Source organism: Rahnella ecdela, from assembly GCF_019049625.1.
In the GTDB taxonomy this organism is placed as follows: domain Bacteria; phylum Pseudomonadota; class Gammaproteobacteria; order Enterobacterales; family Enterobacteriaceae; genus Rahnella; species Rahnella ecdela.
In genome coordinates, this window is the sequence record NZ_JAFMOY010000115.1 from 57,672 (window position 1) to 101,209 (window position 43,538).

At 47.0% G+C, this 43,538-nt stretch carries 32 protein-coding genes, 1 tRNA gene and 3 pseudogenes (1 of these 36 only partly in view); 24 read left to right on the plus strand and 12 right to left on the minus strand.

Translation table 11 applies throughout. The features are described from left to right. From J1784_RS06425 to J1784_RS06455, 7 genes and pseudogenes are all read right to left on the minus strand, one after another. A pseudogene (locus tag J1784_RS06425) lies at positions 1-217 on the minus strand (DUF905 domain-containing protein); it reaches 17 nt to the left of the window's first position. 105 nt (positions 218-322) lie between these two features. After that, positions 323-1,231: an Ivy family c-type lysozyme inhibitor gene (locus J1784_RS06430; RefSeq protein ID WP_081009684.1), complete on the minus strand. Its 909-nt coding sequence runs from the start codon at positions 1,229-1,231 to the stop codon at positions 323-325. 228 nt (positions 1,232-1,459) lie between these two features. After that, positions 1,460-1,996: a DUF4339 domain-containing protein gene (locus tag J1784_RS06435; RefSeq protein WP_054878575.1), complete on the minus strand. Its 537-nt coding sequence runs from the start codon at positions 1,994-1,996 to the stop codon at positions 1,460-1,462. Positions 1,997-2,021: 25 nt separating this feature from the next. Beyond that, positions 2,022-2,732: a transcriptional regulator gene (locus tag J1784_RS06440; protein WP_217148492.1), complete on the minus strand. Its 711-nt coding sequence runs from the start codon at positions 2,730-2,732 to the stop codon at positions 2,022-2,024. 207 nt (positions 2,733-2,939) lie between these two features. Beyond that, positions 2,940-3,764, minus strand: coding sequence for a DUF932 domain-containing protein (locus tag J1784_RS06445; protein WP_217148493.1), 825 nt, complete (start codon positions 3,762-3,764; stop codon positions 2,940-2,942). Between the two features lie 93 nt (positions 3,765-3,857). After that, a complete protein-coding gene (locus tag J1784_RS06450) occupies positions 3,858-4,721 on the minus strand; it encodes a GTPase family protein (protein ID WP_217148494.1) in 864 nt (287 codons plus the stop codon). 98 nt (positions 4,722-4,819) lie between these two features. Continuing rightward, positions 4,820-5,731 (minus strand): hypothetical protein, encoded by a 912-nt coding sequence (locus tag J1784_RS06455; protein WP_338019898.1) that lies wholly within the window; start codon positions 5,729-5,731, stop codon positions 4,820-4,822. 465 nt (positions 5,732-6,196) lie between these two features. Between J1784_RS06455 and J1784_RS26470 the strand changes: the two genes are divergently transcribed. The 16 genes and pseudogenes from J1784_RS26470 (at position 6,197) to J1784_RS06535 (ending at position 26,511) form a co-directional block, all read left to right on the plus strand. Continuing rightward, a complete protein-coding gene (locus J1784_RS26470) occupies positions 6,197-6,502 on the plus strand; it encodes a hypothetical protein (RefSeq protein ID WP_238485416.1) in 306 nt (101 codons plus the stop codon). A gap of 380 nt (positions 6,503-6,882) precedes the next feature. Further along, positions 6,883-7,095: a helix-turn-helix transcriptional regulator gene (locus J1784_RS06465; protein ID WP_217148496.1), complete on the plus strand. Its 213-nt coding sequence runs from the start codon at positions 6,883-6,885 to the stop codon at positions 7,093-7,095. A 103-nt stretch (positions 7,096-7,198) separates the two neighbouring features. Continuing rightward, positions 7,199-7,732: a secretoglobin family protein gene (locus J1784_RS06470; protein WP_217148497.1), complete on the plus strand. Its 534-nt coding sequence runs from the start codon at positions 7,199-7,201 to the stop codon at positions 7,730-7,732. A gap of 79 nt (positions 7,733-7,811) precedes the next feature. Beyond that, positions 7,812-7,946, plus strand: a pseudogene (locus tag J1784_RS26620) (DUF7828 domain-containing protein); the annotation flags it as partial. A gap of 101 nt (positions 7,947-8,047) precedes the next feature. Beyond that, positions 8,048-8,128, plus strand: coding sequence for a putative zinc ribbon protein (locus J1784_RS26625; RefSeq protein WP_274387311.1), 81 nt, complete (start codon positions 8,048-8,050; stop codon positions 8,126-8,128). Positions 8,129-8,456: 328 nt separating this feature from the next. Next, a complete protein-coding gene (locus tag J1784_RS06480; protein WP_130994062.1) occupies positions 8,457-9,068 on the plus strand; it encodes an inovirus Gp2 family protein in 612 nt (203 codons plus the stop codon). Positions 9,069-9,274: 206 nt separating this feature from the next. Continuing rightward, entirely contained in the window at positions 9,275-11,737 is a 2,463-nt protein-coding gene (locus J1784_RS06485) for a type I restriction-modification system subunit M (protein ID WP_217148498.1), read from the plus strand. Then, positions 11,734-13,062, plus strand: coding sequence for a restriction endonuclease subunit S (locus tag J1784_RS06490; RefSeq protein ID WP_217148499.1), 1,329 nt, complete (start codon positions 11,734-11,736; stop codon positions 13,060-13,062). Before J1784_RS06485 ends, J1784_RS06490 begins: the two co-directional genes overlap by 4 nt. Further along, a complete protein-coding gene (locus J1784_RS06495; protein ID WP_217148500.1) occupies positions 13,059-14,492 on the plus strand; it encodes a DUF262 domain-containing protein in 1,434 nt (477 codons plus the stop codon). Before J1784_RS06490 ends, J1784_RS06495 begins: the two co-directional genes overlap by 4 nt. Beyond that, on the plus strand, positions 14,485-16,515 hold the full coding sequence (locus J1784_RS06500; protein WP_217148501.1) for a DUF262 domain-containing protein: 2,031 nt from the start codon (positions 14,485-14,487) through the stop codon (positions 16,513-16,515). The genes J1784_RS06495 and J1784_RS06500 overlap by 8 nt, the downstream gene beginning before the upstream one ends. Next, a complete protein-coding gene (locus J1784_RS06505) occupies positions 16,512-19,607 on the plus strand; it encodes a type I restriction endonuclease subunit R (RefSeq protein ID WP_217148502.1) in 3,096 nt (1,031 codons plus the stop codon). The genes J1784_RS06500 and J1784_RS06505 overlap by 4 nt, the downstream gene beginning before the upstream one ends. Beyond that, positions 19,607-20,320: a M48 family metallopeptidase gene (locus J1784_RS06510; protein ID WP_217148503.1), complete on the plus strand. Its 714-nt coding sequence runs from the start codon at positions 19,607-19,609 to the stop codon at positions 20,318-20,320. Before J1784_RS06505 ends, J1784_RS06510 begins: the two co-directional genes overlap by 1 nt. A gap of 192 nt (positions 20,321-20,512) precedes the next feature. Beyond that, positions 20,513-21,565 carry a ComEC/Rec2 family competence protein gene (locus J1784_RS06515; RefSeq protein WP_054878687.1) on the plus strand — a complete coding sequence of 351 codons (1,053 nt, stop codon included), beginning with the start codon at positions 20,513-20,515 and terminating at the stop codon, positions 21,563-21,565. A 73-nt stretch (positions 21,566-21,638) separates the two neighbouring features. Continuing rightward, positions 21,639-22,861 (plus strand): annotated as a pseudogene (locus tag J1784_RS26720) (ABC-three component system protein). Then, the gene (locus J1784_RS06530) at positions 22,845-23,396 is read left to right on the plus strand and encodes an ABC-three component system middle component 1 (RefSeq protein WP_054878689.1); all 552 of its coding nucleotides are present in this window, start codon (positions 22,845-22,847) and stop codon (positions 23,394-23,396) included. The pseudogene J1784_RS26720 and the gene J1784_RS06530 overlap by 17 nt, the downstream one beginning before the upstream one ends. After that, the gene (locus J1784_RS06535; RefSeq protein WP_217148506.1) at positions 23,377-26,511 is read left to right on the plus strand and encodes an AAA family ATPase; all 3,135 of its coding nucleotides are present in this window, start codon (positions 23,377-23,379) and stop codon (positions 26,509-26,511) included. Before J1784_RS06530 ends, J1784_RS06535 begins: the two co-directional genes overlap by 20 nt. 288 nt (positions 26,512-26,799) lie before the next feature. On the opposite strand, the gene J1784_RS06540 is transcribed toward J1784_RS06535, so the two are convergent. Beyond that, entirely contained in the window at positions 26,800-28,047 is a 1,248-nt protein-coding gene (locus J1784_RS06540) for a tyrosine-type recombinase/integrase (protein WP_054878690.1), read from the minus strand. 198 nt (positions 28,048-28,245) lie between these two features. After that, a tRNA-Leu gene (locus tag J1784_RS06545) sits at positions 28,246-28,330 on the minus strand. A 219-nt stretch (positions 28,331-28,549) separates the two neighbouring features. Here J1784_RS06545 and ampH point away from each other — a divergent pair. Next, a complete protein-coding gene (gene ampH, locus J1784_RS06550) occupies positions 28,550-29,689 on the plus strand; it encodes a D-alanyl-D-alanine-carboxypeptidase/endopeptidase AmpH (protein ID WP_217148507.1) in 1,140 nt (379 codons plus the stop codon). A 72-nt stretch (positions 29,690-29,761) separates the two neighbouring features. On the opposite strand, the gene lptG is transcribed toward ampH, so the two are convergent. Together lptG and lptF are read right to left on the minus strand one after the other, a co-directional pair. Beyond that, positions 29,762-30,832, minus strand: a complete 1,071-nt coding sequence (lptG, locus tag J1784_RS06555; protein WP_120509990.1) for an LPS export ABC transporter permease LptG — start codon at positions 30,830-30,832, stop codon at positions 29,762-29,764. Further along, entirely contained in the window at positions 30,832-31,926 is a 1,095-nt protein-coding gene (lptF, locus tag J1784_RS06560; RefSeq protein ID WP_217148508.1) for an LPS export ABC transporter permease LptF, read from the minus strand. Before lptF ends, lptG begins: the two co-directional genes overlap by 1 nt. A gap of 277 nt (positions 31,927-32,203) precedes the next feature. On the opposite strand from lptF, the gene pepA reads away from it, so the two are divergent. From pepA to J1784_RS06575, 3 genes are all read left to right on the plus strand, one after another. Beyond that, positions 32,204-33,715 carry a leucyl aminopeptidase gene (gene pepA / locus J1784_RS06565; protein WP_217148509.1) on the plus strand — a complete coding sequence of 504 codons (1,512 nt, stop codon included), beginning with the start codon at positions 32,204-32,206 and terminating at the stop codon, positions 33,713-33,715. 116 nt (positions 33,716-33,831) lie between these two features. After that, complete coding sequence (locus J1784_RS06570; RefSeq protein ID WP_112289445.1) at positions 33,832-34,317, plus strand: DNA polymerase III subunit chi; 486 nt, start codon at positions 33,832-33,834, stop codon at positions 34,315-34,317. Then, entirely contained in the window at positions 34,310-37,165 is a 2,856-nt protein-coding gene (locus J1784_RS06575) for a valine--tRNA ligase (RefSeq protein WP_217148510.1), read from the plus strand. The genes J1784_RS06570 and J1784_RS06575 overlap by 8 nt, the downstream gene beginning before the upstream one ends. Before the next feature lie 74 nt (positions 37,166-37,239). Here J1784_RS06575 and J1784_RS06580 read toward each other — a convergent pair whose 3' ends face one another. Continuing rightward, positions 37,240-38,382, minus strand: coding sequence for a YjgN family protein (locus J1784_RS06580; RefSeq protein ID WP_217148511.1), 1,143 nt, complete (start codon positions 38,380-38,382; stop codon positions 37,240-37,242). 408 nt (positions 38,383-38,790) lie between these two features. On the opposite strand from J1784_RS06580, the gene J1784_RS06585 reads away from it, so the two are divergent. The 4 genes from J1784_RS06585 to J1784_RS06600 all read left to right on the plus strand — a co-directional run bounded on the left by J1784_RS06585 (position 38,791) and on the right by J1784_RS06600 (position 43,256). Further along, entirely contained in the window at positions 38,791-39,294 is a 504-nt protein-coding gene (locus J1784_RS06585; protein ID WP_120162208.1) for a GNAT family N-acetyltransferase, read from the plus strand. A 43-nt stretch (positions 39,295-39,337) separates the two neighbouring features. Next, positions 39,338-40,078 carry a MurR/RpiR family transcriptional regulator gene (locus tag J1784_RS06590; protein ID WP_217148512.1) on the plus strand — a complete coding sequence of 247 codons (741 nt, stop codon included), beginning with the start codon at positions 39,338-39,340 and terminating at the stop codon, positions 40,076-40,078. 147 nt (positions 40,079-40,225) lie between these two features. Then, positions 40,226-41,758 carry a PTS transporter subunit EIIC gene (locus J1784_RS06595; protein ID WP_217148513.1) on the plus strand — a complete coding sequence of 511 codons (1,533 nt, stop codon included), beginning with the start codon at positions 40,226-40,228 and terminating at the stop codon, positions 41,756-41,758. 64 nt (positions 41,759-41,822) lie between these two features. After that, complete coding sequence (locus J1784_RS06600) at positions 41,823-43,256, plus strand: 6-phospho-beta-glucosidase (RefSeq protein WP_217148514.1); 1,434 nt, start codon at positions 41,823-41,825, stop codon at positions 43,254-43,256. The last annotated feature ends 282 nt before the right edge of the window (positions 43,257-43,538 follow it).

Genomic DNA, 43,538 nt, shown 5'->3' on the forward strand with positions numbered 1-43,538 from the left:
GAATGCCATACTGACGGATATATCGATTAAGTCCTTCGCCAGCATCAGGTTCAAAACTCCACGCCCGCCAGACCATTCGACCCGCAGGGGCACGAACCACCAGACGGAAGTGACTGCCCTGGTCGTCTTCAATGGCGATGTTGTGATATCGGCGGGTAACAGCTTCGGCCTGCTATCGGGCGAAAGGTCCCGGCAGCAGTAATTGAAGTTCAGGCATTTTTATAATATTTAAAGACAAAGCCCCTGACGCAGAGGCGACAGGGGACAGGAGACAGAAAGAGAGGAAGGGAAATAGACTATATTTTGTGTTGTAACGATCATACTACTGTTTAGCTGCCTGTTTTGCTTTTTCCCAGGATGGTCGGTTTGGGCCAGTGAACTCTTTCACATCTGACCAGTACCCGATCGGATATTGTATGACCGTTTCGTTGCCGATGCCGATGTCAACAGACAAGTATTGACCGCCTTTAATGGATCCTTTGCGCACCCAGGCATTTGGGCTACAGGTTCCAGTATCTCGCTGTTGCCAGGAACGGTCATCCCTGTCAATGATGTAAAAATCACCTAATGCACACCCACTGGCAGATTTGTGATTTAACACGGCGACCACGTGTTTGGTATTACCAACAATCACACAACTGTTCTGTTTACCGCCGCACATGCTCCACAGAGTGTCACCGTTACCCCCGGTAAATTCCCAGATGGTATTCGCAGGTGGTGCATCATTGGACGTGGTAATGGTGGTTGGCGTGTGTGTTGGTTCCGCAGTCCCATTGGCTAATGCACGTAATACTTTCAGCTCACCATCACTTGGGGTGTTAACCCACTGCCCATCTTTACCGTTACTGTAGAAGCCCACCAAGTTATGGAGGTCAGGCTGGTACAAGAATGTCAGATTGTGGTTACCACAGTTACCGTCTTCACACATAAAACCTTTCAGGTAGACTTTACCGTCAATTTTTACTGGCTCCATCGGACCCGCTGGACCATTCATCTCGTCGAGCATCGTCGGTAAACCATTCTGATTCATGGTCTCATCAAACGACTTTTTATACTCTGGGTCAGTTTTGTACAGATCAAAAGGATATGGGCAGGTATTGTTTTCTGGCTGACAGCTCTTGGCCTTTACCGCCGTTTTGACAGTTGCCTGGACTGCTGCCGGGGCCATCAATGCTACAGAGAGTGCCAACCAACTCCATTTCATACTTGCAGAGGAGAATTTTCTTTTCATTATTAGATTCCTGATAAAGCCCCTGACACAGGGGCAGTGGGGTTATGCTGGTACGTAAGCGCACCAAGAAATATTGCCGTTGTTATCATTGTCCGCAACAGGTAACTTCCGGTTGTAAGGCTGAGCCTTAACTCCAGCATTGAACAGCAGAATGCCTGTAACGCTCAGTAACATAACACTTTTTCTTTACTCTATTCTTTCACTGAGTGAGTTTCATGTAGCGGGGACTCAGGCCATCGCCGTCAGGACCAGCATCACCAGCCATACCCAGAAGTGAGCCGGTTTCTGACCGAGAGTTTTTGCCCGTCGCCATAAATAGAACGGCACCAGCCAGGCCAGTTTGCCAAACGTGGTGGTATCCACTCCGGCCTTACGCAGGCGTCGTTCATCGAGATACCCCAGAGCGATATTGAGCAGCAGCGTGATAAACCAGTACTGCCCGCCCGAGACGGCCTCATATGCCTCGTCAAAAGACATTCCGCTCAGCCCTGCCGTCCACAGCTCGAGCGCATAACCAATGAAGGGAGCAAATGCCAGCGTCCATACCACTCCGCCCGGAATGCGACTCCCCGGCAGCGCTGGTGGTGTGGTGCTGTGGAGCAGCGCCGAAGCCAGCGGGGTGGCAGAGACCGGTTGCCAATCCGTCATGCCCTGTCGCCACACCAGCGTGGCAGCGGTGAGTTCACCGCGCATAATCAGGCCAGTGATGTCGTCTTCGGTCACATTGTCGTGACGTATGCCATTTTTTTCGTAATGCCAGGTCATTGTTTTTCCTTCTTAACAGAGGTAATTAAATCAGTGTGTTGCCCTGCTCCTCCTCAGAGGGCCCAGGCGACAGGACTTCGCGAATACAGCTGAAGTGCGGAAGAGCCCGGATAAAGCCCGCCTGTGTGGTTAGCTGGCTGAGACGTTTTCGCGGGGTAAAAGTGGTGTTCAGGACTGTCACCGCATGGATGGTCGCCAGAGGGTGCACGGTGATATGCCCGTTAAGTTCACCGGTGAGGTACCAGCAGCCATCGAGTGATATCAGGCGGTACGGAGCCAGCCCGTCACAGCGCTCTCCCTCGGCCAGCAGTAGTACCCGCTGGCAGGCGGTAATGGCACTGACGAGACGGTAGAACACCAGTGAGATGACCGGGGACACAGACTGTGGCGGCTGCCATACCAGACACGGCATCCCTCCTGCAGTGAGCAGCATGCCCGCCAGACGCCGGTCCAGCCCCGGAAAAATATCGGCCAGTCCTGCCCTGTGAGCAAAGGTCAGCGCATCCAGCTCGCCCTGTACGCCTCCACCGGTACTGCGCAGGCGGCATTGCCCCCGTCGATACTCAAGGTCGAGGTACATCAGCCGTTCGCGAAAATCCCGTCGCAGGGTACGGATTGACACACCAAACTCTGCAGCCAGCCGCGCTAAGTTCAGCGTTTCACCTGCAACCAGGCGGCTGATTATCAGTGACAGCCTGACAGCCAGCCGGTCATGACGGCGCTCTGCCTGTGTCATCTTAAATCTCCGTAATAGTTAACTGACTGAATATGAGATGATTCTAAAGAGGGGGGCGGACAGGGTATGGACATGGAATGAACTATTTTTTATCTGCCTCCGGAAGCAGGCCCGACGCGGCACACCGTGAAACACGGTGAAAAAACACTCAATTTAATGCAGGTAAACGGACAGGGTGTGTCCTTTATTAACATGCTGATAACAAGCTCAGGACTGAAACCCACTCAGCATCGCTTCAGCCATCACCCAGAGAGCCCGGTTAAGCTTCACATCTCCGTCAATACCACGCACGGCGCGGGTATGCGTTCGCCCGCCTTTTGCACTCCGGCCACTGAGCCCGCCCTTAATCAGGTTCTCCTGAATACGCTGGTATGTGGTCCACAGATCATTGCTCTCATCCTGCCAGCGGCGTGGGGAAAGTATCTGAGGTGCTGTCACCGGCTGGTGGTCCTCACCGAAACGGTACGTCAATGCAGCCTGTGCCAGAGCCTGTTGTGCAGGTGGCGGCAGCATCAGCGACTGCATGGCATCCCGCTTCTCTTCCACACGGTCAAAAATACCCAGTACTTCATACGCCCCCTCAATCACCTGACTCACGACATCTCCTTTGTGCGGCACTCGCACCTCGCCAAACGACTCACCGCAGACAAGCCCGTTCTGGCATACCGCACGGAATAGTCCCGGTAGCATCTGATACGAACTGGAGCCATCGTGAGAATTGAGCAGAATAATTTCCGGCACCTGCTTACCGGTAATCTGCCCCTCCCGACGCAGGCGCAGCATGTGCTTCGTATGTTCACGACGACCCGGATCACGCACGCGGGTCTGACAGGCAAAGAACGGCTGAAAGCCCTCCCGCTGCAGACTGTCCAGCAGAGAGATGGTGGGTATATATGTGTATCGTTCACTGCGGGATTCGTGTTTGTCCTCGCTGAAAACGCTGGGTACCACAAGAAACAGTTCTTCGTGGGTTAACGGACGGTCACGACGGATAAGATTTACTGCGCCAAAGCGCGAAGCCAGACGGGTCATAAGCAGACTCCTCATAATGGAAAATAAATACAAAAAGCCCCGCCGCAAAGTCGCAGCAGGGCTCAGCAAACTACGGGTTTGAAGGGTTAATTTTCAGAAGAAGAAATTCCAGACTGCACGAGCGACTGATACTACGATGTCGCGTACAGACTGGATGACTGTCCGAACCGGGGCCGGTATCAGGGGCATGGAACTTACTGTGTCCAGTACCGAGCCGACCGTTTCACCAAAATCGTCACGGGCTTTTTTATTAACGGCATCGGTACGAAGTGGAGCACTAAGCTGTACCGCTACCGGACTACTGGCCTCCCGCGGCAGGCAACGAATCATCCGTTCAACCATCATCCGCAGCCCCCACTGCAAACGTACCGACACTGCGCAGACAGGGTTTACCGGCTGGAACAACTCATGTAGCAGGCAGATTTTGCGGCTGATATTTTGTTTCTGCTCTGTAGACAGCTTTTCACCACCGCAGGTGGGTTCAACCTTGTCGGACTGACTGATAACAAACAACACCTTATGCCGGTATGCCTCACCAATCACCTCCCGGTAAAAATGTTCATCCACCGCCAGCGCCCGGTCATCGGCCTTGATCAACCACAGCACCAGGTCGAGCCGAGGAAGTTGTTCACGGTAGAGTGCGGCATATTCAGCATCCCGTAGTTCGGACTCTCCAACGCTGGGTAGGTCCCTAATTGTCATAAAGCGTTTGCCGAACTGCAGGCGAAACTGCAGTGGTTTTCGAGTACATGCCGCTACATCACTGACCGGTGATATATCCCCAGCAAACAGGGTATTGCACAGGCTGCTCTTTCCCGTCCCGGTTTTCCCCATAATGCCTATTACAGGCTCGTATTGGGTTAACTGATTTATCTGCTGCAGAATGCGTTCAGAGACCCACTGGGGCAGGCCGGAAAGCGGTTGCTGCAGTGACTGCAGACCGTCAAATTGTTTCATTACTGCTCCTCCGAAAAAGTATACAAAAACGGCAGAACCTCGTGGTTCTGCCGTTAATGGGATATGTTCAGAGTGATGATATATATCTGTAATATTTTTTAATTTTCCCAACTTTTCAGTTTAGCTTTTGCGTACGCATCATTGATCAGCATCTCAATTAATTCATTGATTTTCATTTCATTTTTACTGACCAGATAATCAAGTTGTCTCTTACTGCCTTTGCTAATATAGGTATTGAGAACCTTTTTGTTTGCAACACTATCTCTGAATTTTTTCTGCCCCCATGCTTTTTTTGTTTTTATAATAAACAATTCACCTTCAGCATCGGATTTATTGTCAACCCATTGATCAAAGATTGAATGAACTTTCAGATTCATATTTTTTTCAAACCAAAAATCCACATTACCATTAATCATTTTGTTCTTATCGAAGTAAGACATCACCCACTGATAATCTGCCTGGTATTTAGCATCATGTCTGGTTGATGAGAACCAGAACGGATTGCCAAATTTTTTCTTGATACGGAGCCAAGAATTTTTCAAACGCTCTAAGTTTGAATGGATATGGTTAAAGCTTGATACACGACATTGATAGTCGATCAAAAGAATTAACCCGTCATAATTTACGCCACCCTTATCAGAATCAAGGCTCCATTCAGGTAAAGTGATCTCAAGAAGAGAGGGGGCATTATTATTTGTATATAGCTTATATTCGGCATGGATATAATTAGCAACAAATGACAACGAACGCTCACAATCAATCCACTCAAGTTCACTAAAAGGTATTAACTTACCCTCAACCTCTCGCTTACTCTTTTCAAAGAAATCCTCCGCACTCCTATATTTAACCATTTCTTTTTTATTCATATATTTAATACAAGACTCTTTGAAAAGAGTGGCATCATCTATTCTTTCCACTAATTCACGAGACTCATCAACATGCATCAATGCTGAGCGAAAGATATCCCAGTAAAGCCATAAATTTATTCTTTTCATCCAGAGATTGGTCACTCGTTTTCCTGCACTCATCATAACCTCAAACGTAACAACAATCGTAGAAAAAGACGTAGCACTCTACGTAGTATACTACGTTCTTTTTTTGATTATCTTAAGCCTTTCCACCTTCATTTCATGCCTTGATTTCAATCATATTGGAGAAACTTTGACGTAAGTCATGTAGAGCGTTTTTCGGAAACACTGAAAATTGACTCTGCGATAACCCCTACAACTGTCACTGACAGCAGGCTATATGAGTATAAATACTGTAGGGAAACGGAGGCGTCTATCAGGTTAAAAAATAATTAAGGTTAATTGGTTTTATAGATAGTAGATCTCAATTGATAGCCATCTAACTTCCCCTCCACGGGATGCTGTACATCTGTAAAAAGTGATTAAAACCTGCTTTGCAAGAGTCCTTTCAAAGACAGAAAAAACAGATACACCAATTCCTTTGGATTAATTCAAAGGAACAGAGCAATGCAAAGACATTACCTACATTTAAAGAAAATCACCCCTAATGAATTCCTGCTGAATTTGATTAATCACCATCTTAATCAGATCCTGGCATGTCACTCCAAAATAGTGGCCTTTCGAATGGATTTTGATTACCAGCGAGGTACTAATCGATTGATTCGTAATTCCTCTGCAGAAATACAGGATGACCTCAGAGAACTCACTCAGGCGATGACCAACCCTCCTGGCGTTATTGGTATTTTCTGGGTACTTGAATGGACATCAGAAAGTGCGGTTCATGCCCATGCGATTTTCTATCTTAATGCTTAGGAGCATCAGAAGTCATTCCCATTCATTTTACAGGCAGAAGAAATGTGGCTAGAGATTACCCATGGTGAAGGCAAGCCTCAACGATGCAAGCCAAATGAATATCATCGTGACAACATTAACAACGTTGTTGAATATCACAATAATGAAGCCTTAAACAGCGTGAGACATATAGCCAGTTATCTGACAAAAGAAGACCAGAAATATGATTACCCGATCTGGAGATGCAATGAGGTTCCACCTCCTGCACGACAGGGCAGACCAAGAAAAGCCAAATAAGATAACGATGTTTTTTTACAGCACCACCGGTACCTATGCCGGAGCGGGCAGTAACAACAATCTTCCCGACTCCGGTATCCATTTAGCTACCGGAGAATCAAATTATGACCAGTAAACCTTCCCTGCTCGAAGACCAGTTTGTCGATATGGTTTTTATCACCCGACTCACCGGGTTAACAGATAAGTGGTTTTACAAACTCATCAAAGATGGTGAGTTTCCAAAACCCACCAAATTTGGGCGCAGCTCCCGTTGGCGGAAAAGTGAAGTAGAAGCTTGGCTTCAGGCACGTATTGATGCATCCCGCAAACAGCAGTAAACCTTTCGTCACTAAACAACATTAATCCAGATAGAACGTACACCATCCGCTTATTGCGGAGGCTTACGGCTGCCTGAAATTTAAGAATCAAGGAAAATCACCTATGAAAAACATCCCATTGCTTAATCATTACCAGGCCTGGCTCAATGATTTTACCCGCATCAATTTGTTCCATGGTTTGTGTCAGCAGGAAATAGAGCACTGGCACAAGCTGGCGATTACATCGTGCCGGTCGTCGGGTGGCATGGCATCGGTAATTGTCGTCCCACAGTATCTGTTACAGGTCACTCAAACATCCCAAGAGGAAGAGTGTGCTGTTATCCCCCGACTGAACAAACGTACTGACTATTCTCTGCTACCTGGAGTGTTGCTCAGTGAATGTTACCGCCTTGGGAAAAGCAGACTGGCGGAACAATTACAAATGCTATTCCGACTGCATACGCAACCGGGCTTTCGACAGACGCTGACGCTGCTGTGCTGGTGTGAACTGGTTGCAGGTCGCGATCTGGATGAATGGTATTCGCTGCACTTACCGCTTTCTGACACGTTGAAGCAATGGATGTCAGAAAAGCAAGAATCATATCGGGGACTGAAAACGTTGACTGAGAATTATATTCGTGCCACCAGGCCAATGTGAGGTCTGGAAAATGCGAGTACAAAAATGTTATATCGCACAGCGTAGAACCGGCGAAATTGTGCCTGCCCGCCAGGTGAATATGGCAGAAAGTGAAGAGTGGCGCTGCCACCATTGTCAGTGCCCATTGATATTCCACCTCCCTACCAGAACTTCACCGTCATGGTTTGAACACGATATTCCACGGGGACAACCGGAAGTCCTTTTGCAGTGCCCCAGGCTGGCACCAGCAAGTGGGAAATCTTCCACCATAGAGAAACTTCAGCAACTCGTGGCGCAACTGCCCCAGTCATTACAGCAACCTAATGGCAATGCACGATGTGCGGCCTGTCATATGGCGGCGAGAAACGCTGCCCTCAATGCAGAAAAGGGATATACAGTCGGGAGATACAAATTTAGTGATACGTACCAGGCAATCATGGGATTGATTGGTACACAATAACGTTATTATATGGGGAATATAACTTCGGAGTAAAAATCAATCACTTTCCATCATCCGGCCCCTGGTGCTGATGGATTGGCCATTCGTAGTCCATGACGGGTTGGTAATATTAATTAAGCACCTGATATATAAACAATATTATCTCAATATCACCCCCTATACGGTTACTCGTACACGACAGCCTTAATGGCTGGTATTACCACCCTTTAAATCCTTAACCCCTTTAACTGCCTATTACGGGTAAGGCTTTGCCCTGCCCGTAATTCATTACCCAAGGAAAATTATATGTTTGACAATATCTGTCTCGATAGACGGCATGCACCATTCAACACCACTTACCTACAGCGTATTCTACGCGTTATAGATAACGCGACTGCAGAGCATGCACGGACGATGGCAGTTCGGGTAGACCTGCGTCTTCCTGACAATATGCTCATTAACCGACAGGGCCTGATATCTCGTTTCATTGAATCCCTTGATGCAAAGATTGCAGCGCGCTACAGAAGTAAGTTGAAGCAGGGTAAACGAACATATCCATGCCACCTTCGCGATGCCTGGGTTCGGGAAGTGGGTGAGATTAATCAGAAATCGCATTACCACATGGTGCTGTTCGTGAATAACGACACTTTCAATGGGTTGGGGAGTTACAAAGAAGACGGGACAGGCCTGGCGTCTCTGACACGAGAGGCCTGGTTGAGTGCTTTACAGCTTAGTCACTGCCCAGAGCTCTGGCCGCTAGCCCGTTTTCCCGATAATCCACTTTATTACCTGGATATTAACTCACCCAGTTACAGAGAGGTTTATGATGAACTGACGTTTCGGTTAAGTTATTTTGCGAAAGAACGCACTAAAGATTACAACAGGGAGGAACGGTCTTTTGGATGCAGCCAAAGTTAATAGGCTCGATATTACAACACGATAAACATTGGTTTTGACCAAGTTAAAATACACTGGTTACATCGTACTTTACCCTCAGCGGCATAGTCTCAACGCTTCCAACTTGGTAAACTCTCGCCTAATTTCTCACGCGACAGGCAGCGTTTCAGCACTGGTGCTTGTTACCCCCCCGTCGCGTTCTCAGTATTGTTTTCACCGGACACCATATGGCTATCAAGAAGAACGAACTTTACTCCTCCCTTTGGGCGAGCTGCGACGAGTTGCGTGGCGGAATGGATGCTTCACAGTACAAAGACTACGTGTTGACCCTACTGTTTATGAAGTACGTCTCTGACAAAGCTAAGGGCAATCCTTACGCGATGATTGAAGTGCCGGAAGGGGCGAGTTTTGACGATATGGTGGCCCTCAAGGGCAATAAAGAAATTGGCGAGAAGATTAACAAAACTATCGGATTACTGGCTGAAGCTAATGACCTGAAGGGCGTTATTGACATCGCTGACTTCAATGACGAAGACAAGCTGGGTAAAGGTAAGGAGATGATCGACCGCCTTTCCAAGCTGGTGGCTATCTTTGAAGGATTGGATCTCTCTGCCAACCGCGTTGAGGGAGACGATTTGCTGGGTGATGCGTACGAATATTTGATGCGCCACTTTGCTACAGAGTCAGGTAAATCCAAGGGGCAATTTTACACCCCTGCAGAGGTGTCACGCATTCTGGCGAAAGTGATTGGCATCAGCAAACAGACACCGCAGGATGCTACCGTTTATGACCCTACCTGTGGTTCAGGATCTCTATTGTTGAAAGCCAGTGACGAAGCAGGTCCCAAGGGACTGACCATTTATGGCCAAGAGATGGATTATGCGACCAGCGCACTGGCACGCATGAACATGATCCTGCATGACAACGCCACCGCTAAAATCTGGAAAGGTAACACCCTAGCCGATCCACATTGGAAGGATGGCAACGATAACCTGAGAACCTTCGACTTTGCTGTAGCCAACCCCCCTTTCTCCAACAAAAACTGGACCAGCGGGCTGGATGCTTCGAACGATCCATTTGACCGCTTTGTCTGGGGGACACCGCCAGAGAAGAACGGCGACTATGCTTTCTTGCTGCACATTATCAAAAGCCTTAAGAGCACCGGCAAAGGGGCGGTGATCTTACCTCACGGCGTTCTGTTCCGGGGCAATGCCGAAGCGCGTATTCGTGAAAATCTGCTCAAACAGGGTTACATCAAAGGCATTATTGGCCTGCCTGCTAACCTGTTCTATGGCACAGGTATCCCCGCTTGCATCATCATCATCGATAAAGAAGATGCTCGACTCAGAGCGTTCAATGCTAATGGTGAGAGTCAACAAGGTATCTTTATGATCGATGCCAGTAATGGCTTTATTAAGGATGGCAATAAAAATCGCCTACGCGCCCAGGACATCCATAAAATTGTCGATGCATTTAATCGTGAGCAGGAAATCCCTCGTTTCAGCCGCATGGTTCCGCTGTCAGAAATTGCGGCCAACGACTACAACCTCAATATCCCTCGCTACATCGACAGTAGCGAGCCAGAAGATCTGCACGACCTTTCTGGTCATTTGGCTGGAGGCATCCCCGATCGAGATATTGATGCTCTCAGTGCTTACTGGCAAATTTTCCCGACTTTACGCCAGGATCTTTTCGAGCCTGCCCGGCCTGGTTACAGCAATGCTCGAGTCGAAGCAAGTGAAGTTAAAACCACCATACTGGCACACCCGGAATTTGCCGCTTTCAGAGCTGGAGCACTGATACCCTTTGAAAAGTGGTTTGCAGGTTGTCAGCTTGATGAAATTGCTCGTGGTGACTCACCGAAACAGCTGATTGAAGAAATTGGTGAGCGCCTCCTCGTTACTTATGCTTCAGAAGCCACGACAGATACTCCGCTGCTCGAGAACTATGCCATCTATCAGTTACTAATGGATTACTGGATGGAGGTGATGCAAGACGACGTTTATGTTCTGAGCCAGGATGGTTGGCAAGCAGGCAAACTACTACGTGAACTGATTGTGGAAAAAGGCGAAAAACTCAAAGAAACGCCGGATTTGGTAATTGGTAAGAAAAAATATAAGGCTGAACTGTTGCCGCGAGCCCTTTTAGTAGCTCGCTATTTTGCTTCCGAGCAGAAGGTGCTTGATCAACTTCAAGTCGTATATGATGAAGCCGCCCAAGCACTTGAAAGCTTCCTTGAAGAAAACAGCGGTGAAGATGGACTACTTGCCGATGCGATGAATGATAAAGAGAAAGTGACTGCTGCCAGCATTAAGACACGACTTAAAGTTGCCACGGATAAAGAAGAAAAGGCAGTACTTAAAGCTTCTCAGACGTTATTCGATACTGAAACCAAAGCCAAAAAAGCCCATAAAGAAGCACAGGAAAAACTGGATCTTGCGGTGTTTGCTCATTATCCAAAGCTCACTGATAACGACATAAAAATTTTACTGGTTGAAGACAAATGGAAAGCTAGTCTGGTTGGGGCTGTGGAAGCGGAAATTGAGCGTGTCACACAACGACTAGCAAATCGTGTAAAAGAACTGAAAGAGCGCTATAGCATCCCCCTTCCAGATTTAACATTGAATGTCTCTGAACTAGAGTTAAAGGTTCTGACTCATCTTAAGTCTATGGGATTGGAGTGGGTATGATGTTAGAGCAGAATAAAAAACAGGATAATCAAGTGGTTCCGTCTGGTTATAAGTTGACGGAGGCGGGTATTATTCCCGATACTTGGGAAGTTAAGACTATAAATGATGTAGCTACATTTAGTGGAGGAGCGCAGCCATCTAAAGAGTTTTTTTCATCAAAACCTAAAAAAGGTTATATTCGTTTAATTCAAATTAGAGATTATAAAACCTCTGAGTATGAAACATATATTCCGGAGATATTGGCCAAAAAGAAATGCACTGAAAATGACATAATGATAGGTCGATATGGCCCTCCTATTTTTCAAATTTTAAGAGGTATTCAGGGAGCATATAACGTTGCGTTAATTAAAGCAGTGCCTACAACCATGATCGAGAAGGAATACTTATATTACTTCTTAAAAACAAATAAACTTTTCGTATTAATGGATGGTTTATCACAACGTTCTTCTGGTCAGACCGGTATTGAGCTACCTGCTCTCAAATCATATCCCGTTCCTTTGCCCACTAAATTAGAACAAACTGCCATCGCCAATGTGCTCTCCGATACAGATACGCTGATTATCAAGCTTGAAAAGTTAATCGTCAAAAAACAGGCCATCAAAACCGCCACCATGCAGCAACTGCTGACTGGTCACACGCGCTTACCGCTGTTTGCTAAACGCCCCGATGGGACACTCAAGAGCTATAAATTCAGTGAACTTGGAAGGATTCCGGAAGATTGGGAGGTACACCCACTTGGTTATTTACTCAATGATTCACCGCGTTACGGAATTAATGCCCCAGCAGTAAAATTGGGGAGGAATATTCCCGTTTATATTCGTATAACTGATATTAGTGATAATGGATATTTTAGACCCACTGAGAAAGTCGGTGTAAATAGCCCACTTTCTGATTCCTATATACTACAGGAAGGGGACATTGTCTTAGCAAGAACAGGGGCTAGCGTTGGTAAATCTTATCTTTACAAACCAGAGGATGGCACCCTCGTGTATGCAGGATTTCTTATCAAAATTACGCCAGATCAAAGATCCCTAAATTCAAAATTCCTTTTCCAGTTTCTACAGACACAGCAGTATTGGAATTGGATAGCTACAAACTCAATGCGAAGCGGGCAACCAGGAGTTAATGGGAATGAATTCGCAAGTTTACCCATACCAGTACCACCCAAAAAAGAACAAACTGCCATCGCCAGCATCCTCTCTGATATGGACGCTGAACTCGAGGCTCTGGAGCAAAAACTCTCCAAGATCCGAGATATAAAACAAGGAATGATGCAACAACTGCTGACCGGACGCATCCGTTTACCATTGGATCACCAACCATGAAAAATACCCTTGATAAGACAGTTCTGTCGGTCAAGGGTCTGCTTAACCTGACCGAAATAGCAATTCCGGCCTATCAACGCCCTTATAAATGGACGGTGAAAAATATCAGTGAACTGTTTGCGGACATAAACAGTCATCTCGATAAATCGGCCTACCGCTTGGGCTCAGTAGTGTTTCATCAAGCTGAGAGCGATGCAGAAAACCGACTGGATATCGTCGATGGTCAGCAACGAACACTGACATTAATACTGGCCGTATGGGCACTTATCGAAACCCGGCTTGCTGGGCTGGAACGTCAGGATTTGCAGGAAACGCTTGTCCAGTTAAGACCCTCCGTTGAAAGTTTTATGAAGCGGCAACGTTTTGCTAGCCAGGTGTCGGAATACAATCTGTACCAGAATTATCAGGAGCTGAAACGCAGGGTTAGCCATCGAGAATTCAGCGAGCAACATATCGATTTTCTTCTCAACCACTGCCAGGTAGTGGTTTTTGTGCTGACTGACCTGTCTGAAGCCTTTCAGTTCTTCGACTCACAAAATGCTCGTGGGCGGGATCTGGATCCACACGACCTGCTTAAAGCCTTCCATCTACGTGAATTCGCCAGTCATGAGGTAGAACTAAAAGCTGCATCCGTTGCCCATTGGGAAGGATTGCCCAGTGATGACCTGGCTAATCTTTTCGCATCCTATCTCTACAGAGTACGTCAGTGGTCCCAGGGGAATTCCGCTCGTTTCTTTGGCAAGGATGAAGTCGGCCTATTTAAAGGGATCAATATTGACCAGATTGGTCAGTTCCCTTATGTGGAATCTTTGCGTATGGCTCATCATTTTGTGGATGACTATAACAATCAATACCAGCGCAAGATTGATGGCCAGAAAATGCGTTTCCCTTTCCATCTCGATCAGATGATTATCAATGGAAGACGCTTTTTCGAAATGGCAGAACACTACCAGCAACAGGTATCGGCAATTATCTCCTGTGAGCATGCTACCAGCCACACCCAACAACCTTTAGTAATTCAGGGCGTAGTCCTGAGTGAAATGGCAACACAGATACTAAGAACGTTAAATAGCTATCGAAATCGCTATCGAACAGGGGATCAATATATACGCACCATGTTTGACTGTGCTCTGATCTTTTATATCGACAAATTTGGCGGGCAGTCCTTATCTGTAGCGATTGAAAAAAGCTTTATCTGGGCCTACAGATGCCGAATTCGGCAGCAAGTGGTACAACTTGCAACCATGGACAAGTATGTGCTGGATAACAATCTGTTCCGGGTGATCAAAGAAGCCAGAGTACCTGGCGATGTGCTATCTATGCCATTACTCACAATTCGGGCTTCAGAAAATAATAATAACCGCCGTACCGGTAACCATGAGCAAGATGAGCTGGTGAGGTTGTTCAAGGAGATGAACTACTATGAGTGATGCAAAGGTAACATCCTTTACGGTCCGATCATTACTGGGCGATGCATCTCGTTATCTTATCCCCATGTACCAGCGTAACTATGCCTGGGGAGAGGGTGAAATAACTCAACTTGTGCAGGACATACTCGACTACCAGCAAAAAAGCCTGCTTAGCCCATTCCCTCAAACTTACTACATCGGTACGTTAGTCGTGTTCACTCGTCCTGATGGGCAGTCAGAGATAATCGACGGACAGCAGCGTTTCACTACTCTATCCCTTCTTGCTAACTGGTTAAAAAAACATGCGGAATCCACGCTGGATATGAGCTGGTACCAAGGGATTAACTTAGGGTTTGAGAGCAGACCCAAGTCTGGCGAAACCTTTGCTCGGCTCTGGCAAGGTGTGGAACCGCATAAACTGCGGAGCAAGGAATTTAATGAAGGGCTGATCAATGGCTATGAACTTATTGGCAAGGTACTACGCGACTTGAAATTAGTTGATGAGTCATTAATTCATTTTTGTACCTATCTGTTCGACCATGTACAAATTGCCCGAATAGAAGTGCCTGCCGATACCGACCTCAATCATTTTTTTGAGGTGATGAACAACCGAGGCGAGCAACTTGAAAAACATGAGGTGGTGAAAGCGCGACTGATGGCTGTGCTCAACGAGATAACGGACCAGCAAGATCGGCAGAACAGCCTGAACACCCTCTCACGAGTTTGGGATGCTTGCTCCAACATGGAACGTTATGTCCAGTACGGTTTTACACCAGCCGAACGTCATCAATTATTTGGGCAGGAAAATTGGGGGCAATTTGTGCCTGCTGATTTTAATTCTCTAGCTGACATGCTTATCCCATCGGCTTCGGAGCTTGGCACAAGAGAGAACCAAACAAACCGCACACTGACTGACATTATCAAGTCATCTTCAACCATAAGTGGTGAAAGAGGTGAAGAAGATGAAGGTAGCTCAGAGCGTTTTAATAGTGTTATCAACTTCTCCAACTTCCTGCTCCATGTGTTGCGTGTCTTTAGCCAAACTGGAAAGGTCAAAGTAGATGTTCCGCTTGATGACAAACAATTAATCGAACAGTTCGAACTTCGGTTATTAAAGCAGAATGACCCGGTTAAAGCGGTACAGGATTTCGTCTTTGCACTTCTCAAATGCAAATACCTTTTTGATCAGTTCGTGATAAAACGAGAGTTCGCCAAAGGTAGCGATGGCTGGAGTTTGAAGCGCCTGCGTTGGTATTCAGAGAAGAGTACCAGTTATACCAATACGTTTAATGAAGATGAGATTAACAATACCGGCATCAACCGGCAGATTTTGATGTTGCTTTCCGCCTTCCACGTTTCAACCCCTACTCTGGTTTACAAACACTGGTTGAATGGGGCTTTGTTCTATCTGTTTAATGCCCATTCCGCTGTAAGCCAGATCGAAGCAAGGGAATATATCGAATATCTGGAGCGTCTTGCCTCCGCATTTGTCTTTCAGAACTTCCTGGCAGAAGAAACGCCAAAATCATATTTTGAGATTATCTACGGCAATGAGTCACATATCCAACCTGTTGTACTGTCAGATCAGATTCAGAAGAAGATGCGCTTTGGTACGATAGCAAACAACTTGGTATTCAATTACCTGGACTACTTACTCTGGTGTCGTGACAGAAATAAAGCTGAGATAGTCAAACGTTTTGAGTTTACCTTCCGAAGTTCGGTAGAGCATTTCTATCCTCAGCACCCCATGGATGGCTACAGGACATTACCAGATACATCGTTGCATAGCTTCGGCAACCTCAGTCTGATTAGCCACAGCAAAAATTCACGACTTAGCAACTTCCAGCCAAAACAAAAGCAAGAGCATTTCGAAGCGAGCCTTGAACGTAATGAAATTGATAGTCTGAAATTGCTCGCAATGATCGAGCTGATGAAGAAGAACAATCAGTGGGGCGAGGAGGAAATCGTCACTCACGAAGCGGAAATGCTGGCAGTGTTAACCGGTGCCGGTGGTATGGATAGCGTATTTAAGGAGGTGTTATGAATAATGTCGGCCAGCGTGAACGCATAACACAACAACGTGTTATTCAACTATTCATCGAGCACTTAGGTTATCGCTATCTGGGAAACTGGCATAAACGCGAAGACAACCGCAACATCGAACCTTCCTTAGTTTCTGCCTGGCTAACAAAATGTGGCGTTTCAGAAGTGCTTATCGACCGCGTGTTGCGACAACTTGACAGAGCCGCAAGTCTCGGCGAAGGCCGTATCCTCTATGATGCCAACAAAGAGGTCTATCGCCTGTTGCGCTACGGTGTGAAGGACAAGGAAGGTGCAGGTGAGCAGAACCAGACCATCTGGCTGGTGGACTGGAAAAATCCAGAAGCGAATGATTTTGCTATTGCTGAAGAAGTGACACACAAAGGCGAAAATAAGAAACGCCCGGATTTGGTTCTGTATGTTAACGGCATTGCACTTGGTGTGATTGAGCTTAAACGTTCTACAGTGTCAGTTTCAGAAGGTATACGCCAAAACCTCGATAACCAGCAAAAAGCATTTATCCGTAACTTCTTCACCACCATCCAACTGGTGATGGCCGGTAATGATTTAGAAGGGCTTCGCTATGGCGTAATCGAAACGCCGGAGAAGTATTATCTGCAATGGAAAGAAGCCGCTGAGTCGCCCCATTCCAACATGCTCGATCGTCATCTGGCCCAGATATGTAATAAACAGCGCCTGCTGGAATTGATCCACGACTTTATCGTCTTTGATGCTGGGGTGAAAAAAACCTGCCGCCATAACCAATATTTTGGCGTCGCTGCAACGAAACCTTTTATTCAGCGCAATGAAGGCGGGATCATCTGGCATACCCAGGGCAGCGGTAAAAGTCTGACTATGGTTTGGCTAGCAAAATGGATCAGAGAAAATATCACCGATAGTAGAGTGCTGATCATAACCGACCGCACAGAGCTAGATGAACAAATCGAAAAAGTCTTCAACGGCGTGGAAGAGGAAATCCTTCGCACCCGAAGCGGAGCAGATTTGGTAACTCGCCTTAATCAAACCAAACCTTGGCTTATATGTTCGCTAGTACATAAATTTGGCCGTCACGAAGAGGATGACATAGAGGCCGACACTGACGATTTCATCGAACAAATGAAACGAAGTATTCCTGCCGATTTTAGCCCGAAGGGAAAATTGTTCGTATTTGTGGATGAGTGCCACCGAACCCAGTCCGGCAAATTGCATTCGGCAATGACAAGCATACTTCCAGATGCGCAGTTTATAGGCTTCACTGGCACCCCACTGATGAAGAAAGACAAGAAGAAGTCAGTTGAAATCTTCGGGCCCTATATTCACACTTATAAATTTGATGAAGCAGTAAATGATGGGGTTGTGCTGGATTTGCGCTACGAGGCTCGTGACATCGATCAACGAGTGAAATCTCAGAAAAAAGTCGACCAGTGGTTTGATGCCAAAACCTCTAAACTCTCTCGCCTTGGTCAGCAGCAACTCAAACAGAAATGGGCTTCAATGCAGAAGCTCTTGTCTAGTCGCTCGCGGCTGGAACAGATTGTGGCTGACATCCTTCTCGATTTCGAACAAAAACCGCGACTCGCCGACGGCCGAGGTAACGCCATGTTGGTTTGTTCCAGCGTCTATCAGGCCTGCAAATGCTATGAGATGTTTAGCGAAGCTGGTTTTGCCGGTAAATGTGCGATTGTGACGAGCTACCAGCCAAATGCCAGTGAGATTAAAGGCGAGGAAAGTGGTGAAGGGCTGACTGAGAAACTAGCCAAGTACAACATCTATCGAAAAATGCTTGCGGAGTATTTTGAGCAACCGGAGGCTGAGGCAGCTAAACGCGTGAGTGATTTTGAAAAAGAGGTCAAACAACGCTTTATCAAAGAACCTGGCCAGATGCGCCTATTGATAGTTGTTGATAAGTTATTGACTGGGTTTGACGCCCCCTCTGCTACTTACCTTTATATCGACAAAAAAATGGCTGACCATAACCTCTTCCAGGCGATCTGCCGGGTTAACCGGTTGGATGGTGAAGATAAAGAATACGGCTATATTGTCGACTATAAAGATCTTTTCCGCTCACTGGAAAAAACAGTTCAGGACTACACCGCAGAAGCCTTTGATGGCTACGACAAAGAAGATGTAGCCGGTTTACTGAAGGATCGGTTGCAACAGGCCAAAATTGATTTAGATGGCGCGCTTGATGCAGTTCGTACTCTTTGCGAACCAGTTCGCATGCCACGACATCAGCTAGATTATCAGCACTATTTCTGCGGTGAACCCGGTGCAGTAGCCGAACAAATATCCGAGAAAGAAGCGTTACGACTAACACTTTATCAATCTGTGGCGAGGCTTATCCGCACTTTTACTGGTCTGGCAGGTGAAATGACAGATGCTGGCTATAGTGAGCAGCAGGCAGAGAAAATCCGCCTCGAAGTTGAGTTTTACTCGAAAGTACGCGATGAAATCAAAATAGCCAGTGGCGATCTCGTGGATATGAAGCAGTTCGAGCCAGGTATGCGGCAGATGCTAGATCTTTGGGTGGATGCCGATCCTAGTGAAACGCTGATGGACTTTGAGCAGCTAGGGCTACTTGAACTGATTATTGAACGCGGAGAAGATGCACTGGATGGACTTCCAGCCGACATGCGTGGCAACCAAGAGGCCATGGCTGAAGCAATTGAAAATAACGTTCGCAGAACCATTGTTGATGAAAATCCGGTAAACCCGAAATACTACGAAAAAATGTCGGTGTTGCTTGATGAACTGATCGCACTTCGTCGTCAACAGGCTATCTCCTATCAAGAGTATCTGGAGCACGTACGTGAACTAGCGAAGCAGGTGAAACATCCTCAGTCAGGTAGTAAAAGTACTTATCCAGCAAGCATTGATACTCTCGCCAAGAAAGCGTTTTATGACAACCTCGGGCAGGATGAAGTGTTAGTCATAAAGATAGATACTGCAGTCCGTCACACCAAAAAAGCCGACTGGTATGGAGATCGTTTTAAAGAGCGCGAGATCAGCTTCGCTATCGCGGAAGCAATTAAAGGTTATACAGTGACGGTCGCGGATGTGATGAAACTGGTGAAGGCGCAGAAGGAGTATCGTTAATGCCTTTGGTTACCATTGGTGAGCTAACTCTAGATTTACAGCGTAAAAAAATTAAAAACCTGCATATCAGCGTTCTACCTCCGGATGGCCGAGTAAGGGTATCGGCTCCCGTATCACTGTCAGACACAGCTATTAGGATGGCTGTAGTAAGAAGGCTGGTATGGATCCGACAGCAGCAAGCACAATTTCAGGCTCAGCCGCGCCAGAGTGAACGAGAAATGTGTAGTGGAGAAACACACTATCTTTGGGGAAGAGGATATCGACTGGATGTAGTTTTAGTGGATAAGCCCGCTGAAGTGAAACTTCAGGGCGGTTGGATACGCATGAAAGTACCTCCACATTACGGCACAGCCCAACGGGAAGCAGTTCTCAACCAATGGTATCGCAGTATTTTAAAACATAGACTGCCCAAGTTGATGGCCAAATGGCAGCCCGAGATGAAGGTTGAAGCGAGCTTTGTTGGTATCAAGCGAATGAAGACTAAGTGGGGTAGCTGCAACCCTCAGTCTGCGCGTGTCTGGATCAATCTCGAACTGGTTAAAAAGCCTCCTGAATGCCTTGAATTCATTGTAGTTCACGAGCTAGTTCATCTTCATGAACGTAAGCACAATGAGCGTTTTATCGGCCTGATGAACATGTACCTACCGAACTGGCGAGAACACAGAGCAAAGTTGAATAAGATGCCCTTGGCTTATAATCATTGGGGGTATTGATCAACGGGGAGCAGATCAGTGACAGAGCTCTCTAAATGTAAGATCCAGATGAATTATTTACTATTGGCTCCGTAAATTTCTCTGTAGTCTAACAATCAAGAGTTTGGAATATAAACAGCACAACTGGTATGTTAAAGTCATTGTGAAAATGTGGTCATTCGGGGATATCTGGATATTACACAAGGAGTTCAAATGGGTATCAGTGTGCAAGTTCTACAAGCCAATCATGGTGACTGCATCCTAGTAACACATGAAAGTCTGAATGGCGTATGGAACTTACTAATTGATGGAGGCAACGCTGCTACCTTTCAGTTCGGCCAAAGAGGTCGTTATAGCGGTGCTCTTCGCTGTGTGCTTGATGAACTGAAGGAGAAAGGGCAAAAAATTGATTTAGCGATTTTAACTCACATCGATGATGACCACATTGGCGGCCTGTTAAGAGCATTTGAGACACCGGGCTATCTGAGTGAAATGGTGTCGTCAATCTGGTTCAATTCATCGCGGTTCATTACTGACTACTTCAATGTTGCCGAAATTTCAGACAACGATATTCATCTCCGGGACGATTCGCCCCTGACGAGCGTCAGGCAAGGTAAAAACCTGGAAACACTGTTGAATGAAATCAGTTGCGCGCGGCAACCTGTCGTAATGGCTTCTCAAAAAATCATAAAAGGTCCTTTCACATTTACTATATTATCTCCCGATGAAGACAAACTCAGGAAACTTCTTCATAAGTGGCCTGATGACCCTGAGCCAACTACCACCTCAGGGCATTCTACTGATTACGACTTGAGCCTTGATGACATTTTGGCTGATGATATATTTGAAAATGATCCTTCTGATTACAATGGCAGTTCTATTGCTTTCATTCTTGAAGCTGAGGGGAAAAGAATGCTTTTTCTCGGCGATGCTCATGACAAAATTATTGTGCGTAGTCTCCGGGCACTTGGACATAGTGAGACGAGAAAACTGCCGCTTGATTTTGTAAAGATTTCTCATCATGGCAGTCAATACAATACCAGTTCAGAATTTCTTTCATTGATAAATACACACCGGTTCATTATATCTACCAATGGAGCTATGCACGGGCTACCTAATAAAAGAACTATCGCCCGAATTTTGGCCTCTGGTAGTGGGAATATATGCTTTAATTACTCTGAAATTATTTCGCCATTACTGCATGAACATGAGACCGAAACCTATTCCTCACGACTCGTAGCACTTGACGGAAAAATCAGGCTATAAAATGACCGCATCAGAATTAATGGCTTCCTATTGCGTCGTTGTAAATAAGGGCAGCGGCGTTCTGGTCAATGCTATGTCTCAGGATTATTCTTACGTTCTTACGGCAAGGCACGTGTTAACAGAGGCCAACGCTAAACTTGTCGTCACAGACGTTCAAGGTAGAGAGCTCAAGGTTTTATCAGTTCTGAATCACACCGATCAAAGTCATTCAGACACATATGACTGTGCCGTGATACAGGTTGAGTATATTCCAACAGTTGCACAACAATCATTCCCAGCCTCATCATTGCCTGATATGGCACCTCTAAAGCTTGTCGGTTTTCCGGGAACAGAGAGAGGAAGTACAGACCCAATGAAAGTCCAAGACGGACATATGACAAGCGTAAGGGACCATTTGATTGTCTTCACAGTCAGTGGCACACCAGGGAAAGATGCAATTGAAGGTATGTCTGGTGGTGGTATTTATCATGTAGCCAATGAACGTCCCTATTTGGTGGGGGTTGAATTTGGTATGGATAGTATCAACAAGCATCAACAATATGGCCGTGTTCAATGCCAAGGGCTAGTGAGATTTGAAGAAATCATCGAGGCAAATAACAAAGCTCCCATTATACCAGCCTATTTGGAATGCTTTTCGCGTCTGAGAGAACAGATATTCAGTTTTATGTTATTAATAAAAATACTATTATTGGTTTAAAGACTGAGTTACTTAACTTTGCTGATAGCCTTGTCGCTCAAGGGATACCGCCTCCGTTCGAGCTCATGACAAAATATAAAGACGACTTAATAATCGCACCTTTTCAGCCTGCTGATATAAAAGATAAAAGGTTATGGGTTGCTTATTTCGAATTTTTGATAATTTGCGCAATCCTGGATAATGTAAGCGCCACTGACTATCGCTATATTAAAGAATTAGAGCGACGCCGAAGAATTCTATATACAAATGATGGTTCTAACTGGGTTGGTAAGCTAGACATAATTCTAAAAGCCGCTAGAAAATTTCTTGATAAAGACGGAACTGTGATTGTTGCTTCTCCAGAACAGGGAGCTGATTTATTGCCAGATGGATTTGAAGTGGACAGAGTTATACAAAATATCGCACTGGTTCCGGGAGCCGGACCTCTTGCCCCTATCGATCAGGTTGAACGGGCGATGTACAAAAGTTTTGTATTGACGCACCTCGAGGGACTTCGTAAACAATGCGTCGTACGTAATGAAAGACTTTTTGCAAATACCGAACCTGGTGTTGCTCAGTTGCGTGCGTTTAAGGAGTACTTCAATGCATTTATTAAATAAAGAACACGACTTAAATTTCCTGCATACAAAATTCAAAGAGATGAGCTTTAAGCTTTTTGTTTCAAATGATGAAGGTTCATATATCTCTTGTGTTGCATGTTGGTGTGAAAGTGCTTCCCAAGTTGTTGACAACTGGAGTGCCATCCAAAACTATTTATCTGTTTTTTATCAGCCCCCGGGGGATATAGCGCTATGGAATATTTACCTGGCATTTTTTTGTACAGAAACGCTTCCAATATGGGAGAAATATAAAATTGAAAATGATAAGTATGCTGTCAGAAAGTTGGTACTCGATGGAACTGGAACCATTCTTCCTAATGCTGAATCCCTGACTCTTCTAAACAACCACTTGTTAGGTGCTGATCTGGAGCTTACCGAACGAAACAAGGGTACAGAGGATGAGTTTTCCTTATCTTTGGGTGATTATGTTCGAGGTACTCCTTTAGATTCAACTTTTGAATCAAGAGAGACTCGAGCCCGAAGAATCGATAACATAATTGAATTTCTGAGCCAAAATGAAAATAAAAAAAGTTGAGATCGAAGGTTTCCGTGCCTACAAATATAAGGAGGATGGAATTTTCGATTTTACGAACGATGATGAAATGCCTTCTAACTTTGTTGCAATTTATGCTCCTAATGGTTTTGGAAAAAGCTCCTTTTATGATGCAGTTGAATGGGCGATTACGAATCATTTGGAAAGGCTTGGTGGTGACTATAATCGTTCAAATCATGAACTCGCAGCTAAAAGTACTAAAGAAAAAGGCATAGCTCAAAAAATCCTACGCAATAAGGATGTTGATAGCAGTATACCAACACGCGTTACAGTTACCACCACTCTCCCCAAACCATTCAACCGAAACCTTAGAGCGCCACGTTCAAATTCAAGTGATATCAGAATCGGTGTAAATAAGAATAAAGAAAATGAATACTTTAGAAAGATTATCCTAAGCCAAGATGAAATTGATCGATTTTTAAGGGAGGCTAAACCGCAGGATCGATATAATCGTTTCATGGAAAGCTTTGGGTGTGATGCCGAGATTGCCCGTCAGGAGTTGACAGTTTTAATTAATGATAACAAGGTTGTACTAGCTGATCTGGAAAAAGAGAGAAACAAACTTCTAGATCAACTACAGGAACCAGTTGATGTATATATGTTCGAAAAATTTAATAAAATTGTGTCTGAATTGAATAAAGACGATGAAAATTTGATCTTGGTGGATGATCAATTCTCATTAAATACTCAACATGACATGGTTTCAGCCATCATAACCCGTACTCAAGAACTAAAAAAACAAGCTTCTGCTAATATCAATTTGCGAGAATCACTAACTAAATATTTTTCTAAATTGCCAGAATTAAAACTGAATCTTAGCCTAATCAAGGAGCAACAACACAAGCTGCTTAAATTTAGTAAAGGATTGCAGGAGGCCGAACGATATCAGTCATTATTAACTTCCTACTCGACTATTCAGAACGAATACCAGTATGCAAGCCAGCAATTGCTAACTCTAAATGAAGTAGCTGAATACTTAAAAATTTTTCTGGATACTCAATCAGAAATAACAAATGTCACTGAAAAATGCTCCTCGCTTTCTAGGCAACACACTTATGAAGCAACCATACTTGTTGATCTTCAACAGTCACTCAGCAAACTTGATTCAGACTTAACCGAGGCTGATAATCGCTCATTGCTTCTACGTACAGCGTTAGATAATTGTTCCTCTATTTACTCTGAAATAAATGTACAACAAGAACGACTAAAAAAACTTAGTGCTCAAGTTGTAAATACAAATTTGTCATTAATTCTAAATAAGAATCTGCGAGATAATATTCAGCTTGAGTTAACAACGATATCTTCCCTCACGGTTAATGCGGAATCATTGCTTAATTCTGATTTAAGCGCAATTAATTTTGATAAGCTTAAACTGGATGAATTAGGACATATTTCTGAAGAACTGAAAGCGTTACTGCTGCACGATCAATCTATTAAGAAAACTCAAATTTCTTTAGCCGAGCAAATGGGACTTCATGAACGTCTGGTTACCTCTGGTCTAGAGTATCTGAGTATATGGCCTACTAATATTTGCCCTTTATGTAACAAGCCGCATGATTCTGAGTCGGCTCTCCAAAAAGAAGTAAAGAATACAGAACTATTGTCAATTCTAAGTAAGGAGAATGCAGAAAAACTCAATGCTTCCACTAAACGACAAAGCTTACTCAAAGCCAAGATGGATGCAATCGTCCAAGAGGCCGTTAGGATTCAGATGGATCGCCTTTCTGATCTAAGAACTAAACTTAACGACCAAGGTTTGCAAGTATCTAAACTAGAAGAGCAAAAATCATTACTTCAGGCAGAGGTCAACTCTCTGCAGTTGCAAATCAAATCCCTTCAACTTTCTGTCTGGGAACTTACTAAAGAAGAACTCATATCTCGGACAGAAGCCGAACTCAAAGATCTCACTTTAAAGAAAGAAGAATTGCTTAATAGTAAAACAGTGTTAAGCCAAAATATTGATGAAAAAAAATTGCTCATAACGCAGATTGAGTCATCGATTAAAATGCTCAATTTACAAATTAAAACCACTGCCTCTAAATCAGCTTATCAAAAGGTAAATGTTTACCTTATTGAAAATAGCTTGCAGCCACATGAATTTAAAACATATTACGTCGAAAAGCGAGCGGCAATTGAAAAATGCAGAAAAGAACATTTATCTGATGCAAAAAAAATTGCTGAACAGTCAAAATCCCTGAAAGAGACTATGATTGCTAACGAAACTATGACTGATATTGAAGTATTATCCGCAGAGAAAAAGCAGGCGGAGAATCATATCGCTGAGTATGAATCATTTATACAGTCTTTCGTTGCGTCTTTGAATCAAATGATTGGCCCGCAGGATGGCAAGACTGCCGATGAGATAGGAATAACTATAACCGAAACCATTAATTTCCAGATACTGCAATATCGAGGAATTGATAGTAAACTGAAAAAATTTGAACTGTTATCAGAACTATTGAAAGCAACAGAGTTGTATTTAACAAATCAAGTGCTCCGTGAAAACCTTACCACCGTGGAGAAACGCTTAACTCAGAGAAATCAAGTTGATAAAGTGCTGCTGGCTGAGAGAGAAAAGGTTATTGATGAACTTAGAAAGCTCATAAGAGAGTTCTTTTATGAAGATCTTATTGATTCTATTTACAGAAAAATCGATCCACATCCATCCCTCAAAAAGGTTGAGTTCCGTCCAGATTTTGAGACATCAGATCGTCCTGGATTAAATATTGTCCTCAGCGATGAGGAAGGGAAAACCGTGTCGCCAATTCTTTTTTTCAGCGCTGCTCAGTTGAATATTCTCAGTTTAAGCGTATTTTTGGCTAGTGCACTTCATGCCAAGGATGATAATGGTGATCCAATAGATGTCATTATGATTGATGACCCGATACAATCAATGGACTCAATTAATGTCTTAGCCACAATTGATCTCCTACGAAGCATTTCTGTTCGTTTTAATAAGCAGATTATAATCTCAACACATGATGATAACTTCTTTAGTTTGCTTCAGCGCAAGATCCCTTCACAAGTAATGGGTTCAAAATTCCTTAAGCTGGAAAAATTTGGTGTTGTAGTTCCTGTAGAATCATTGAGTAATTAATAGCTAATAAAAATATGACCATATACTGGGCCAGCCCCGGACCAGTATATGGGACAAAATGGTCTGAATTAATCCTACGTAGCCCCTTTAGACCATCCCCCTTCTTGGGGATAAAGATTGTGAAATTATTATGTTCACAATAAAATTGATTATTTTATTAAAACTAATGATTTACTGCTCACTGATAGTGAGTAGCCGCGTCTATCGGTCATGGTTTTTATTTGGGAATAACGGAAAGCATATTCTTAACATGTCTTCTATTTTCATTAATCGACCAGCACTGCTGCCCTACTTCGCAAAATCAAACGGACTAATCCCCTTATCCCGATTCGTATCCAGATAATCCGCCCACCACTGCAGCATTAGCCTGCGCTCCCCCAGATGCTCGGCCTTATGAATATAAGCAGCCCGCACAGAGTTACGTTCCTGGTGACTCATCTGTCGCTCTACCGCATCCTTCGACCATAGCCCCGACTCAATCAACGAACTACACGCCATCGTCCTAAAACCATGCCCGCAGACTTCAACTTTCGTATCGTAGCCCATAACCCGCAAAGCCTTATTGACAGTGTTTTCACTCATCGGCTTACGTGGATCGTGATCACCAACGAAGATCAGCTCACGGTTTCCGCTCATACTTTTGATCTTTTCCAGAATGGCAAGAGCTTGACGCGATAAAGGAACAAGATGTGGAGTCTTCATCTTGGATCCACGCTGAGAGTGATTAACGCCTTCCAGCGGTTCACGCTCTCCGGGAATCGTCCACATAGCAGTTTCAAAATCTACTTCTGTCCAGCGAGCAAAACGTAACTCGCTCGAACGGATGAAAACCAGTAATGTCAAATCCACAGCTAACCGCGTTAATGGTCTGCCGGTGTAGTTATCAATACGATGGAGTAACTCAGGAATGCGGTTGAGATCTAGCGCAGGGCGATGCTTTCGTTTAGCTGTTGCGATCGCACCAGCGATCTCTTGTGCAGGATTATAATCAATTAAGCCGTTCTGTACCGCAAAGCGCATTATTGCCGTTGTTCGCTGTTGAAGACGCGCAGCCACTTCAAGGCGTCCTGACTTTTCCACTGCTTTAATTGGAACCAGTAAGTCACGAGTACTAATATCTTTGATATTTCGCTTCCCAACTGAAGCAAATAAATTGTCTTCCAGGCTTTTCAATACACGAACACTATGCGATGTCGACCACTTCTGATTGCTGGCGTGCCAGTCCCTGGCTACCACTTCAAAAGTTATCGCTTCTTGTTCCTGCTCTACCTGAACGGCTTTCTTGTTCTCACTAGGGTCGACACCGTTAGCCAACTGCTTACGGGCTTCATCACGCCGTGCCCTGGCATCAGCCAATGACACTTCAGGATATTTCCCCAACGCCAGCATCTTCTCTTTACCACCGAAGCGATAACGCAGTCGCCAATATTTGGAACCGTTGGGGTGAACCAGCAATACCATGCCGTCACCATCAGTAAGCTTATAGGCTTTTTCTTCAGGCTTAGCCGAACGAACCTTCACATCACTCAGAGCCATGTTGAGTATCCTTTCAAGGGTTCTGTGTGGGTACAAACATTATCGAACCGGAATATACCCGCATTTGTACCCGCATCAGTAAGTTGATGTAGATTGAATCAGGTTGACTTATGTTGACTGAAAAAGCGAGAGAAGCCTTGCGGGGACTGGATTTTAGGCATAAAAAAAGACCTCAGTTGAGGTCTATTTACATACTAATGGTGCCGAAGGCCGGAATCGAACCGGCACATCTTTCGATGGTTGATTTTGAATCAACTGCGTCTACCGATTTCGCCACTTCGGCACTGAAAGTAGTATGCGGAAAACGTGGGCATTATACCCAGCCCAGCGGGTCACGCAATAGTTATCCCGCCTTGTGCGGTTTAAGTGCTGAAAAAACAGACACGAGCCGCAGTCCTGAGAGTTTCCGCTGACAAAAAACTTCAATTTGTCTTCGTTTTTCCGATGCCGTTTTTCACACTTCGCATTAGTATACAAATCACGAATAGATCTTGCCCTGTTGATGGATACCAGCTTGTTGAAAAAACTCTCACTTTCGCTCCTCGCGCTGGCCTTCGCCAGTACGCCTATATGGAGCCACGCGCAGACCAATGCGCGTCTGGCGTCGCAGGTCGTGGATGACCATGCAGAACACATCTTTTACGGCAGCGGCGCAATGGGAATGGCGCTGGTAGTCGTTGATAATAATCAGCAGGTTTTCCGCAGCTTCGGGGAAACGAAACCGGGCTCCGATTTGCGTCCGCGTGAAGACTCCGTGGTGCGTATTGCCTCGCTGACCAAGCTCATTACCAGCGAAGTGCTGGTTAAAATGGCGCAGCAGGGCAAAGTAAGCATTAATGATCCGTTGCGTAAGTATGCCCCGGCCGGTGCGCGGGTGCCTGCTTACAGCGGAACAAATCCGATTACGCTGCTGAATCTGGCCACCCACACCAGCGGTCTGCCGCGTGAGCAACCGGGTGGTGTCGCGCACCGAGCCGTCTTCACCTGGCCGACCAAAAGTGATCGCTGGACCTGGCTGAGTGTCGCAAAACTCACCGTTCCACCGGGTGCCCGCGCCTCTTACTCCAATCTGGCGTTTGACCTGCTTTCCGATGCGTTATCGAAAGCAGCCAATCAGCCTTACACCCAATTACTGCGTGACCAGATTACTCAGCCACTGGGCATGATCGATACGACGCTGACGCCAAACGCCAGCCAGTGTTCGCGCCTGATGGAAGGCCTTCGACCAAGTCCGTGTATCAATACCATTGCGGCTGCGGGCAGCGGCGGGCTCTACTCTACGCCTGCTGATATGGGCCGCTGGATGCGTCAGTTCCTCGGACAGCGCACCACAACCGCCGATATGGCGCAGAAGATGTATTACAAACGCACGGATCTGGTCTCGCTCAAAGGGATGGATGTACCGGGCATGGCGGACTCGCTGGGAATGGGCTGGGTAACAATGGCCCCGACGCCATTGCTGCCGCGCATCATTCAGAAAACCGGTGGCGGTGGCGGCTTTATCACGTATGTCGCGATGGTGCCGCAGCGCGGTGTGGGCGTGTTCGTGGTGGTCACCCGCAGCGAACTGACCAAGTTTAAAAATATGAGTGATGGCGTGAACGATTTGGTCGCGGATCTGGTGCGTAACAACGAAATCTGACGCTCCCGCTAACAATCTCCGGACGTAAAAAAAGCAGGCTTAGCCTGCTTTTTGTTTATCTGTACTGCGGGTTTATCGTTTTTTCAGTAGTAAGAACATACTGATAACGAAGAACAAGCCGCTTGGTAACAGTGCGCCCAGAATTGGCGGAATGTTATATACCAGGCTTAATGGACCGAAGATCTGGTCAAGTACGTAGAACAGGAAACCGAAGCAAATACCGGTGACCACGCGTACGCCCATTGGCACGCTGCGCAGGGGGCCGAAGATAAATGACAGCGCCATCAGCATCATCACCGCAACAGACAGTGGCGAGAAGATTTTGCTCCACATGTTAAGCTGATAACGTTTTGCTTCCTGTCCGCTCTGCTTGAGATATTTCACATAGTTGTGCAGACCGCTGATGGACAACGCATCAGGGTCAAGCGCAACCACACCCAGTTTGTCCGGTGTCAGGTTGGTTTTCCAGACTCCCGTCAGGGTCTGAGAACCGGTGATTTGCAGGTTATCCGTCAGGTCAGATTCATCGACCTGAGAGAGTTTCCACTCACCGCCATCGAACGTTGCAGAAGAGGCATAACGGACTGACTGCAATTTGTTCTCTTCATTGAAGTGGTAGATGTTAACGCCAGTCAGCTCTTTCTCACCTGCCACACGCTCAATGTAAATAAAGTCGTGACCGTCTTTCGCCCACAAACCGTTTTGGGTGGAAAGCAGTGACCCGCCGTACATCTGCTGCGCACGATAGTTACGGGCCATTTGCTCGCCCTGCGGCGCAACCCATTCACCAATTGCCATGGTCAGAAGCACCAGCGGGATCGCCGTTTTCATGACCGAGGCAGCAATCTGCATACGGGTGAAACCCGATGCCTGCATAACCACCAGTTCACTGCGCGTGGCAAGCGTACCCAAACCAAGCAATGCGCCCAGCAATGCGGCCATCGGGAAGAAAATCTCGATATCTTTTGGCACGCTAAGCAAAGTGTATAAACCCGCACCAGCGGCGGAATATCCGCCCTGCCCGACTTTACGCAGCTGATCGACAAATTTGATGATGCCGGAGAGTGACACCAGCATGAACAACGTCATCATGATGGTGTTGAAAATAGTGCGACCAATGTAACGGTCTAATACGCCAAACATCAGGCAACTCCTCTCAGACGTGCCCGGAACTTGCGAACCGGCAAGGTATCCCACGCATTAAGCACCAATGCCAGTGCAAAGTAGAGCAGGTTCGTCCCCCACATCCAGACGAAGGGATCCAGCTTGCCCTTCGCGCCGTTAGAGCGCAGAGAGGTTTGCAGCAGGAAGAAAATCAGATACAGCAGGATAGCTGGCAGCATACTGAGAACGCGGCCCTGACGCGGATTGACCACGCTGAGCGGAACCACCAGCAGTGCCATAATAAATACGGAGACAATCAGCGTTAAACGCCAGTTCAGCTCTGCGCTGGCTTCCGGTTCACTGGAACTCCAGAGTTGCGTCATGGTCATCTGATCAGACTGATTCGGGTCAAGCTGAACGGTCTGATGGCCAATAACCGCCAGATAATCAGTGAAGTCCGTAACACGGAAATCACGCAATAATGCAGTGCCTTCGTAACGCGTGCCTTTATCCAGCATCACCTGTTGCGAGCCGTCAGCGCGCTGAAGCATATGTCCTTTATCTGCCACAACGACAGAAGGACGCTGATTACCGTTCGGGCGCAGCTGAGCCAGGAAAACGTTATGGAATTCTTTGCCTTTTACGCTGCCGACGAACAGAACCGCATTGCCGTTTTGTGCCTGCTGGAACTGGCCTTCAACCATCGCGGCCATACTCGGGTTCGCTTTCGCTTCGGCCAGTACTTCGTCCTGATGTTTCGACGACCAGGGGCTGAGCCAGATAGCGTTCGCGCCAGCAAAGATTGACGTAATTAACGCCAGAACCAGTGCTGCGATGACCAGTGAGCGTTTTCCGAGACCACAGGCGTGCATGACCGTGATTTCACTGTCGGTATAAAGTTTACCGAGCGTCATCAGCAGGCCAAGGAACAGGCTGAGCGGAAGGATAAGCTGCGCCATTTCCGGAACGCCAAGGCCCAGAAGTGAGAGAACTAAATTTGTTGGGATATCGCCATCAACCGCTGCTCCGAGCACTCTTACCAGCTTCTGACAGAAGAAGATGAGAAGCAAAATGAACAGAATGGCAAATTGGCTCTTGAAGGTTTCCCTAACCAGATATCTAATGATGATCACGCTTAATACGCCTGTGAAAACTTGTCTTTTTGAAGGAAAATCGCTAGTTTCATCGCTAATCCGTCATTTATTCTCATCATATGGCAACCTTCGCAGCTAAAATAGTATTACAACACCGAGAATTGGGGTGTCCTATAGGAACTTGCTTATAGCCGCCAAAATAAAAACTAACGCCGTTTAGGTTAACACAGGTCGTTAACACAATGACGGGAGAGTGTCTCCGGCGACTCATTCTAGCCGTACCTCCCGCCCTTGTCTTTAAGATTCAGGAGAGTGCATGGAGTTCAGCGTAAAAAGCGGTAGCCCGGAAAAACAACGCAGTGCCTGTATTGTAGTCGGCGTTTTCGAACCGCGCCGCCTGTCACCGATTGCCGAACAGCTCGATAAAATCAGTGATGGCTACATCAGCGCCCTGCTTCGCCGTGGCGAACTTGAAGGCAAAGTGGGCCAGACCCTCTTACTGCATCATGTACCAAATATTCTTTCAGAACGCATTTTGCTGATTGGTTGCGGCAAAGAACGCGAGCTGGATGAGCGCCAGTACAAGCAGGTGATCCAGAAAACTATTAACACCCTGAACGACACCGGTTCTATGGAAGCCGTTTGCTTCCTCACCGAGCTGCATGTTAAAGGGCGTAATACTTACTGGAAAGTGCGTCAGGCAGTCGAAACCTCGAAAGAATCGCTTTATACCTTCGATCAGCTGAAAAGCAATAAAATCGAACCGCGCCGTCCGCTGCGTAAAATGGTCTTCAACGTGCCAACCCGCCGTGAACTGACCAGCGGCGAACGTGCCATTCAGCACGGTCTGGCTGTTTCTGCCGGTATCAAAGCAGCGAAAGATCTCGGCAATATGCCACCGAACATTTGTAACGCCGCCTATCTGGCGTCACAAGCCCGTCAGCTGGCAGATGCATTCAGCACCAACATCACCACTCGCGTAATCGGCGAACAGCAGATGAAAGAGCTGGGGATGAATGCTTATCTGGCGGTAGGTCAGGGTTCGAAGAATGAATCACTGATGTCGGTGATGGAATATAAAGGAAATCCTAATCCGGACGCTAAGCCTATCGTGCTCGTCGGTAAAGGTCTGACCTTCGATTCCGGTGGTATTTCCATTAAGCCAGCGGCAGATATGGATGAAATGAAGTACGACATGTGTGGCGCTGCGGCGGTTTACGGAGCGATGCGTGTGGTGGCTGAGCTGAATTTGCCTCTGAACGTAATTGGCGTGCTGGCAGGTTGTGAAAACATGCCTGGCGGTCAGGCGTTCCGTCCGGGTGATATCCTGACCACCATGTCAGGCCAGACTGTGGAAGTGCTCAATACCGACGCCGAAGGCCGTCTGGTACTGTGCGATGCGCTGACCTACGTTGAGCGTTTCGATCCTGAGCTGGTAATTGACGTCGCCACACTGACCGGTGCCTGTGTGATTGCCCTTGGACATCACATTACCGGTTTGCTGTCGAACCACAATCCGCTGGCACATGAGCTGATTGGTGCGTCCGAACAGGCGGGTGACCGGGCATGGCGTCTGCCACTGGCTGATGAATATCAGGACCAGCTGGATTCCAACTTTGCCGATATGGCTAACATCGGTGGCCGTCCGGGTGGTGCTATCACCGCGGGCTGTTTCCTGTCGCGCTTTACCCGCAAATACAGCTGGGCACATCTGGACATCGCTGGTACCGCATGGCGTTCAGGCAAGAACAAAGGGGCGACCGGTCGTCCGGTTGCGCTGCTGTCACAGTTCCTGCTCAACCGCGCTGGCCTTGATGGCGATGAGTGATTCCTCTGCCAAATAAGTTATAATCTTCCGTATCAGGGGCAGGTTCGCCAGCCCCTCCACAGGCGGGTGCACCAGTTGCGCCCCTGTTTTTTTCTCAGCAGCACAGTGAACTCATCATGAAACAGGCAACCTTCTTTCTTCTCGACGCGCCCGACGCCAGTGGCGAGCTTAGCTCACACGAAGCGCTGGCCTGTCTGGTCGCCGCTGAACGTTACCGGATGGGAAAACGTGTTCTGCTGGCCTGTGAAGACCAGAAACAGGCTGAGCGTCTGGATGAAGCGCTCTGGCAGCGTGATCCGAGCCACTTTGTCCCGCACAATCTGGCCGGAGAAGGCCCGCGCTTTGGTGCGCCGGTCGAATTATGCTGGCCGGGCAAACGCGGCAATGCGCCACGCGACCTGCTGATCAGCCTGATGCCAGAATTTGCAGATTTTGCTACTGCTTTCCATGAAGTGGTAGACTTCGTTCCTTACGAAGATTCCCTTAAACAGCTTGCGCGCGAACGCTACAAAGCCTATCGCAGCGTGGGTTTCTCTTTGACGACGGCCACGCCGCCCTCAGTCACCACATCGACCGACGAAAATACAAAGCGAAATGGATAAGACATATAACCCGCAAGACATCGAGCAGCCGCTTTACGAGCACTGGGAACAACAGGGCTATTTCAAGCCGCATGGTGATACCAGTAAAGAAAGCTTTGCCATCATGATCCCACCGCCGAACGTTACCGGCAGCTTGCACATGGGTCATGCTTTCCAGCAAACCATCATGGACGCCATGATCCGCTATCAGCGCATGCAGGGCAAAAATACTCTGTGGCAGGCGGGTACTGACCATGCGGGTATCGCAACGCAGATGGTGGTTGAGCGTAAAATCGCGGCTGAGGAAGGCAAAACCCGACACGACTATGGCCGTGATGCATTCATCGACAAAATCTGGGAATGGAAAGCTGAATCCGGCGGCACCATTACCCGTCAGATGCGCCGTCTGGGGGACTCCGTGGACTGGGAGCGTGAGCGCTTCACCATGGATGAAGGTCTGTCCAATGCCGTGCGCGAAGTGTTTGTACGCCTGTACAAAGAAGACCTGATTTACCGCGGAAAACGCCTGGTGAACTGGGATCCGAAACTGCGCACTGCAATCTCGGACCTCGAAGTTGAAAACCGCGAATCCAAAGGTTCCATGTGGCACCTGCGTTATCCGCTGGCTGACGGCGCGAAAACCGCTGAAGGTAAAGATTATCTGGTCGTCGCCACTACCCGTCCGGAAACCGTACTCGGTGATACCGGCGTGGCCGTTAACCCGGAAGATCCGCGTTACCGGGATCTGATTGGCAAAGAGATCATTCTGCCGCTGGTAGGACGTCGTATTCCGATCGTCGCCGATGAACATGCCGATATGCAAAAAGGCACCGGTTGCGTGAAAATCACGCCTGCACATGACTTTAACGACTATGAAGTCGGTAAACGTCACGGCCTGCCGATGATCAACATCCTGACTTTCGATGGCGATATCCGCCAGACCGCTGAAGTGTTCGACACCAACGGCGAAGAAAGCGATGCATGCGCCAACGACATTCCTGAACAGTTCCGTGGCCTTGAGCGTTTTGCCGCACGTAAAGCCGTGGTCGCTGCGTTTGACGAAGCCGGTTTGCTGGAAGAAATCAAACCTCATGATCTGACCGTACCTTACGGTGACCGTGGTGGCGTGGTTATCGAACCAATGCTGACTGACCAGTGGTACGTCCGCACTGCGCCGCTGGCGAAAGTTGCAGTGGAAGCCGTTGAACAGGGCGAAATCCAGTTCGTGCCTAAACAGTACGAAAACATGTATTTCAGTTGGATGCGTGACATTCAGGATTGGTGTATTTCCCGACAGTTATGGTGGGGACACCGTATTCCGGCGTGGTATGACGCCGAAGGCAACGTTTTTGTTGGCCGCGACGAAGAAGAAGTTCGTAGCGAAAACAATCTGGGCGCAGACGTTGTTCTGACTCAGGACGAAGACGTGCTCGATACCTGGTTCTCTTCCGGCCTGTGGACGTTCTCCACGCTCGGTTGGCCAGAACAGACGCCTGATCTCAAAGCTTTCCACCCTTCAAGCGTGGTCGTCAGCGGCTTCGACATCATTTTCTTCTGGATAGCGCGCATGATCATGATGACCATGCACTTCGTGAAAGACGAAAATGGTAAGCCGCAGGTTCCGTTCAACACTGTGTACATGACCGGTCTTATCCGCGACGACGAAGGTCAGAAAATGTCCAAGTCCAAAGGGAACGTTATCGATCCGCTGGATATGATCGACGGTATCTCGCTGGAAGACCTGCTGGAAAAACGTACCGGCAACATGATGCAGCCGCAGCTGGCAGAGAAAATCCGCAAGCGCACCGAGAAGCAATTCCCGAATGGTATCGAACCGCACGGCACCGATGCCCTGCGCTTCACGCTGGCGGCACTGGCCTCTACCGGTCGTGACATCAACTGGGACATGAAGCGTCTTGAAGGCTACCGCAACTTCTGTAACAAGCTGTGGAACGCCAGCCGCTTTGTGCTGATGAACACCGAAGATCAGGATTGTGGTCTGAACGGCGGCGAACTTGAGCTGTCACTGGCTGACCGCTGGATCCTGGCGGAATATAACCGCACGGTGAAATCTTACCGTGAAGCGATGGATAACTACCGCTTCGATCTGGCTGCCAGCATTCTGTATGAATTCACCTGGAACCAGTTCTGCGACTGGTATCTGGAGCTGACCAAACCAGTCATGAACGGTGGCAACGAAGCACAACTGCGCGGCACCCGTCATACGCTGGTGGAAGTGCTGGAAGGTTTGCTGCGTCTTGCGCATCCGATTATTCCGTTCATCACAGAAACCATCTGGCAGCGCGTGAAATCACTGAAAGGCATCACAGCAGAAACGATCATGCTGCAACCTTTCCCTGAGTTTGATGCTGCGAAAGCGGATGAGCTGGCGCTGGCCGATCTCGAGTGGATCAAGCAGGCGATCATCGCTATCCGTAACGTGCGTGCCGAGATGAACCTGTCTCCGGCCAAACCGCTGGAACTGCTGCTACGCGGCGCCAGTGCCGATGCACAGCGTCGTGTGGAACAGAACCTGAGCTTTATTAAGTCTCTGGCGCGTCTGGAATCCATCACCATTCTGCCTGCCGGCGACAAAGGCCCTGTATCTGTCACCAAACTGGTGGAAGGCGCTGAACTGTTGATCCCGATGGCAGGTCTGATCGATAAAGATGCCGAACTGGCGCGTCTCGATAAAGAGATGGCGAAACTGGATGGCGAGATTGCCTCCATCGAAGGCAAACTGTCTAACGAAGGTTTTGTGGCGCGTGCGCCGCAAGCCGTTGTCGCGAAAGAACGCGAGCGTCTGGCAGCCTGCGGTGAAGCAAAAGTGAAACTGGCCGAACAAAAAGCCACCATTGCTGCGCTGTAAAATTGCGAGAGAAATATGAGAAAGGCCGCGCAAGCGGCCTTTTTTATGTGTGATAACGAAAGTATTTAAGATATTCAGAAAAGCAGGCTGTCAGGATTTTCAGCAGGGGTTTCCTCAGTTGCCTTCTCCGGATGTGGCAAAATGCGGTCAATATCCCCTTCAATCGCAATACATCCGGCCATATATTTCGCTGTACGAATTCTCGCATGCGGAATACACAAGCCAAAACTGCATATCACCATGACCATGTTCAGCAACGCGAGTTTGAGGTAACTACGGTGCCCCATCGTTGATGTAATGCGAATGTCATTATCCAGCACAATGGTCTGACAAACATAATTTGTTAACCAGACATGTAAAAACAGCGAAGCCAAGTAATTCCCTATGAATAAAAACAATATCCCTGCGTACATTTTAAGGATTATTCCTGCCTGTAATAATGCCTCTCCGGGAGTCGTCGTCTGCTTTAAAGTCGTCAATGCATCTATTTGAGGTCCGAATACTTTAAGACCTATTATTAAAAAAGGAATAGTAATAATACAAGCATAAAAATGGAATTTTATGAAAGCAGATTTTCTAAAACTCCCGAAAAATCTTGCATTTCCAATGACAACATTATTAACAAGCATCTTCATATAGAGATAATTTTGAATCGCCCATCTCATAATAATGAATGGCATGATTATGATTGCCAGAAAACATGAATTTAAGTCAAAGATATCTCCACTAACCCTCGTTGAGCTCAAAGTCAGACCTGCCGGAATCATGATGACAAGTAGTGACACGATTGGCCACACCAGGCATGCCATATAGGCTTCTACACCCTTACAAACATAATCAAAAGAATGGCCCCGAAAACGAGTTGATGCTAAGCAAAACCTGATTAATATTATTATAATTAATGGCATAGAGAGCATTACAGCTAACAAAATAAAGATATTAATAAAGGGGACCAACATAACAGCGAGGAAGCCATAGATAAGCAGAATAAACTTCAGTATTTGCGTTGGCATAGCACTTAGCTCAAAGCGACTTCCTGCAAGCTCAGTATTCTCATAGAAATAGCGCCATTCCTTTATTATTGCCCACGCGGTATAAACACCCAGAGTAATAATGCAGAGGAATACATTGACGATCCATATTGAAAAATACTCACGAGTTTTACCGTGAAACGAAAATGGAAAATACTTTCCCTTCTCTTTCTGATTAATTGACATAAAACCTCTTCTTCCTTAAAGACAACAAAAGTTAACCCTCTGCGGATGGCAGAAGGTTATAGATTTAAATTTGATACGCTAGTATTTAACCACACAAAATAAAGGGAGGTAAACTAACAATGCTTAATGAAAAGAATTGAAAATGAAAATTTTATAACCTCATTGAGATTCATTTTGCATTACTCTGACCGTAACCTGTCTGATTTAGCATCTGGCCTGATGCTTATGCGTTTAGCGTAGCGCTACCGGACAGGTACCACTAAGCTGAGTGGCGAGTACCGGGAATGAAAAACTCTCATTTGATTAAGTAAAATCAACGTGACGCACCGGTAACGTTGCACCCACCCGCCCTTAAATGGTATTAAAACGGTCTGTATGATTGCCGATTATTGAAACTGAGTGAGTAACATGACGACCACCTTTCCTGTCAGCGTGCTGGTGCGCCCGATCCGTCCTGAAGATAATGCCGCTATCGCTAACGTGATCCGTCACGTTTCAGCCGAATTTGGTCTGACCGCCGATAAAGGCTACACCGTCGCAGATCCGAATTTAGATCATCTGTATGAAAGCTACAGCCAGCCACGTTGTGCTTACTGGGTGGTAGAGTTGGATGGTGTGGTTGCCGGTGGCGGTGGTGTTGCTCCGTTGTCAGGCGCTGAACACGATTTGTGTGAATTACAGAAGATGTATTTTATGCCTTCTCTGCGAGGCCAGGGGCTGGCGAAACGTCTGGCGCTTCAGGCCATTGAACATGCACGCTCACAGGGTTTTGCACGCTGCTATCTGGAAACCACCGCCAGCCTGACGCAGGCTATCGCGCTGTATGAGCGCCTTGGTTTTCAGCACATTGACGGCGCGATGGGCAATACCGGTCATGTCGACTGTGAAGTGACGATGTTAAAACATCTCTGACACCGTTTTCGTTCTTTATTAGCTCTTTGCAAACAGGCATCACATGTTCACACATAAAGCCATTTCAGCGTTAAATGAACTGGAACTGACGGTCTATAACTACATCGTCAAAAATGGCGATAAAGTGATGTACATGACCATCCGTGAGCTGGCGGATGCCGCGAAGGTATCCACCACCACCGTTTTACGCTTCTGTAAAAAGATGGATTGCGACGGTTACTCCGAGTTTCGTATCCGTTTTAAACTGTTTTTAGAACATGAAGAAAAACCACCTGTTTCATTTGGCATCAGTGAAATCATCAGCTATTTCAAAAGTATCAATAATAGCGAGTTCGATGAATTATTAGATAACGCAGCCAGACAAATAGCCAATGCGCAACGCATTATATTTGTTGGTGTAGGAACATCAGGATCACTGGGGAAATACAGCGCCCGTTTTTTCTCTAATGTCGGTAAATTCAGCACCTTTATTGACGACCCCTATTTCCCGATCAACAGCGATATGTATAAAGATGCCATCGCTATTATTCTTTCAGTCTCCGGTGAAACGGAGGAAGTGCTGCGTTTTGCCACTCAGTTCAGCCAGCACAACTGCAAGATAATCAGCCTGACAAACAGCGAGACGTCAACGCTGGCACGGATGGCGGACCTTAACATCTCTTACCACATGCCGCAAATTGTGCTCGAAGGACAATATAATATTACCACACAGATCCCAGTACTTTATATTATTGAAACCATAGGAAAGAAATTACCTTTAATAAAACGTGACTCAGCGCAATGAAAAAACAGGGTGTTTTTAAGATGTAACAAATCACCTAACTTGTTTTTTGTTATATCGTGACAATACACTTTCTTTTGCTACACTCCTGCCAACGAGTAAAAAAACAAAAAAGCTCACCTCTGTATCCCCGCAGGAGAATAATAAATAATGGCCATTGATTACGCTCAGACAGCTCAGGAAATTGTTAAATATATTGGCGGCGATAATAATGTGATTAGCATCACACATTGTGCTACCCGTTTACGTTTTGTTCTGAAAGATAATAAAGCCGTCGACAAAGAAGAATTAAAACGCGTAAAAGGCGTGATTACTGTTATCGAGGCCGGAGGCCCGATGCAGGTGGTGATCGGCAACCACGTGAGCGACGCCTATAAACACGTACTGAAACTGATCCATATTGATGAGAATGCCCCCGTCTCCGCGCCCAACGTTGGGATCGTCAGCCGGGTCATGGACGTTATTTCCAGCATCTTTACACCATTCCTTTATCAGCTTGCCGCATGCGGTATTTTGCAGGGGATAATTTCCTTCCTTGCCGCGGTTGGCATTATGGACGCCAACAGCGGCACCTACCGCATCCTCAACTTTGTATCGTGGACAGCATTTACCTTCCTGCCGGTGATGATTGCGTTTACGGCAGCCAAAAAATTCAACGTCAATCCATTTACCGCGGTGATCACAGCCTGTGCGCTGATCAGCCCCGATTACATGAATATGGTGACGGCGTTTAAGATCACCTCAATCAACTCCGCTGACCCGGCCATGCAGCAACTGATGCGTGAAGCAGTCAGCAATCCTGATATTGCGAACATCCTTCAGAATGTCGTCGGTATTCCGGTTTCAGCACCGACGCTCGATTTTCTGGGTATTCCGGTGAAATATCTGAGCTATACCGCCTCCGTTATCCCGATTATCCTGATGGTCTGGGCGATGTCTTACATCGAACACTTCTTCAATAAAGTGCTGCCGGTTGTTATCCGTAACCTGTTCACACCGATGTTCTGCATCGCGATTATGGTGCCGATGACTCTGCTGGTGTTTGGCCCTGTTGGTAACCTGATAGGTGGCGCGATTGGCGGCGTTTATAACTACCTTTATCACCTCAGCCCGACTATTGCAGGCTTCGTCGTCGGTGCATTCTGGCAGCCACTGGTGACACTGGGCGTTCACTGGGGCATTACACCTGTTACCGTCGGCAACTACGCAACCCTCGGTTATGACACCTTTACCGGCCTGCAGGCTTCCGCCGTCTTCGCGATGACCGGCAGCATGTTCGGCGTATACCTGAAAACCCGCAGCCGCGAAATGAAAGGCATTTCTTTATCCGCTGGCGTCACCGGCTTGTTCGGTATCACAGAACCTGCAATTTACGGTGTGGCACTGCGCCTGAAAAAACCTTTCCTGTGCAGCTGCGTGGCGGGCGGTATCGGCGGTGCGATTGCCGGTTCCTTTAACGCCGTGTCCTGGAGCTACTGCCTGCCGGGTATCGCCGTACTGCCGGTATTCTTCAAAGAAGGCCACATGCCACAGTTCCTCGGTTTCCTGCTGTCGATTACCGTCGCCTTCGTGCTCGGTGCACTGTTCACCTGGCTGGTCGGCTTTAAAGATGAACCCGATGTTGCCGCGATCAAAAATGCACAGGCAGAAGCCCCGCGCACCACTCAGGCTGAAATGAATTAAATCAGACATTACGATCTACAGGGCAGAAGTAATCTGCCCTCATCAAGTATCCAGGGAGAATCAAATGAGTCATCAGTTACCGAAAGATTTCTTGTGGGGCGGCGCAGTGGCGGCGCATCAGGTGGAAGGCGGTTGGAACAAAGGCGGTAAAGGCATCAGCATCTGCGACGTCCTTTCCGGTGGCGCGCACGGCGTTGACCGCGTCATGACAGACGGCGTGCTTGATGGCTACAGCTATCCGAACCATGAAGCTGTCGATTTTTACTCGCATTACAAAGAAGACATCGCCTTGTTCGCGGAGATGGGCTTCAAATGTTTTCGCACCTCTATCGCCTGGACACGTATCTTCCCGAACGGTGACGAGTTACAACCAAACGAAGCGGGTCTGCAATTCTATGACGACATGTTTGATGAGCTGCTCAAATATAACATCGAGCCGGTGATCACCCTCTCCCACTTCGAAATGCCGTGGCATCTTGTGAAGGAATACGGCGGCTGGAAAAACCGTCAGGTTGTCGATTTCTTTGTACGTTTCAGCCAGGTGGTGATGGAACGTTATAAAGGCAAAGTGAAATACTGGATGACCTTCAACGAAATCAATAATCAGCGCAACTGGAAATATCCGTTGTTCGGTTATTGCTGCTCCGGCGTGGTATTTACCGAGCAGGAAAATCCTGAAGAAACTATGTATCAGGTGCTGCATCATCAGTTCGTTGCCAGCGCCAAGGTGGTCAAACTCGGTCATGAGATCAACCCTGATTTCCAGATTGGCTGCATGATCGCCATGGTGCCGCTGTATCCGTTCTCCTGCCATCCGGACGATGTGATGTATTCCGTTGAAGCGATGCACGAACGTTTCCTGTTCAGCGACGTCCATATGCGCGGTTACTATCCGGCGTATGCGCTGAAAGAATGGGAACGTCGCGGCTTCAACATCAAAATGGAAGATGGCGATTTGCAGGCGCTGCGCGACGGCTGCGCGGACTACATCGGCCTGAGCTATTACATGAGTAACGCGATTTCTGCGCATAATCCAAGTGATGATAACGGGTTATCTGGCTTTGCCGGCAGCGTCCCAAATCCGCACGTGAAAGCCTCTGACTGGGGCTGGCAGATTGACCCGGTGGGCCTGCGCTATACCCTGAATATTTTGTACGAGCGTTACCAGAAACCGCTGTTTATTGTCGAAAATGGTTTTGGTGCTATCGACAAAGCGGGTGACGACGGCGTCATTCACGATGATTACCGCATCGCATACCTGAAAGCGCACATTGAGCAGATGAAAAAAGCCGTACTCGAAGACGGTGTGGATCTGATGGGCTATACGCCGTGGGGCTGTATCGACTGTGTGTCATTCACGACAGGGCAGTACAGCAAACGCTACGGCTTTATCCACGTCGATAAAAATGACGACGGCACCGGTACGATGGCACGCTCGAAAAAAGAGAGCTTCGGCTGGTATCAGAAAGTGATTGAGAGTAACGGGGAAGTGCTTTAATTCTCAGAATTTTGAGTTTGAACTGAGAGGGAGTTTTTCATCTTTCGTTATAGCTTTCAGTAAACCGAAGGGAGATCGTTTAGGCGGTCGCCCTTCAGTAAGTAAAATTAATTCACGGAATAATTTGAGCATGTGAATTATGTAATAAGCAATGAAAAAGACCCTGTAAATAATTCTGTGTAACTGCCATCGTATTAAAGGTGAGCGCTCAGGCGGTCACCGAACTCGATAATAAAACGACTCATCGCCAGCCGCCAGTTTTGGATCGGCATACTCCATTTC

Bases quoted from the DNA above. Each gene is read 5' to 3' on its own strand.
- J1784_RS06575 (WP_217148510.1), top strand. From the start codon at position 34,310: ATGGATAAGACATATAACCCGCAAGACATCGAGCAGCCGCTTTACGAG.
- pepA (WP_217148509.1), top strand. From the start codon at position 32,204: ATGGAGTTCAGCGTAAAAAGCGGTAGCCCGGAAAAACAACGCAGTGCC.
- ampH (WP_217148507.1), top strand. From the start codon at position 28,550: ATGGATACCAGCTTGTTGAAAAAACTCTCACTTTCGCTCCTCGCGCTG.
- J1784_RS26625 (WP_274387311.1), top strand. From the start codon at position 8,048: ATGTGCGGCCTGTCATATGGCGGCGAGAAACGCTGCCCTCAATGCAGA.
- J1784_RS06600 (WP_217148514.1), top strand. From the start codon at position 41,823: ATGAGTCATCAGTTACCGAAAGATTTCTTGTGGGGCGGCGCAGTGGCG.
- J1784_RS06585 (WP_120162208.1), top strand. From the start codon at position 38,791: ATGACGACCACCTTTCCTGTCAGCGTGCTGGTGCGCCCGATCCGTCCT.
- J1784_RS06470 (WP_217148497.1), top strand. From the start codon at position 7,199: ATGAAAAACATCCCATTGCTTAATCATTACCAGGCCTGGCTCAATGAT.
- J1784_RS06435 (WP_054878575.1), bottom strand. From the start codon at position 1,996: ATGACCTGGCATTACGAAAAAAATGGCATACGTCACGACAATGTGACC.
- J1784_RS06480 (WP_130994062.1), top strand. From the start codon at position 8,457: ATGTTTGACAATATCTGTCTCGATAGACGGCATGCACCATTCAACACC.
- J1784_RS06530 (WP_054878689.1), top strand. From the start codon at position 22,845: ATGCATTTATTAAATAAAGAACACGACTTAAATTTCCTGCATACAAAA.
- J1784_RS06580 (WP_217148511.1), bottom strand. From the start codon at position 38,382: ATGTCAATTAATCAGAAAGAGAAGGGAAAGTATTTTCCATTTTCGTTT.
- J1784_RS26470 (WP_238485416.1), top strand. From the start codon at position 6,197: ATGCAAAGACATTACCTACATTTAAAGAAAATCACCCCTAATGAATTC.
- J1784_RS06515 (WP_054878687.1), top strand. From the start codon at position 20,513: ATGGGTATCAGTGTGCAAGTTCTACAAGCCAATCATGGTGACTGCATC.
- J1784_RS06505 (WP_217148502.1), top strand. From the start codon at position 16,512: ATGAATAATGTCGGCCAGCGTGAACGCATAACACAACAACGTGTTATT.
- J1784_RS06535 (WP_217148506.1), top strand. From the start codon at position 23,377: ATGAAAATAAAAAAAGTTGAGATCGAAGGTTTCCGTGCCTACAAATAT.
- J1784_RS06465 (WP_217148496.1), top strand. From the start codon at position 6,883: ATGACCAGTAAACCTTCCCTGCTCGAAGACCAGTTTGTCGATATGGTT.
- J1784_RS06430 (WP_081009684.1), bottom strand. From the start codon at position 1,231: ATGAAAAGAAAATTCTCCTCTGCAAGTATGAAATGGAGTTGGTTGGCA.
- J1784_RS06440 (WP_217148492.1), bottom strand. From the start codon at position 2,732: ATGACACAGGCAGAGCGCCGTCATGACCGGCTGGCTGTCAGGCTGTCA.
- J1784_RS06510 (WP_217148503.1), top strand. From the start codon at position 19,607: ATGCCTTTGGTTACCATTGGTGAGCTAACTCTAGATTTACAGCGTAAA.
- J1784_RS06495 (WP_217148500.1), top strand. From the start codon at position 13,059: ATGAAAAATACCCTTGATAAGACAGTTCTGTCGGTCAAGGGTCTGCTT.
- J1784_RS06450 (WP_217148494.1), bottom strand. From the start codon at position 4,721: ATGAAACAATTTGACGGTCTGCAGTCACTGCAGCAACCGCTTTCCGGC.
- J1784_RS06570 (WP_112289445.1), top strand. From the start codon at position 33,832: ATGAAACAGGCAACCTTCTTTCTTCTCGACGCGCCCGACGCCAGTGGC.
- J1784_RS06490 (WP_217148499.1), top strand. From the start codon at position 11,734: ATGATGTTAGAGCAGAATAAAAAACAGGATAATCAAGTGGTTCCGTCT.
- J1784_RS06595 (WP_217148513.1), top strand. From the start codon at position 40,226: ATGGCCATTGATTACGCTCAGACAGCTCAGGAAATTGTTAAATATATT.
- J1784_RS06500 (WP_217148501.1), top strand. From the start codon at position 14,485: ATGAGTGATGCAAAGGTAACATCCTTTACGGTCCGATCATTACTGGGC.
- J1784_RS06590 (WP_217148512.1), top strand. From the start codon at position 39,338: ATGTTCACACATAAAGCCATTTCAGCGTTAAATGAACTGGAACTGACG.
- J1784_RS06540 (WP_054878690.1), bottom strand. From the start codon at position 28,047: ATGGCTCTGAGTGATGTGAAGGTTCGTTCGGCTAAGCCTGAAGAAAAA.
- J1784_RS06485 (WP_217148498.1), top strand. From the start codon at position 9,275: ATGGCTATCAAGAAGAACGAACTTTACTCCTCCCTTTGGGCGAGCTGC.
- lptG (WP_120509990.1), bottom strand. From the start codon at position 30,832: ATGTTTGGCGTATTAGACCGTTACATTGGTCGCACTATTTTCAACACC.
- J1784_RS06445 (WP_217148493.1), bottom strand. From the start codon at position 3,764: ATGACCCGTCTGGCTTCGCGCTTTGGCGCAGTAAATCTTATCCGTCGT.